This window comes from Neorhizobium sp. P12A (assembly GCF_008365395.1).
In the GTDB taxonomy this organism is placed as follows: Bacteria; Pseudomonadota; Alphaproteobacteria; order Rhizobiales; family Rhizobiaceae; genus Rhizobium.
Genome location: NZ_QOVX01000017.1, coordinates 55,765 through 103,999 on the forward strand (window position 1 = coordinate 55,765; position 48,235 = coordinate 103,999).

Here is a 48,235-nt window from a genome sequence, read left to right on the forward strand (position 1 = left end):
CGCCCAGATCCTTTTCCACCATCGCAAGCGCCAGATCGACACCCGCTGTCATGCCGGCTGACGTCCAGACAGAACCGTCGATGATGAAGATGCGATCCTCTTCCATCTTGATCTTCGGATACCGTGCCTGCAGTTCGCGCGCCACGGACCAATGCGTTGTTGCTCTGCGTCCATCAAGCACGCCCGCCTCTGCAAGCACGAACGCGCCGGTGCAAATCGAGGCAACGCGCCGTGATCTTGTCAACGCTTCCTGCACATACCGTTGCTCGCCCGGAGTTGGCACCGCTATGCCGGGAGCCCCCGAAACAGCCAATGTATCGAAATCCGGCTCATGGAAGGCCCGGGTATCGACCGTCATGCCGATCGAACTCGTGATCGGGCCGCCGGTCTCCGAGACGTAGATGATCTCGTAGTGATCCTCCCCGATCTCAAGATTGGCGAATTCGAAGGCCGAGATTGCCGCAAGGCTCATCACCTGGAAACCGGGATAGAGCAGGAAGGCGATGCGTTGCATGACCGAAATCTCCCTATGTCCTAAAAGGTGGTATATATGACATTTGGGACGCAAACAAGCAGCGCTATAACCCTCCTCAAGCGAACGGCATGACGCCGCGCCACCGAAAAGGAGAGAAACAATGACCACGCAATCCAAAGGCACTGCCCTCATCACCGGCGCTTCGACAGGCATTGGCGCTGTCTATGCCCACCGTCTTGCCAAGCGCGGCTATGACCTGATCCTCGTCGCCCGCAATCGCGATCGCCTTCGGGATATGGCCTCTCGCCTGACTGCCGAAACCGGCCGGACCATCGAAGCCATCGCTGCCGACCTCAACGACAAGGCTGATCTTGCCCGCGTCGAGGAGGTTCTGCGCAGCGACGCCAGCATCACTTTGCTGGTCAACAATGCCGGCGTCGGCGGGACGGCACCGCTCCTCGGCTCTGATATCGACAAGATGGAGCAGATGATCAATCTCAACGTCGTGGCCCTGACCCGGCTCACCTACGCTGTCGTGCCTGGCCTCGTCGCCCGTGGCGGCGGCGCCATCATCAATATCGCCTCGATCGTCGCCGTTGCTCCCGAAATACTGAACGGGGTCTATGGCGGTTCCAAGGCCTTCGTTCTCGCCTTCAGCCAGTCGCTGAAGCATGAACTTGCCGACAAGAACATCAATATCCAGGCCGTTATGCCCGGCGCGACCGCCACCGATTTCTGGGGCATCGCCGGTACGCCGGTCGAGCATCTGCCAACCGAAATCGTCATGTCGGCCGAGGACATGGTGGATGCCGCCTTGGCGGGCTTCGATCAGGGCGAACTCGCAACCATTCCGGCCTTGCCGGACTATGCGCAATGGCAGGCCTATGAAAGCGCCCGTCAGGCGATGATGCCGAACCTTTCGCGCACCAAGCCGGCCGATCGCTATCATGTCGGTCCGGCCGCCTGAATAAAATAAGCTTATATTACAAACAATTCGGCGCCCGCAAATGCGGGCGCCTTCGCATTTGCGATATACCCAGTATTGCCCCTCAAAATCCGGAGTAGATAAGCCTGCTCTACATGATGGATTGCAGATTTCGATCGCAATTTGACTAAAACCGACACTAACCCACATTGACGTCTGGTAGCTGTTATAAAAAGTTGGTAGCCGTCGAAAAATCGGAGAGTGGCTGACGAGATAGTATTCGAGGGGGCGCCATCGAAGCGTGATCGGCGATCCATTGTGGGCAGGATGTGGGGCTTGCGACGATGCGTGGAATTCGACCCGACAACTATTTCCGCTTGAGCACACCTGCGTGTGCATTGAAAACCGCTTTGCTGAAAAGCGGGGTCAATCTGCACGCAAACGACTTGGAATGTCCCGGGCCGGATGGAGATCCGGAAAGAAGCCGCGAAATCGGTGTCATGCTGGGATTGCAACGCCAGGACCCGCCGATGGAGCGGGTGAGGATGATAGAGCGTTTCGTGCCCGTCATACCCTTTCCCCACGGCATGATCAGCCTTTTAATGTTGATGTTGGACGAAACCAAATATCCGAATGATGCAGGAGAGGATGCGCACCTCTATTTGCCGCGGCAGGCATTTGACGAGATCACCGACAAGCTGGGTGTCGATCGTATCACGGCACCGGCTCTCGGACCGGGTTCGGCAACCGGCGACACGGTAGTAGAAAATCTTCTGTCTTGCCTGATACCTGTCGTTGGAAAGCCCGACCGGATGAATTCCAGGTTTCTCGACTATATCGGCAAGGCCTTCAATACGCACCTGGTCCAGCGCTATGGCGGGATCAGCATTTCCCCGCTGGCGATCGTTGGCGGTCTTACGCCGTGGCAGCTGCGCCGCGCTCGCGACACGATCGATGCGCGGCTTGATCAGGAGGTTTCCCTGGCGCAGCTTGCCAGCGACTGCGGGCTTTCCACCAGCCACTTCGCCCGCGCCTTTGCCCGCAGCACCGGCACCCCGCCTCATCGCTGGCTCATGCAACGCCGGGTCGACCGGGCTAAGGAACTGATGCTGACCGGCGCGCCGCTGGCGGAAATCGCCGTGATGTGCGGCTTTTCCGACCAGAGCCATCTTACCCGCGTCTTTTCGCAGACCACGGGCATGACACCCGGCCGGTGGCGCGAAACGCAGATCACGCAAACGCCGCGGATCGCTGTAGCCCTCGGGCAGGAAGCCGATCCGTGCTGACCAGCGGACATGGCGTTCTTCTTCAGCGACGATACAGTGTCAAAAATCCCCCGACGCTGATCTCGCATGTATCAGGCAGCAACCCCATCACCATCTCTCGACTGCTCGTGGATTCCCCGCAACTGACGTTGAAAGCCGTGCCGGGAGAAGCCGCCTACGCCCTGCCACTCAATCATCTCGACTATTCCACTTTCAACGTGCGCATAGATTCAGCGCGCACGCCGCAGCGCCACACGATCGGCAAGGGCACGATCTGCCTCTGGGATCTGACCGTGCCGCCTGCAGCCTTCTTCGAGAACGGCTTCAACGCAACGCGCCTCTATCTGCCCTTCACTGCGCTGAAGCAGTTCGCAGAGGGCGTCGGCGCGCGCCACATGTGGTTGAGGATGGACCCTGGAACCGACGATCCGATCGTCCGGCACCTGCTCGATTGCCTCGCGCCGGCCTTCGACGGGACGGAACATGCCAGCGCGCTCTTTGTCGATTACATAACGCTCGCCCTGCAGACGCACCTGCTGCAACACTATGGCAGCGGCATTACATTCTCTTCGAAACGGGGCGGTCTCGCGGCTTGGCAGCTGCGCCGGGCACAGGAAGCCATGGCGGCAAATCTGCGCGACGGCCTATCGATCGATGATCTGGCCCGCGATTGTGGTCTCTCGAACAGCCATTTCGCCCGCGCCTTCCGCCAATCGACAGGCAAGCCGCCGCATCGCTGGTTCACCGAACGCCGGATCGATGCTGCGAAAGAACTCCTGCTGAAATCGACGCTGACGATCCCCGAGATTGCCTCCGCCAGCGGATTTGCCAGCCAGAGCCACATGACGCGCACCTTCACCCGGTTTGTCGGAACAAGCCCCGCAGCCTGGCGAAGAGAACGCATGGGTAGCGCGCCCTTCGGACGTCACGAATAACCGGGAAAGCCCTCTTACAACAAAAAAGCGGGCGGCCGTGAGGCCACCCGCGTCACCGGACATTGCTGTCGGTTCAGAGGATTACTTGCGAACGCCGTCCAGAAGATGCGGCAGGCTTTCCAGGCCTTCGCCGGCAAGTTCAGGCGGCAGCAGTTCTGCCGGCAGGTCCTGATAGGACACCGGACGCAGGAAGCGGCGGATGGCGAGCGTGCCGACCGACGTCGTGCGGCTGTCCGACGTTGCCGGGAACGGGCCGCCATGCACCATGGCATGGCTGACTTCCACACCCGTCGGCCAGCCATTGGCAAGGATGCGGCCGACCTTGCGTTCCAGCACCGGAATGAGCTTGCGCGTATCGGCATAGTCGCCTGCATCGATATGCAGCGTCGCCGTCAGCTGGCCTTCCAGCTTCTCGGCAACCGCAATCATCTGGTCGACATCCTTGCAGCGCACCAGCAGGCTGCTGGCGCCGAAGACTTCGTTTCCGAGCTTCTCATCTGCGAGGAAGTGCGAAGCATCGGTCTCGAAGAAGATGGCGGGGCTGCGGTTGACGCCTTCAGCCGGCAGACCTTTGCCCAGCGTCTTGACGGCTTCATGGCCGGCAAGTGCTGCAACACCCTTGTCATAGGCAGCATGAATGCCCGGCGTCAGCATCGGAGCCGGCGCGCTTTCGGCAATCGTGCCGGTGGCGCTGGCAACGAAGCGATCGAGATCGGGACCGTCGACCGCAAACATCAGGCCAGGATTGGTGCAGAACTGGCCGGCACCCATGGTCAGCGAGCCGACAAAGGCCTTGCCGAGCGCTTCGGCGCGGGCAGCAAGGGCAGCCGGCATCAGGTAGACCGGGTTGATGCTGCTCATCTCGGCATAGACCGGGATCGGTTCCGGCCGGGCTGCTGCGATAGCAGCAAGCGCCATGCCGCCGCCGCGCGAGCCGGTGAAGCCGACCGCCTTGATATTGTGATCGCGTACCAGAGCAGCACCCGTCTCATTGGCGCCGTTGAGCAGCGAGAACGTGCCCTCCGGAAGGCCGCAGGCGACGACGGCAGCGCGGATGGCGCGGCCGACGAGTTCACCCGTACCGGGATGAGCGAGATGGCCCTTGACGACGACGGGGCAACCGGCGGCAAGCGCCGAAGCCGTGTCGCCACCGGCAACCGAGAAGGCGAGCGGGAAATTGCTGGCGCCGAAGACGGCAACCGGCCCGAGCGGGATCTGGCGAAGGCGCAGGTCCGCCCGCGGCAGCGGCTTGCGTTCCGGGAGTGCCGGATCGACGCGAAGATCGAGCCATTCGCCGGCGCGAACAACCTGGGCGAAAAGACGCAGCTGACCGACGGTGCGGGCACGTTCGCCTTCGAGACGTGCTACCGGCAGGCCGGTTTCTTCATTGCCGCGCTGGATCAGCGCATCGCCGATCTCCATGATATTGTTGGCAATCGTCTCCAGGAACGTTGCCCGTGCCTCGAGGCTGATGGAGCGATACGTATCGAAAGCCTGGCCGGCGAGCGCACAGGCGCGGGCGACATCGGCCTCGGTTGCAATGGCAAAGGAGGGTTCGAGATTGGCACCCGTGGAAGGATTGATGGCGCGGCCGGAGCGATTGTCGCCGGAAGAATCAGCGCCGATCAGCAAGTCGCCGTTAATCGCAAAAGACTGTGTCATGGATATTCCCTGATTGTAGCAAGGGGCGAGCAATGCACCCTTCAAAACGAGATAGCAAGCCGAGATGACAGATATGAGATAATAAAGATGATAGTCATCATCTAAAAAATCAAGCTCGGCTGCCGGGTATTTGCGATACGGCACGGATGCCCCGAAATCCACCTTCGACGCTCGACATTGGAGGACAATTGCGCGACCATGCCACCAACCGCGTGATTGAAGCATCACTTACAAGCCAAGGTAAGAGGAGCGCCACGATGGCGACAAAGGATTCCATGTCGATGGAAAAATCAGCTCAGAAAGCCGGGAAGCCCGCAGCCGAAAAGCCGAAGAAGGAACAGGACGACCTTCTGGAAGAGGCGCTCGAAGAAACCTTTCCGGCAAGCGACCCCATGTCCTCCATGCATTTCACGTCGTCGAAAGACAAGAAGAAGAGCTGACGGTTTAGTCTGGCCAACGGAGCGGATGATGAGGTCGGGATGAAAAGTCACATCTGGATCAAACGTATCTACGATCCGGTTGACCCGTCCGACGGACAACGCATCCTGGTCGATCGGCTATGGCCGCGCGGGGTGAGCAAGGACAAGGCGGCGCTGACCCTGTGGCTGAAGGAAATCGCGCCCAGCACCGAGTTGCGCAAGTGGTACGGACACCTTCCAGAGCGCGAGCAGGAATTTCGTCGACGTTATAAAGCCGAACTGGACGCCAACCCTGACGTCGTTCACCAGTTGCGGATATTGCGGCGGCAGGTCCGGTAACTCTGCTCTACTCCACCCATGATACCGCCAGAAACCACGCCATCGTCCTCGCAGACTATCTGCAGGCAACCGACCACAGTTCTTGACGGCCTACTCCAACGATTACTCGGCTAAGCTTCCCTCGCGATGGGTTTTGAAGAGGCATCCTCTTGTCTCGGACAACTATCCGAGCGGATAGGAGACATTTGTTCCCGGTGCGCAGTATTTTAGCGCGGCGGCTTCACGCTTCTGAGCCCCTTGCCGGGGATGGAATTGAGGTCGACTTCATGCCAGTGTACCCGCCGTTCGACGGGGATCGCCCATGTCAGCTACAGGAAACGACCGACGTTGCCGTCTTCATTGCTAAAGATCTTTGCAGATCCTATTGCTCAGTTCTGCGTGCTGATCGTCGCGGGGACGCTGATCAGCCGCCTCATGCTTCGCCGCCGCCAGGCCGGGCGACTCATCGGGCAGACGGCCTTTTTCATCGCGCTCTCTGTGCTCCTGCTTTACAACGGCATCATTCCCTACGAGCCGAGCCCGGTCGAGGCGGATATAGCGCGAAAGATTTTCGTTGGTTTCGCCAAGATCGTATGGTGGGTCAATGGCGCCTGGGTTCTCGTCGCCTTCGTGCGCATTTTCCTAATCCTTGAGCGCAAACCGCGCGAAGGCCGCCTTGTCCAGGATCTGGTCGTCGGAATTATCTATCTCGGCGCCACTCTCTCGATCGTCTCGAACGTCTTCAGCGTACCAATCGGAACGCTGATCGCGACATCAGGTGTCTTCGCCATCATCCTCGGTCTGGCGCTGCAGAGCACTCTGAACGACGTCTTCTCAGGTATCGCCCTCAATCTTAACCGCCCCTATACGGTCGGCGACTGGGTGGTGCTCGACGATGATATCCAGGGCCGCATTGTGGAGACCAACTGGCGCTCGACGCATCTTCTGAACGGCACGAACGATCTCGTGGTCATTCCCAACAGTGCGCTGGCCAAGGCACGGCTGACAAATCTCAGCAGTCCCGATGAGAGTCACGGGCTGATGATCAGCGTGAGGATCGTGCCAACCGTGGTCCCTCGCGTCATCACCGATTTGATGCGCAATGTGCTTTTGAGCAGCAACTCCATTCTCAAATTTCCCGAGCCGACGGTCATGATCGACTCGATCGACGGGCAGGCGATCCATCTGACCCTTTCATGCCGCATCAAGGACATTTCCATGACCACGGCGGCGAAGAACGAGATATACGATCTCATTTATCGCCACACGAAATCATCCAGCCTCAGACTCGCCGACCCCGTCGGCTCGGTCAGCGCAATAAGTCAGGAACAACAAGCAGATGGAAGCGTGGCACAACACCCGGGCACGCCATGGCGGCTGCTTAGCAACGTCCCGCTCTTCTCGTCACTCACAGAAGACGAAAAGGAAACGCTGGCAAACAACATGACGCGTCGGACCTTCCATAAGGACAGCGTCATTGCGGAGCAGGAGGATCGGCTGAAATCCTTGATGATCGTGCGCACAGGCGTGGTCATCGTCAGCCGCCGCGAAGGTGTCCGCCAGATCGAACTGGGACGTCTCGCCCCAGGCGACTATTTCGGCGAAGGCGGCGTTCTGATGGGGGCAGGAGAGGTCGGCACGTTGCGAGCGCTGACCTTCGTCGTCATCTACGAGATCAGCGAAGCCTGCCTGGCGCCGCTCATTCGGGATCGGCCTTCAATTGCCGAGGAACTGGGATTGATCATGTCCCGTCGCATCGACGCCGAACGGCATCTGTTTGCCGACAGCGACATACTGACCAACGGTGCACATCCCGGCTCGCTCACGTCGCGCATCCGCCATCTCTTCCAGCTTCAGCACGATTGATTGGAGCGGCGCTCACTCCGATTGAGGCGGAGGAGATGCGGCATTCGAAGTGTAAAAAGCCTTCACATCATCCGAAAATGCGGCGCGCGAACTCGGCCGCGTGTAGAACATGTGGCCGCCGCGATAAAGCTTCAGCTCGACACGACCGGCAGCCTCCGGCGGCAGGTGATCGAGCACGTATCTGTTGATACCGAAGGGGATGACCAGATCGCTGTAGCCCTGCGCCACCAGCAGCCGGAACGAGGGAACGAGCGCAAGCTGCTGCCTGATGTCGTCGGTCCCGCTCGCCTCGGAGCGACCGCCCCCGCCGCGACCTCCCCAGTTCCAATGTCCGTTCACGTCGCTGGAAAGCAGCGTGTAGGTCATTGCGGTCTTGAAGCCGAGTTCGTCATGCGCATAGCTCGCAAAGGCCCCGCCATAGGCCCGCACGAAACCATCAAGGATCGGATCGTCACCCCGATCGGACGCACTTTCCGGATAGGGGTCCGGCGCGATGAAAGAGGCGTCATAGGGGCTGACGACCTTGCCGCCGCCATCTGCCGAGTTCTTGACATAGGCATTGCCGATAAAACCTCGGCCCTTTCCGACAACATCGACCGGAATGCCCGTCAGTTCTGATACCCTGCCATAGAAGGCTTCTGCCGCGTCGCCCGTCGGCGGGGCGCCGGCAAGCGTCGTCAGATAGTCGCCGAGCGCGAATTTTTCCGCATCCTGGACGGCCTCTTCGCTGAAGGCATTGCGACGCTCGAGATCGGCAGCCACAAGCGACGGCAGTTGCAGCGCCGCGCCAAGCGCGAACCGGTCACCACCGAAGACCAGCGATCCCTCGATCAGCGGCGACAGCATGACAATGCCGGAAACAAGGATGCCCTGCTGTTCGCGCAAGGACGACGCGACCTTCGCCGAACGGAGGCCGCCATAGCTTTCGCCGAGGATATATTTCGGCGACGAGGCCCTTCCATTGTTGGCGACATAGAGCGCGATGGCCTTGGCAAGACTGTCGGCGTCGGCGCGCACGCTATAGAAATTGGAAGCATCGTCCGGCTTGATCGTGCGGCTCCAGCCGGTACCGATAGGATCGATCAGGACGAGGTCGGTGAATTGCAGCCAGCTATCCGGGTTGTCGACCAACTTTGCCTGCGCGCCATCCCGCCCGCTCGGCCCGAAATCGAGTACACGCGGGCCGACGAGGCCGAGATTGAGGAAGGCCGAGGCCGCACCGGGACCACCGTTGAAGACGAAGGTCACCGGCCTGTCGGGACTGCGGTCCTTCGCAACATAGGCTGTGTAGAAGATTGCCGCCGTTTTTTCCCCGTCCTGCCCGTAGAGGTCGAGCGTGCCGGCAGTCGCCGTATAGGGAATGGTCTTGTCGCCGATGTTGAGCACATGATCGCTGACGGCATCCGGCGGCAGCAGGGACAGAACGCCGCTATTGCCCGATGCTCCTCCACCCCTCCCCTGGCCCGATTGCTGGGCGATTGCCGGCGCTGAGACGGCGACAACGGAAAGAACGATCGTCAAGGCCTTGGCGAAGCTACGAAGAAACACAGGCACATCCTCCATCGGCCCCGGTCCGGGACCATGATTGCGCGATAGTAAGCGCAACCACCATAGTGAGAGAATTCAACAGATATTGATCGAGCGGATCAGGAGAGCGGCTGCATGCCTTCGATGACAGTCGGAATGAGTTCCGAGACGGTCGGATGGATATGGACAGCGCGCTTCAGCGTGTCTGTCGTCGCCTTCGCATAGATGGCGTCGATGAGCGCATGGACGGCCTCGTCGCCGCCGGTTCCCAATAGAGAAGCGCCGAGGATCTCCCCGGTCTCGGCATCCGCCAGGATCTTCATGAAGCCCAGCGTTTCGCCCTTTTCCACGGCGCGGCCAACCTTGGTCATCGGCCGGGTGCCGATGAGCGCCTTTCGCCCGGACCGCCGCACCTCCGCTTCCGTCATACCCACCCGGCCGAGCGGCGGGTCGATATAGAGCGCATAGGCCGGATGGCGGTCGCTGATCCGCCGGTCCCCGCCATCGATCAGATTGGCAGCAGCGATTTCGAAATCATTGTATGAGGTGTGGGTGAACGCGCCCCTGCCATTGCAATCGCCGAGCGCCCAGATGCCGGGCACGTTCGTCTGCAATTTGTCGTCGACCTTGATGTATCCGCGCTCATCGGTCTCGACGCCGGCCTTGTCCAGGCCGAGATCGTCGGTATTGGGCCGCCGGCCCACCGCGAGAAGCACATGCGAGCCGACGACCGAGGCGTTTCCCTCACCGCCGATCAGCACGGCTATGTCTTCGCCACGCCGCTCGAAGCCGATACAGCCGGCACCGACGTGAATATCGATATCCTCCCGCTGCAGGATATCACGCACCGCCTCGGAGACGTCACTATCCTCTTTCGAGATAAGCCGGGCGTTTCGTTCGACAACAGTCACCTTCGCGCCGAAGCGACGGAACATCTGGCCGAATTCCAGGCCGATATAGCTGCCGCCGATCACCACGAGATGCTGCGGAATGGTATCGAGAGCGAGGATCGAGCTGTTCGTGAGATAGGGAACATCCTCGATCCCAGGCATGTCAGGGATAGTGGCGCGGCCGCCGACATTCAGAAAGATCTGATCCGCCGTCAGCCTCTGCCCGTCGACCTCGATTTCGTGAGGGGAAACAAAGGATGCATGGCCAAATATGACCGTGCAATTCTTCATCCCTTCGAACCAGCTTTCAAGACCGTGGCGCGCATCGAGGGTGACCTTGTCCTTGCGCGCCTTGACCTTCTTCATGTCGATGCCGATATCGCCGCTGATCGTCACGCCGTAGTCCGAGGCGCGCCGGGCGAGATGGGCGGCATAAGCGCTGGCAACCATGGTCTTCGTCGGCATGCAGCCGACGTTGACACAGGTTCCACCCAGGAATTTTCGTTCGATGAGCGCAACCGTCTTGCCGGCAGCGGCAAGACGGGCAGCCAGAAAAGGACCTGCCTGCCCCGCCCCGATAACGATCGCATCGAATTTGCTGCTCATCCGCGAGCCCCCTTGATGGCCGGCATCAAATCGCGGATGCCGGCGTTGGTCTCAAAGGCCGGTTCAGGACTTGCGTGTTGCCTCGAAGAGGAACCATGCCCGACGCTCTGCAAGATCGGTCCAGGTATCGACGATCCCGCTGGTCGCATTGTCCTTGGCTTCGTCGGCCAGTTCCTTGACCTTACGAAATCCTTCGACGAGATGCAGATTGTCCTCGCGCAATTCCGCGAGCATCGCTTCCGGCGCGACAAACTCCGCGTCATTGTCGCGAATGCTCTGGCGGCGGGAAATATCTTTGATCGAGCGCAGCGTGGTGCTGCCGATCTTGCGGACGCGTTCTGCGATATCGTCCGTCGTGCCAAGGATTTCGGCGCCCTGGTCGTCCAGCATCAGATGATAGTCACGGAAATGCGGTCCGGAGATATGCCAGTGAAAATTCTTGGTCTTGAGGTAAAGGGCAAAGCTGTCCGCGAGAACGGCGTTGAGGGCATCGGCCACTTTCGACCGATCATTGCGACGCAGATCCGTCGGCGTGGCCAAATCCGGGGCGGGCGAATTGTCTTTGCTCATGTCCATCCATCCTTATCCAAGGACCGCTGATGCGGCCGTTTCCAAAACGTTCAAAATCACAAAACGATGTCCCGAGGATGAAAGCTTGGAGGAACTTGCTGTTCCTGCCGAATCCTTGGGTGAACCCCAAATGCATATAGGCGCAGTCTTGTGCCCGGCCAGCTTGTCGGACACGATTCTGAAGGTCTTCGGACGTTGCGAAGAGAAATTTTATGACAGCGTCCAATCCCGGTTACTGCGAAATCTGATCGGCTGCGTCGAAAACACGAGCGGAATAGACAAGTGCGGCACCCGCATTCACCGAAATCGCAACGCCCAGTGCTTCGGCAATCTCTTCGCGCGTCGCGCCGTTCTTCAGGGCTTCGGTCGTATGGACGACGATACAACCGTCACAGCGCAAAGATACGGCGACACCGAGCGCGATCAGCTCGCGCTGCTTCGGATCGAGATGGTTCGTCTTCTGCCCGGCAGACGACAGTGCCTGGTAGCCCTTGACGGTGTCAGGTGCGACTTTGGCGATTTCGCCGATGCGGCCGAAAAGCTGTGTGCGGTATTCCTTCCAGTTCAACATGACTTTCTCCTTTGCTACCCGGCGCGGCGTGATTGCCGCTGCTGTTGAAAAGGAATATGACCGTCATCGATGATTTTTTGAATGCTCTAAAACCTCGAATAATAGCGCGATCGTCTCATGGATATCTTAAGCCGCCTCATTGATCTGTCGCGTCTGCAGCCGGCACTGGACATCAGGTGCCAGCTGCAGGGCGCCTTTGTCATCGGTCACGAACAGGCGGAGAAGGGTACGCTGCCCTTTCATCTCGTTCTCGGGGGAGACTGCCTGATCCGTACGGGGAAAGGCCTTGAGGTCCGGATGCGATCCGGCGATTTTCTGCTGTTTCCGCGTGGAGAGGCCCACGCGATTGTCGGGACCCATCCGAAGGCTCAGACCCTGCCCCTCAAAGTGACGCAGGAGGGAATGCTGCCGCTGCGCACGAACGGCGAAGGCGAGCCGGACGTGGACCTGATATGCGGCCATTTCAACCATGCCTGGGGCTCGTCGACGCTGCTGCTCGACACCTTGCCCGATGTCTTCCATGTTTCCCTGATCGAGGAGCAGTCAGAAGAGACGCTAAGGACGCTCGTCGGATTGCTTCGCCAGGAGGCCATGGTCGAGCAACCCGGCGCGTTGGCGATCGTGACGGCGATGTGCCTTGCACTTTTCACCATGGCGCTTCGCGCCAGCGGCGCATCTCCCTTGGAGGCACCCGGCTTGCTGGCGCTATTGGCAAACCAGCGGCTTGTGAGATCGATCAAATCGGTGATCGCATCGCCCGCGCATCCATGGACGCTGAGCGAGCTTGCCGGAATTGCCGCCATGTCGCGTGCGACCTATGCCCGCCAGTTCCAGGAATGCGCCGGAATGACCGTTGGCGCCTTCTTGACCGATCTGCGCATGAGCCTTGCGAGCAGTCTCCTGCTGCAAAGCCAGCGCACGACGGCCGATATCGCAGCCGAGGTCGGCTATCAATCCGAAGCCGCCTTCGGCAAGGCCTTCAAGGCAAGCAAGGGCGTGACGCCGGGGCGCTTCAGGCAGCAAGCCCAGTAGACTCAAACGTTGGTGATCGGACCTCTTATGTCGCCGTCCGCATCTGCTGCTTGATATCGTCGGCGAGCGGATGCAACGTCTCGGCCGGCATCGGGCCGACGAGGCTGTAACCCATTCCGTCGGCCGCCCAGGTCCAACCGGGCATGTTTCCTTCCGAATTCACGGTCATCGGCATGTTCTGATCGGCAACCATTGGCCTTGTCAGCATGACGAGGCGCGTCCCACGATCATTGTCGTACATCAGCATCAGCCCAGCGCCAGCCGAAGTGGAGAGGATGCGCCCGCCCATCAACCGATAGCCCGACTTGGAAAGATCGGGCAGCACTGGCTTGTGTCCCAGGCGTTGCGTCGCCCAATCGACAAGTTCCGGCATGTCGTCTGCCCGCAATTCGACCGGCCTCATTTGATCGGAAGCATAGACGCTATAGCTATTGGAGGCCTCGTGAGCGAGCATGCCCATGCCCTGCCCTGCGGGCTGGTAAGCGCCACGCATGAACCAGCCCCCGGATCCGCCGGCGACCAGCAATACGGTGGCGGCGGCGGCCATGCCCCAGGCCGGAAGCCGGCGCGATCGCCGGCCGCCAATCATATGGGCGAGATTGAGATGGGTCGGCACCGGCTCATCGACGATCGGATCGAATATGGCGCGAAGGTTCAGGCGCTGATCGGCATAGCTTTTGACTCGCGCCGAAACATCGGGATGCGCCTCGATATAGGTCGCGATCTCAGCCTTCCGGGCATCGTCAAGCGCGCCGTCGACAAAAGCCTGCAGATCGTCCTCGGTGATCGGTCTCACACTCATTTCACTCTCCGCAGATGCGCTCCGGACGTTTGCGCCGCCCCTGCGGCGCCTTCCAATATCAAACGAAGCCGCTCCCGGGCTCGCGACAGTCTCGACATCACGGTTCCGATCGGGATGGCCAGCACCTCGGCCACTTCCGCATAGGACAGATCCTCGACGGAAACCAGCAGCAACACGCTGCGTTGGTCCTCCGGCAATTGATCGAGCGCATGAAGAATATCCTTACGCAGAAGTGCATCCTCCTGCGTCGCCCTGACCGCGAAGGATGCCTCGTCGACCGTATCGAACGGCAGGTGTTCGCCGCGCCTGGTCTTCTGCCGCAAGCGGTTGATGGCAAGGTTGTGGAGAATGGCGAAGACCCAGGTGCGCGGATCATCGTTGCGGCGGCGATGCCAATGGCTCACGACCCGTTCCAGACAATCCTGGACGAGATCGTCCGCGGCAACAGTGTCTTTCATCAATCCGCGGGCATACCGTCGCAAGGCTGGAATCAGCGGTTCGACTAGCTGCAGAATGTCGCTCATGGCGTATTCGCCTCCCCGAGCTTCGGCCCGCCATTCCTTATCATGAATGGCAGGCCGAGCGGATACTACTTTGCCTCCACCTGTACGATATCGCCCGGTCCCTTGTCTCCGCCCTCAGCGACGACGAGATAGCGCCGTTCGGCCTTGACGTTGCTCTGGACGATCTGGCGGATCGGGCCGACGGCATTGACGATGGCCGAACCAGCCGGATTGGTCATGAAGGAGGAGAGTGGCTCCAGCGTGCCGCTACCGTCCGCATGGGTGGAAAGCGCCAGAACATATGGCATCTTGGGCTCAAGACCGGTGACGGAAGCCTGCAGGACCTGCGTGAGCCCCTGGTCGAACAGCGTAACGCTTGTCGGAACCTTGGCATCCTTCTGTTTTACCGAGACGAGCTGGAGATGCGCGGCCTGGCTGGAGACGCCGAGAGGCTGCAGGTTCTGCATGCCGTCGCCTTCCGGCACGGCGTCAGGAACATAGGCGACGGCCTGCGGCGCCTGGCCGATCGGGATATTGGCGATCACCTTGTTGGTCAGCGTATCGATCACGGCGAAGGCATCTGCATTCTCAAGCCCGACATAGACGCGCGTACCGTCGCCTGATGGCCAGACGCCATGCGGCAGATTGCCGACGGGGATGGTCGCGACCTGCTCGAACGTATCGGTGCGGAAGACCTTGATCTCGTTCAGCCCGCCAACCGTGATATAGGCAAACGTGCCGTTGGCATTGTGCACGAGGTTGACGTGATTGGTGATCGGCCCGGTATCGAGCGTCTTGATGAGATCGAAGGGCGCCTGCGCATTGAAGACCTGCGCCTTGCCCGTATCCTTCAAGGTGAACCAGACCTGCTTGCCATCGGGAGAGGCGGCGATGTTCGGGCAGAAAGGGCTGTCCTGCTTCACATGCCCGACGATCTGGTGATCGGCGACCGAGACGACGACGGTATCGGGATTGAAGGACGAGCAGATGTAACCGTATTTGCCGTCAGGCGAAAAGATCTGCATTCCCGGTCCGGCAGGCACCTTGATTTGCTGCTTTTCCTCAAACGTATGCGCGTCGATGACGGAGATATAGTCCTCGCCGCGCACCGTCACCCAGACCTCGTTGCCATCGGGCGTATAGAAAGCCTCGTGGGGCGAGCGGCCGACATAGGTCGTGTGCTTGACGGCATTGGTTGCGGTATCGATGAAGGTGACGGAATTGGAGCCGATCGACACGACGGCGAGCGTCTTGTGGTCAGGCGAGAAGCCCATGCCATGAACGAGCACCTGGCCCTTGTAGAGCGGGCTCAGATTACCCGGCTGCGGATCACCGAGACGGATAACGCCTAGAATCTTGTTGTCGACGGGATCGCTGACGGAAACGGTGTTGGAAAACTGCTCGGCCGCATAGACACGATCCCTATGGCTGACGGGAATATCCGGATCGGCAGCAGCGCCCGGCGCCTGTCCGGCAAATGCGGCGATCGGCGCCAGCATCGTGCCTGCAAGAAAGCTGAGGGTCAGAAGGGTACGCTTCATCATCGGGTCCTTTTTACTTGCCCATTTTCATATTCGGATCCATGCCCTGCATGGCGGACATCCCGACACCTGTCGAAGCCGGAGATTGCGGAGCGACCTGCGTCGGCGCAGGCGTGGACGGCGGCAGCGGATCGCCAAGCGCCAACCGCATGGCAGCGATTTCCTGCTGCTGGTCGACGATGATTTCCTGGGCGATGCGCTTCAACTGCTCGTTCTTGCCGTAGCGCAGATAGGCCTGGGCCATGTCGATCGCGCCCTGGTGGTGCGGGATCATCATCTCGACGAAATCGCGGTCGACATCGCCGGTTGGCTTGGCCGCCATGCCGTCCATCATCGTCGTCATCGCCGCATCGTTCTCGCTGAGATAGGGCTGCTCGGCCTGTAGCGCCGACTGGTCAACCGGCGCTGCCGTCTGCTGGGCAAAGGAGGGTGTTGCTCCTGCAAAAGATGTGAGGAGAAGTGCGGCGAGGAGATGTCTCCCGCCGTTTGATCGTCTAACCATGCCGAACTCCATGAAGTTTGGTTTCAGCTAGGTAGACAGCGCAGCCGGCGAATTATTCCGCGCGCCAATCGTTTTTATGACGGGGCCGATCCATGGACTGGATTGCGCTGGTCGTGCAGCATGGTGGATTATGTCGTAGACAGGCTCTGGTCACAGACTTCCTATCCTTAAAATCCGTTCTCAATTCCAATCGGGGTCGCATGCAATGGCAGAGTTTCCGCAAAAGGCGAAGGTAGTCATCATCGGGTTGGGCGGGATCGTCGGCGCCTCCATTGCCCACCATCTCATCGAACGCGGATGGGACGATATCGTCGGCATCGACAAATCTGGCATTCCGACCGACATCGGCTCGACGGCCCATGCCTCCGATTTCTGCTACACGACCAGCCACGACTATCTCTCGGTCTGGACGACGCAATATTCGATCGATTTCTACGAGAAGATGGGCCACTACGCCCGTATCGGCGGTCTCGAAGTGGCGCGATCAGGCGACGACACCTGGATGGAAGAGATCAAGCGCAAGGTGACCTCGGCCAAGGCCTTCGGCACGCGCGCTCATCTCGTCACTTCGGCTGAGATCAAAAAGATGTTCCCGCTGATCGAGGAAGATCAGGTCATGGGCGGCATGTTCGATCCCGATGCCGGCCTCGTCATCCCGCGCTCACAGACGGTTGCCGGCAAGCTGGTCGATGCCGCCGAAAAGTCCGGCAAGCTGCAGATGTTCGGCAATACGCCGGCGCAGTCGCTGATCGTCGAGAACGGCCGCATCAAGGGCGTCGTCACCCATCGCGGCACCATCATGGCCGACCATGTCGTCGTTTGCGCCGGCATCTGGGGTCGCCTGATCGCCGAGATGGTCGGCGAGGACCTGCCGGTCATGCCGGTCGATCACCCCCTGACCTTCTTCGGCCCCTACAACGAGTTCGAAGGGACAGGCAAGGAGATCGGCTTCCCGCTGCTGCGCGACCAGGGCAACTCCGCCTATATGCGCGACACCGGCGACCCGAAGACAACAGAAGGCGGCCAGATCGAGTGGGGCTATTACGAAACCACCAATCCACGCCTCTGCCATCCGCGCGACATTCTCGAAAAGCACGAGGCGCGCCTCTCGCCCTCGCAGCGCGATCTCGACATGGAGCAGATCATCGAGCCGCTCGAGCGCGCCATGGAGTTGACCCCGATCCTGGGCGAACTCGGCTATAACGAAGGCCATTCCTTCAACGGTCTGCTGCAGGTGTCGGCCGCCGGCGGCCCGTCCTGCGGCGAGAGCCAGAAGGTTCGCGGCCTCTGGTACTGCGTAGCGATCTGGGTCAAGGACGGGCCGGGCTACGGCAAGCTGATCGCCGACTGGATGACCGACGGTCGCACCGAGATCGACCACAATTCGATCGACTATTCACGCTTCTACCCGCACCAACTGGAAGAGAAGTTCATCGAAGGCCGCACCTTCGAAGCGGCGCAGAAGATCTACTTCCCGGCCGTGCACACACGCGAGCCCTATGCGACGGGCCGTAACGTCAAGCGCTCGCCCTTCTACGAACGCGAGAAGGAACTCGGCGGCCATTTCATGGAACTCGGCGGCTGGGAGCGTGCGCATGGCTACAAGGCCAACGAGCACCTGCTGGAGAAATACGGCAATCGCGTCCCGGTTCGCGAGAGCGAATGGGACAACCGCCATTTCTGGCGCGTCTCGAACGCCGAACATCTTGCCATGAGCGAGGATTGCGGCATCGTCAATCTCAGCCATTTCCATATGGTCGACATCGAAGGGCCGGACCATGTCGAGCTGCTGGAATGGCTCTGCGCCGCCAAGATCGGCGGTGATGCCAACATCGGCAAGGGCATCTACACGCACTTCCTCGACGACGAGGGCATGGTCCGCGCCGACTTCACCGTCTTCCGCATGGCCGACCACTGCCGCCTCGTCAACGGCGCCGATGCCGGCCCGCGCGACTTCCACTACATGAAGCGTGTCTCGGAAGATCGCGGCCTTGATGTCACGATCACTGACGTCTCGGAAAAGTTCATCACAATCGGCATCTGGGGTCCGAATGCCCGCGAAGCTCTGAAGAAGGTTGTCGCCGACCCCGCCGGCCTGGACCAGGAAAACTTCGCATTCGCGGCGATCAAGCCGATCGAGATCGCAGGCAAGACGGTCACGGCGTTCCGCATCTCCTATGTCGGCGAACAGGGCTGGGAACTGCATATGAAGTACGAGGACGGCTTGGCCGTCTGGGATGCGCTGCGTGCAACCGGTATCATGGCCTTCGGCGTCGAGACCTATGCAAATTCACGCCGCATGGAGAAGAGCCTGCGTCTGCAAAACGCCGATCTCCTGACGCAATACAATCTGATCGAAAGCGATCTGGCGCGTCCGAAGGTCAAGGACGCCGATTTCCGCGGCAAGGCCAAGCATCTCGAATACAAGGCACGGGATCACCAGCCGGCGATGCTCTGCACGCTCGTCATGACCGATAATGTCGACTCCAAGGGTGTAGCCCGCTATCCGGTCGGCTCGATGCCCGTTCTCGACCCTGATACCGGCAAGACGCTGGTCGATGAGATCGGCCGCATCTCCTACACGACCTCGGTCGCCTTCGGCCCGACGCTCGGCAAGAACATCGCGCTCGCCTATCTGCCCTGGGACTATTGCCAGGTCGGCCGCAAGCTCAATGTCGAGTATTTCGCGGAGAAATATCCGGTCGAAGTTGCAGCCGTGGGATACAAGCCGCTCTACGACCCCGAAAATCTGAAGCCGAGGACCTGAGCGACAGCTTTCTGCAGCAAGCCGGATCTGAAATCCACCAATCGAAAGCCCATCAGCTATCAAACGAGCAGGTGGGCTTTTTGCCGGGCATCACATTGCAGCCGCCCAATCGGCCTTCCATTTCTGGACGAGATGATTGGAGGAAACGCTCAGGTACTCCCGCACGGGAGGCACGTAATCCATCGCCCGTATAGGGTTCTTGATCTCATCGGTGGATACGGGACGGCTCAGTCCATGACGGGACGGATCGGGCAATGGCACGGCGGCGAGAAGACGCTTTGTGTAAGGATGTTGCGGATTGCCGAAGACCTCTTCGCGCGTCCCGATCTCGACGATCTCGCCGAGATACATCACGGCGACACGGTGGCTGACGCGTTCGACGACCGCCATATCGTGCGAGATGAAGAGATAGGCTAGCCCGAAGCTTTCCTGCAGCTCCATCAGAAGATTGATCACCTGCGCCTTGACCGAGACATCGAGCGCCGAGACGCTCTCGTCGGCGACGATGATTTTCGGAGAGAGAGCGAGAGCGCGCGCAATGCAGATGCGCTGGCGCTGACCGCCGGAGAACTGGTGCGGCAAGCGCTTCGCCATCGAGGGCGAGAGCCCTACCCTTTCCAGGAGATCCGCGACCTTGCGCTCGGCCTCCGCCCGCGTGCCGAGCTTGTGGGTGAGAAATGGTTCGGCAATCGCCTGCCCGATCGTCCGTCGCGGACTGAGGCTCGCAAAAGGATCCTGGAAAATCATCTGGATATGGCGGCGCGCCTCACGCAAGCGCGCAGCGGACATGGTCGTAACCTCCTGCCCGTCGATCTTGACGGAGCCCGCCTTCGGCTCGATCAGACGCATGATCGCCCGCCCGGTCGTCGACTTTCCGCAACCGGATTCGCCGACCAGCGACAATGTCTCTCCGGCGCGCAGGTCGAAGGAAATATTCTCGACCGCATGGATGCGGTTGCGGACCTTGCCGAACAGGCCGGTGCGGATATCAAATCGAGCCGTCAGACCCTGAACTTCCAGCAGCGGCCGTTCCTGCGTGCTGACGGTGCTGGCGCCGCTTTCGGCCTCCCGGCCCAATCCCGTCTTCGGATCGATGGTCGGGAAGCGCTGCGGTTGCGACTGGCCACTCATCGAGCCCAGCCGGGGTACGGCGTTGAGCAGCGCGCGCGTATAGGGATGCGTCGCATGGTTGAAGATATGCTCGGTCGTTCCGGTTTCGACAGCTTCGCCCTTGAGCATGACGACGGTGCGTTCGGCGATTTCGGCAACGACGCCCATATCGTGGGTAATGAAGATCACCCCCATGTTCTCTTCATTCTGCAATTGCTTGATGAGATTGAGGATCTGCGACTGGATCGTCACATCAAGCGCGGTCGTCGGCTCGTCTGCGATCAAGACCTTCGGTTTGCACGCCAGCGCCATCGCGATCATCGCGCGCTGGCGCATGCCGCCGGAGAAATTGTGCGGATAGTCATTGCAGCGGCTGCGCGCCGCCGGGATTTGCACCCGCTCGAGCAGCCGGATCGCCTCGGCCTCTGCCTCCCCGCCGGAGAGCGATTTGTGGATGGCCAGGGCCTCGACGATCTGCTGGCCGATCGTGAAGAGCGGGTTGAGGCTCGTCATCGCCTCCTGGAAGATCATCGCGATTTCATTGCCGCGTATCGATTGCATCTGGGTTTCCGGCAGCTGCAGGATCTCCCTGCCCGATAGGACAACCGAACCCTCGACCTTGGCCTTCTCCTCAGACAGCAGCCGCATGATGGAAAAGGCGGTCACGCTCTTTCCCGATCCGGATTCGCCGACCACGGCCAGCGTTTCGCCAGGCGCGACATCGAAGGAAACGCCCTTGACGACGGGAACCCAGCCGTCGCCGGAGCGAAACGACGCCCTGAGATCGCGAACGGACAATACGGCTCGGCGATCGGAACCGGCAGGGCGCGTCTCGTCGCTATGGTCCAAAGTGCTGGGTTTGGTCATGCTCACGGAGCCTCCTCTGCTCTGCGGCGTCATTTCTGGAAATCCGGCTGGGCGTCTATTCCGCAGCCTCCGGATCGAGAACGTCGCGCACCGCATCGCCGATCACGTTGAAACACAGGACAACGATGGTAACGGCAAGGCCGGCGCCGATGATCGGCCACGGAGAGCCGAAGACATTGCCGAGACCGTCACGGATGATATTGCCCCAGCTTGCCGCCGGTGGCTGTGTCCCGATGCCGAGGAAACTCAAAGCGGCTTCGAGGCGGATCGCGGACGCGATCCAAAGCGTCAGCAAAAGGACAATCGACGCCGAAATGTTCGGAACGACATGCCGGACAATGATAACGGGCGTGCGCACCCCGATCGCCATGGCAGCTTCGATATAGGGCTCCTGCTTGACCGAAAGCGTCGAAGCGCGTGCCACGCGGGCAAAGCCGGGAACGAAGGCGATCGTCAGCACCGCCACGACATTCCAGAACCCGCCACCGAGTGCAGCAGCGATGATGATCGCCAGAAGCAGTTCCGGAAATGCCATGAGGATATCGATGATGCGGGATATGATACGGTCGCTGATGCCGCCGAAATAGCCGGCGGTCACGCCGAGCGTCGTCCCGATGATAGCAGCAAGGACCGGCGCTATCAGTCCGAAGATCAGCGAGTTTCGCGATCCATAGATGAGGCGGGAGAGAACGTCGCGGCCGAATTGGTCCGTTCCCAGCCAGTGCGCCGCCGACGGATAGGCGCTGATATCGAGATAGCTCTGCTTCAATGGATCATAGGGGGCAATCGTCGGCGCCAGCGCGGCGACAACAACGAAGATCGCGATGATCACGGCAGCGATTACCGTCGAAAAGCGGGTGAGGAAGACGCGTTTCAGGATCTGCAGAACGCTGGAATCGAGCGAAACGACAGGAGATGTTTCGGTCACAGCCATCATTTCCCCCGGATGCGCGGATCGACGAGCACATAGGCGATATCGACCAGAAAATTCACGAGAACCACCGAGAGCGCGAAGATCACGACGCCTCCCTGGATCAGCGGATAGTCACGCTCGGAGATCGCATTGATCAGCATCGCGCCGATGCCCGGCCGGTTGAACACCAGCTCGACGGCCACCGAGCCAGAAAATGTGGCGAGCACGCTGAGGCCGAGCCCGGTGATAACGGGCAGCAACGCATTTCTGAGACCATGCTTGTAGACAATTGCATGTCGAGAGGCGCCCTTGGCGCGCGCGGTCCGGATATAATCCTTCGACAGAACCTCCAGCAACGAGGTGCGCGTCAGCCGCCCGAGAAAAGCGATCTTGACCATGGCAAGGGTCACGGCCGGCAGAACCAGGTGATAGAGCCCGTCGACGAAACCATCGCCGCCGCCGTTGATCGGGAACCAGCCGAGATTGAGCGCGAACGCAATGAGAAGCAGAGCTCCGAGATAGAAATCGGGAATGGCGTATCCGACAAGCGAGAAGATGCGCATGCCTGTGTCGGGCCAGCGATTGCGGCGAACAGCGGCAATGACCCCGAAAGGCAGCCCCAGCAGCGTGCCGATGATGGTCGCAGCCAGCGTCAGCTCGATCGTATAGGGCAGGTTCTCGCCGATGGTCTGCAGGACAGGCTGATGCGAGATCAGCGACGTCCCGAAATCGAAGCGCGCGACATTCCAAAGAAAGACCAGATATTGCTGCCAGAGCGGCGCGTCGAGGCCGGTCTGCTGCCGGAACAGCGCAAGCTGTTCCGGCGTGGCATAGTCGCCAAGGGCGACGACCGCGGGATCGCCCGGCAGAATTCTCAGCGCGACGAAGACAAGGGTCAGGACAAGCAGGACCGTCGGGATAGCGTCGAGCAGCTTCGCTGATATGATGCCGGGCATTGTCGCTCCTCCCGTCAGGCGGTCAGCTTGGCCTTGGAGAGCGACCAGTATGCGGGGCCGGCCTCGACCTTGTAGCCGATGTCGAGCCGCGGATTGCGGGCAATCACATAGGACAGCGTGATGATGCCGAAGAGCGGGAGATCCTTCAGAACCTGCTTCTCGGCTTCCTGGATGAGTGCCGTTCGCTTGTTGAAGTCAGGCTCATCCTGGGCCTTGTCGAGCAGCGCGTCGATGCCTGGAATGGCGACACCGTAGTGACTGTAGTTGCCCTGCCCCGTCCCATCGGCCTTGACCTCGGCATCCGAAGCCAGTTGCGACGCGAGGATCGAAGTGCCGATCGGCGGATAGCTCGACGACCAGAGCGCTAGCGAATTCTTGTCGAGATGGTTGTCCGAATGGAAGGTCGCGTGGTCGATGATCTTCAGATCGAGATTGATGTTGCAGGCGCGAAGCTGCTCCTGGATCATCAGCATGATCGAGGCATAGTCCTCCCGCTGGCTGACATAGCACGGGATGGTCACCCCTTGCGGATGGCCGGCTTCGGCCAAGAGCGCCTTCGCCTTTTCCGGATCGGGCTTGTACTGAAGCTCCGGCGGCAGGTCCTCCATCTTCACCGAGCCTGCAAATTGCGGCGCGATGACGCCGACCATCGGCGTGGCGATACCGTTGAATGCATTGGCGATCTGCGCATTGTCGATGGCATATCGAAGCGCCTGGCGAACACGCAGGTCGTTGAGCGGCGGGCGCGTCAGATTGACATGAAGCGTATTCAGGCTTCCCGGCGCGGTGGCGTCAAAGATCGTCTTCGCGGACCGCTGCTTCATCGTGTTCAGCCAGCCGGGCGCACGCACGCCCTCGATCATGTCGACCTGGCCCGAGGCGAAGGCAAGCGTGCGTGCCGTCGTATCGGCGATATAGGTGATAAGCAGATTCGGCGTCGCCGGAGGGCCTGCAAAATGCTCGGGGAAGGCCTTCAATTTCGTCCCGCCCGATGCGGTGATCGAATCGACCTGATACGGGCCGGTGCCAATCCCATCCATATTGAACTTGTCGCCCTTTTCCTCGAAGGCCTTGCGGCTCACGATCGAGGCGCTGAGCGTTGCCACGGCGCTGCCGTTGAAAAGCGGGTCGGGGCGTTTCAGCGTAAAGCGCACGGTCAACGGGTCGAGCGCCTCTACCGATGCGATATTGGTGTAGAAGACCTTGTTTGCCGTGACGGTCTTCGGGTCAAGCTGTCGGTTGAAGGTGAAGACGACGTCGTCCGAGGTCATTTCCCCGTAGCCCTTGTGGAAGGCCACGCCCTTGCGAAGCTTGTAGGTCCAGGTCTTTGCGTCGGCCGACGATTCCCAGCTAACGGCCAGGCTCGGCTGAAAATCCTCCGGCTTCGAGGCCCAGCGGCCGTCCGGCGCCTCCACCAACGTGTTGAATACCTGGTTGATTGCCCAGTTGTCGCCGCCGGTCAGTCCCGTCTGCTGCGGGTTGATGCCGCCGGGCGAGCGGGCGGCCACGGCCAGCGTGATGGTGTCGGCGGCGGCATAGCTGGTTCCGGTGGAAAGCGACGTCCCTGTGCCAAGGGCCGCCGCAACCAGGCCACTGCGGACCATGAATTCTCTACGCGTAATCGTCATACCTTCCTCCCAGAAGTCGCAAATCAGAACTTGATCGCAATCTTGCGTCGTTCCATTTCCTTTTCGTCAAATTGCACACCAAGGCCAGGTGCGGTCGGCAGCTCAAAAAGGCCGTTATGCGGCTCGGACGGATTGACGAAGACCGAGGCGCCTCTTTCCCAATTGTCGGCAAGCTCGACGGGCTTGGCCAAATGCATGATCGTGCCGAGAACATGGATATTGGCGAGATGCGCGACGGTCGGCTGCGTCTGATGCGGAACCAGCTCGACACCATGCGCATGGGCGATTGCCGCACATTTCATCATGCCGGTGATGCCGCCCATCTTGACGATATCAGGCTGCACCATGCGCACGCCCGCGTCGATCAGGTCCTTCAGCCCCTGCAGCGTATAGGTCTGTTCGCCGGCCGAGACGGTGATGTCGAGACGCTGAGCCACCTCTCCCATGGCCCGAACATTATAGTGCTGAACCGGCTCCTCGAACCACGTATAGCCGAGGTCCTCCAACACCCGGCCGACACGCATTGCACCGCCGACCGAATAGCCATTGTTCGCGTCGAACCCGAGGACGAAATCGTCGCCGAGCAGCTTGCGCACGGCCTTCGCCTTGGCGATGTCTCCGGGGATATCGACATCCTGCTTCGTCCGATCGCCATCCCAGCGAATCTTCACCGCAGCCGGCTTTTCCTTCTCGACGCGACGCTCGACCACGCGCAGAACTTCGTCGACGGTTCTGGCAGCATTGCCACCGACGGAGCTGTAGCAGGTCAGGCTGGTTCTCCAGGCACCGCCGAGCAGCTTGTAGACCGGCTGGCCGAGCAGCTTGCCCTTCAGGTCCCAGAGAGCGATGTCGAGCGCGGCAAGTGCCGCCGTCGTCGCACCCTCCGGCCCGAGCTTGATGCAGCGGTGGAAGAGCGTGTCCAGAAGGATGGCATGGTCGAGCACATCCTTGCCGACCAGATATGGCGCCATGTCCTTGGCGATGATGACGAGAGACGCAACGCCTCCCTGCATCGGCGATGCTTCGCCGAGACCGAATTGACCGTCCTCGGTCTCGATCCGAACGAAGGCGCTCCGCGCCGTCCAATCATCGCCGGTGCCAAGCGCCAGCTGAAATGCTTCTACTGATTTGATTTTCAATGGATTTCCTCCCAAATCGATTGATATTTACCAAGTTACTGCAATGTATTTCGTCTCGCAGAACTCCAGAATTCCGTGATGGGCTCCCTCACGTCCGAGGCCGCTCTGCTTGACGCCGCCGAACGGAGCGGCGGGATCGGAGACGAGCCCGCGGTTCAGACCGACCATGCCGCTTTCCAGTTTCTCGGAGACGCGAAGGCCTCTGGAGAGATCGCGGGTGTAGACATAGGAGATCAGTCCGAACTCGGTGTTGTTTGCGGCCCGGATCACTTCCTCCTCGGTCTCGAAGGTGGTGATGGCTGCGATCGGGCCGAAGATTTCCTCGGCTGTAATGTGGGAATCGGCGGTCACGTCCTGCAGCACGGTCGGCGGAAAATAGAAGCCGTCCTGGTCGAGCGGCGCACCGCCGGTCAATATCTTCGCGCCCCGCTTCGTCGCATCGGTAACCAGTCCGGCTATGCGATCCAGCGCCGTCTTGTTGATGACCGGGCCGCATTGCGTCGCCTTGTCGTAGCCGGCACCGACCTTCATTGCGCTCATGCGTTCAGCAAGCCGCTTGGAAAAGGCGTCGGCAATGCCCTTCTGGACGTAGAAGCGGTTTGCAGCGGTGCAGGCCTCGCCGCCGTTGCGCATCTTGGCGACCATCGCGCCTTCGATCGCCGCATCGAGATCGGCATCCTCGAAGACGATGAAGGGAGCGTTACCGCCAAGCTCCATCGAGCAGGAGAGCACCGTATCTGCCGCTTCATGCAGCAGCTTACGCCCGACCGGCGTCGAGCCGGTGAAGGAAAGCTTGCGGACCCGGGGATCATGCAGCATGGCGCTGACGACGGGGCCAGCCTTCGTCGTGGTGATGACATTGACCACGCCGTCTGGAACCCCGGCTTCGGCGTAAATCTGCGCAAGAACGAAGGCGGTAAGGGGCGTCTCGGTCGCGGGTTTCAGAATACAGGTGCAGCCGGCTGCCAGCGCCGGCGCGATTTTCCGGGTTGCCATCGCTGCCGGAAAATTCCAGGGCGTGACAAGCACCGAGACCCCGATCGGCTGATGCTCGACCAGGATGCGGTTGGCGCCGGAAGGTGCCGTATAGAGATCGCCGTTCAGGCGCACGGCCTCCTCGGAAAACCAGCGGAAGAATTCCGCTGAATAGATGGCCTCGCCCAGCGCATCGCTGAGCGCCTTGCCGTTTTCCAGGCTGATGAGTTCGGCAATCATGTCCTTGCGCTCGATCATCAGTTCGTAGCAGCGGCGCAGGATTTCCGAGCGCTTGCGCGGTGCGGTCGTAGCCCAGGCCGGTGCTGCGGCATAGGCGGCAGCAACCGCTTCCATGCCGTCCTCGACACTTCCGTCAGCAACAGAGGCGATGGTCAGCCCGGTAGAGGGATCGATGACCTCCGCACGCTGAGCGGTCGAAGCAGCGCGCCATTTGCCGCCAATATAGAGGTCGGTCGGAATGGAGCCTATGTCGAAACTCAGATTGGCTGAGATCTTCTGGATGGCGTTCATGGTCAATTTGCCTTTCGATCTGGAGACATGGCACGAAGGCGACGGCGGTCGCCGCTGAATGCGGCCTCGACCAGCAGCGTCATCGTCTCCATGTCGAGCGGACGCGGATTGTTCTTGATAAGACGCACACTGCCCATCGCCTGTTCGGCGATCTGCGGCAGCTGCCCGGCAATTATACCGAGATCGGCGATCGTCTTCGGAATGCCGATCGATCCGAAAAGCGCGTCGACGGCGTCGATTGTCGCCGAGGCGCGATCGAAGGACGATTTTCCGGCGAGATCGATCCCCATGGCCGCGCCGATTTCGCCGAGTTCAGCCTCGCAATGCGCCCGGTTGAACTCCATGACATAGGGCATCATGACAGCAACGCCCATTCCGTGCGGCGTGTGGGTCATCGCGCCGACGGGATATTGCACCGCATGCGCAGCCGCCGTGCCGGCTGTTCCGAAGGCAAGCCCCGCCGTCGTCGCGCCCAGCATCAGCCGCTCGCGCGCCACATGGTCGCTTCCATTGTCACAGGCCCGCTTCAGGCTCGCGGAAATATGCGAAATCGCCATCAGCGCATAATTGTCGCTGAGCGCGTTCTTGCCGAGGAAGACATGCTCATGGACGATGGTCCCAGTCGGCTGGCGACGGACAGTCGTATAGGCTTCGATCGCATGGGTGAGCGCATCGGCGCCCGAAACGGCGCTAAGCGATGGCGGGCAGGAATAGGTCAGCTCCGGATCGCAGATCGCCGTATGGGAAATCAGATGCGGACTGGCAATGCCGACCTTTACGGTCCGATCCGGATCCGTAATGACGGCCACCGGCGTCACCTCCGATCCGGTGCCCGACGTCGTCGGCAGGGCAATGAGCGGCAAGACCGCTCCGGGAACCCTGAATTCGCCATAGTAATCCGAGGCCTTGCCTCCATGCGCGAGCAGCAAGGCAATAACCTTTGCCGCGTCGATGCAACTGCCTCCGCCAATGCCGACAATGAGATCGGCTCCGAATGCGCGACCGAGCTCGACGCCACGCGCAATACATTCCAGCGGCAGCTCGGCGATCGTACCGTCGAAGACCTTCGTCTGCAGCCCGGCCTCCGCGAGCTTGTCCATCAGCACGTGAAACTCGCCATCTCCTGCCAGTCGTTCGTCCGTGACGACGAGCACCTTCGTGCCAAGAGCCGCGGCATAGGCGGGAAGCGCATTGCGCTGACCGGCGCCGAAGACCAAGTTTCGCGGCGTGCGAAGTGTTCCAAACAAAGGCAACGTCATCCTCCCAAAAATGCTCTTCAGGCCGCGACTTTCATGCCGGCCAGAACCTGCAAACGCTCCCAGACCTCGTCCGCAACAGGCACCCCCTCGCGTAAACGCTGGTCGCGGCAGGCGCGTCCGCGCTCGCCGGGCACGAGCACCTGCGAAAAGCCGGCAGCCGGTTCCATGTTGCGGATTTCATCGAGATAATCCCTGATGTCGTAGCGCGGCCCGTCGATGACGATGAAGACATCGCCCTTGTTGCAGACCTCGGTCTCGTCAAGCGTCCCGCGGACATCGGTTCCGATCGCAGCACCCGCAAGGCTGCTGACCAGAAGCTCGAAGGCAAGCCCAAGTGCATAGCCCTTGGCCTGGCCGAAGGGTGCGATCGCGCCTCGCTTGGCCGCCTCGGCATCGGTCGTCCGGTTGCCGCGCTCGTCGAGAGCCCAATGCTCGGGAATTGGCGCCTTGCGATGAGCATGGTCATGGATCTCCCCCATCGAGACCACGCCCGTTGCCGTATCCATCATGAAGGGCTCGCCCTCGGCCGGAATGCCTATCGCGATCGGGTTGGTGCCGAGCATCGCCCGACGCGCGCCCCAGGGATGCACAAGCGCCTCGCTGGTCGACAGCCCAATAATAGTGAACCCCTCGCTCGCGACGCGCTCTGCATACCAGCCGAGCATGCCGATATGGTTCGAATTGCGGATGGCTGCGACCGCGATCCCGGTCTCCCGCGCCCGCGATTTGACGGCATCGAGCGCGGCATTGGCAACAACCGGCCCCAAGCCCTTCTGACCGTCGACGCTGAGGAACGCCTGCTTGCGCCATTCATGCGACCCGCTTGTATTCGGATCGATGACACCATTTGCGACGCGTCGGGTAATCCGGTCCAATCGAAGCAGGCCATGCGAGGGAATGCCCCTCAACTCGGCTTCCATCAAGAGATCGAGCTGCTGGACGGCGTGGTCCTTCGGGATTCCCGCACGATCGAGTGCCTTTGCAGCCACATTCTTCAGCAAAACGGCATCAACGATAGTCACGACATAAAATCCGATCGGATATCTGATTGAAGTTCGCGCACTATGCTGCTAAGGAAAGATTGCGTCAAGGGAGTAATTTTCAATGGTAAAGGACCTGAAGGCAGAGGGCGGATCCGACAGCTGGCTCGTGCGCCGTCCGCCGCGACTGGGCGACGAGGTCTATAATGCGATCTATGCCCAGCTCATGACGCTGAAGATCCCGCCCGGCGGCCGCATCTCGGTGGACAGCCTCGTGCGCGAGCTCGGCGTGTCGCAAACGCCGATTCGCGAAGCCCTGTCCCGTCTGGAGGCGCTGGGCCTCGTCGTCAAGACCCATCTCATCGGCTACAGCGCTGCCAGCCAGATGGACAAGGCTCGGCTGCAACAGCTCTATGAGCTGCGATTGCTGCTCGAACCCTTCGCCGCCTCGCGCGCAGCACTTGCCATGAGCGACGACGCGATCGAGATGCTGGAGAAGATCGACCACGAGATGCGAACCACGCACCACGAGGACCCACGGCAGGCCTACGGCCAATTTGCCCAGAGCGACAGCACATTCCATGACCTGATCGCCATCGGCAGCGGCAATGTTCTCATTCACGAAACGCTGACGCGGCTGCATACCCACGTTCACCTGTTCCGGCTGTTCTTTCACGCACGCGCGACGGCCGATGCCAATGACGAGCATGCCCGCATCATCGCAGCGATCAAGCAGAAGGACGCAGCCCTCGCGGAGGCTGCAATGCGCGATCATATCGAGCGCTCACGCAAGCGCTTCATGGTGATTTTCGGGGGCGAGTAGAGGGGCTGAATCGGCCGCCTTTTGCGGACATTGCCGGCAGCTGCGGATGAAGCCCGACACTATTGATAGGTAATCGCTATCAAATTCTGAGAATGATTATCATTAATCTATCATTCCACATCCTCTACCAAGAGCGTGCAGGGACGTCACACGGCATTCCCGAACATGCAGTTAGAGGAAAGAGGAACAGATGAACAAGCTCACGACATCGTTCGGCGCTCCCGTCGTCGACGACAACAATATCATCAGCGCCGGTCCGCGCGGACCGGCTCTTCTTCAGGATGTCTGGTTCCTGGAAAAGCTCGCCCACTTCGACCGAGAAGTTATTCCTGAGAGGCGCATGCATGCAAAAGGCGCCGGTGCATTTGGCACATTCACGGTCACCCACGACATTACGAAATACACCCGCGCGAAAATCTTCTCCGAAGTCGGCAAGAAGACCGAAATGGCGGCCCGTTTCTCGACCGTGGCCGGCGAACGCGGCGCCGCTGACGCAGAACGCGATATTCGCGGTTTCGCGCTGAAATTCTACACGGACGAAGGCAACTGGGATCTCGTCGGCAACAACACCCCGGTTTTCTTCATCCGTGATCCACTGAAGTTCCCCGACCTCAACCACGCCGTGAAGCGTGACCCACGCACGGGCATGCGCTCGGCGGACAATAACTGGGACTACTGGACGAATCTGCCGGAAGCGTTGCACCAGGTCACCATCGTCATGAGCGACCGCGGCATCCCGAAGAGCTGGCGCCATATGCATGGTTTCGGCAGCCATACCTATAGCTTCATCAACGCCCAGAATGAGCGCTTTTGGGTGAAGTTCCACTTTCGCACCCAGCAGGGAATCCAGAACCTGACGGACGAGGAAGCAACGGCGCTGATCGGTAACGACCGTGAAAGCAGCCAGCGCGATCTTTTCGACAGTATCGAGGAAGGCAACTTCCCGCGCTGGACCCTCTTCATCCAGATCATGCCGGAAGAGGAAGCCAATACTTACCATATCAATCCGTTCGACGTAACGAAGGTATGGCCGAAGGCCGATTATCCGCTGATCGAAGTCGGTGTCATGGAACTCAACCGCAATCCCGAGAACTTCTTTGCCGAGATTGAACAGATTGCCTTTAGCCCCAGCACCATCGTGCCCGGCATCAGCTTCTCGCCCGATCATCTCCTTCAGGGCCGTCTGTTTTCGTATGGCGATACGCAGCGCTACCGCCTTGGCGTGAATTATTCGCAGATTCCGGTGAACGCGCCGAAATGCCCCTTCCACAGCTACCATCGTGACGGCGCGATGCGCGTCGATGGCAACGGCGGTCGCCGCACCTCCTACGAGCCCAACAGCCGCGGTGAATGGGTCGCGCAGCCCGATTTTTCCGAGCCGCCGCTGAGGATCGACGGTGCGGTCCAGCGCTGGAACCACCGCGAAGACGACGACTATTATTCCCAGCCTGGAAATCTCTTCCGGAAGATGTCGCCTGCCCAGCAGAAGGTTCTCTTCGAAAACACTGCCCGCGCAATCTATGGGGCGACGCAGCCGGTCATCGATCGTCACATCTCCAACTGCTCCAAGGCCGATCCTGCCTATGGCACGGGTGTGGCCGAAGCGATCGAGCGCATCCACCGCGCCAAAGCGGCAAAACTCGCGGCCGAGTAAATATCTGGTGGAGCCTGTTTCCTCCTCCCAAGCGAGGCTCCAACGATCGCCCGTATCATCCCCTCTGGCGCGGGCGATCTCCCAAAGCCGGCTCCATTTTGCCGGCTTTGGGATTTCGACCAACAACTCTCCTGGACCAATTAATAGGCCAGCGATAATCTCCGCAGAAAATGAATAGCCATCATATATTTATGAGTGCTGATCCATGAGCCTGTCGGGCCTGTCACTTCGTGACCTCGAATATGTTGTGTCAGTCGCGGATCACGGCAGCTTTGTGCGGGCGGCCGAGCATTGCAGGGTTGCGCAGCCCTCCCTGTCTGCCCAAATCCGAAAGCTGGAGGCCTGGCTCGGCATGACGATCTTCGAACGCACGACGCGCCGAGTTCTGGTTACAGCCGAGGGGCAGCGTTTGATCGATCATGCTCGACGCGTTTTATATGAGGCGCGCAACCTCGTGAGTGCAGCGCAGACGTCGGATGAACCGTGGGGTGGTTCGCTGAGGCTGGCGGCAATATCGACGCTTGGTCCCTACCTTTTCCCGAAGGTACTTCGCGAGCTTCGCACGCATTACCCAAGCCTATCGCTTGTTCTCGGCGAAGGCCTTACCGCGGCCTTGGTCGAAAAGCTGGTCGACGGGGAGCTGGATGCGGTGATCCTTTCCCTGCCGCAGGCTGAGCCCACTCTGGCGACTGCAGAGATCTTCGTTGAACCCTTCCTTCTTGCCAGCCCGATTGGACATCCGGCTAACTCTGAGACTGGTCCTGGCTGGGAAGAGTTGGACCCGCAAGAGCGGCTGTTGCTTGAAGAAGGACACTGTCTTCGCGACCAGGCTCTGTCTGTCTGCACCCTGGTGGATCGCAGCAACAGGCACGGCACCAGCCTTGAGACCCTGAAATACATGGTTGCCGCCGGAGAGGGATGCACGCTCATCCCGGCGCTCGCGGTCGCCGATCATGACCTGATTTCTTATCGGGCAATGACCAATGAAGCCTATTCGCGTCAGATCGGGCTTGCCTGGCGTCGAAGTGATCCGCGCGGAGCGGAGTTTGAGAAGCTCGCTGCTCAGCTATCGGCGATAGCAAACGAACTGAAACTTAGCGCGACGCCTAGATTGGCCGGATCGTGAGGCAATCAGTTGCTCAAAACACGACCGTCTCTGAGGCAAACCAGCAGTGCCGCTCCCAGGAGAATGGCTGGCCCTATCGAGGCTGCATTTCCAATTGCCGCTGTCGCAACGCCCCCGACCGCAGCGCCGACGCAAAAGCTAAGGCAGACGGCCCCGAATTTCGCTGCCTGATCCAGGGAAGCACGGTCGCGATGCCGAGCAACCCATTGGAAAAGGGATTCTGCCGCCATGCGCAAATTTCCACTCGTCATTACGGAATTGTAGGGCCAGTTCTCAAGCTTGTTGAAGATCGAGCTTTGGAAGGCCGTTACAAAAGCCACAGCAAGAACGATTGGAGCGCTGGCAAAACTGGATGGAAGGGTCGCAACGACACCTAAAACGACGATCTCAACCGCGAGACTTGGCAGGGTCAACCACCCCTGGTCCTTCCTCGAAGCGACACCCTTGACCCAATAGGCGGCGAAGACACCAAAGAAGAAAGCCACGATCGGCATCAGCCGACGCCATGCATCCGACCATCCTCCAGTGGCGATGTCTATCCCCAGCAGAACCACGTTTCCGGATTGCGCATTGGCAAATACATGGCCATGGCCAATCCAGGTGAAGGCGTCGAGATATCCTCCGGTGCCGCTCAATAACAACGTCAGCGGTAACGTACTCGCCGCCGATGGAGACGGAGCACTCCCATCTGCCCTTGCAACCTCCTGATCCATTGATTTCCTCGCTTGAAATTATCGTCGAGCTTGCAGGAACAAAATATCCGGTTGTTTTGATCTATGCGTGGAGACACCCACTCAGAATATGGCGAAGTCTACGTGAAATCGAAACATCGCCGATAGATCCGGATATTCGGCCACAAAATCCTATTACGACCGACGCCCATCTCGAATATCTTCAAATTTCAGACCGAAGCGCGCCAGATATTTGGTCAGCCGATCGGCGTCGTTGGAGCTTTTCTTATCCAGCCGCGAGTTGGCAAAGAGCGCACGTCCGGCGGCGCTGGCCGAAACATGATCCACGCAGACATCCAAAACCGCCGAGAGTTGGGCTTTGTCAAAAAGATCGAGCTTTCCCGCTGCATCGCCGCCGAGAAGCTCAAGGATCACGTGATCGGCAGCGACCATTCGTGGAACGCCACCCCAGGCGTTCTTGAGACGTGCAATCTCGTCATTGACGACATCCACCGTAATTCGGCCTTGCGGAGCAAGTGTTGCCATGCGGGTCACCGAAGCCGAAAGGTCGCGGAAATTGGCACTCCAGGCAGCCTCCGCGCCTGTCGCAAACACTAGGTAACGTTCCCTCGCCTCTTTGTTGAAAGTGACGTTCTGCCCCTCTCGTTCCAGAAACCGGCGAAGTTCGAAATCAAGGTTCGGCTCGATATCCTCCTTGCGTTCTCGAAGAGCGGGAAGCTGGAAGGTCCAAAGGTTCAGGCGAGCGAAAAGATCTTCGCGAAAGCGACCGTCTTGCACAGCATCGCGCAGATCTCGGTTCGTGCCGGCCAGAAGCTGAAAATCGGCAGACACCTCCTTGTCGGCCCCGACAGGCAGGAACCGCTTTTCCTCGATGGCACGCAGGCACATCGCCTGTTCGTCAGCACCGAGTTCGCCGATCTCGTCGAGAAATAGCACACCCTTATCCGCAGACTTCAGCAGTCCTGCCCGCTCGCCGGCCGAGCCGGTAAAGGCGCCCTTGATGTGGCCGAACAGGGCAGACATCGCCTGGTCGCCGCGCAATGTCGCGCAATTGACCTCCACGAACGGCCCCGTAACCTTTCGTTGCGCCTTCTTGAGTTCATAGATGCGCTTGGCGAGTTGCGATTTGCCTGCGCCGGTCGGACCAGTCAAGAGGACAGGCGCTGTTGACCGGATCACGACACGTTCGATCTCGTCGATCATCCGGTTGAAGGCCGCGTTTCGCGTCGAGATGCCGGATTTCAAGAAGGAGGCCGCATCGTCCCGTTCGGAAGCGAAGCGCTTGGCAATCTCGTCATAACGGGACAAATCCAGATCGATGATTCGGTGCGTGCCGGCATAATCCTGCCCCGGCTCGCGATCGCGCGGCGGCGAAAGCTGCAAGAGGCGACCGGGGATGATCCGCGCCTCAGTCAGCAGAAACCAGCAGATCTGGGCGACATGCGTTCCGGTGGTGATGTTGACGAGGTAGTCCTCCGTATCCGGATCGAAATCATAGTCGCGCGAGAAATCACGCAACTTGGTATAGACCTCGGAAAAGTCCCAGGGGTCCTTGAGATTGATAATCCGCTGCCGGACTTCGGTGGCCGGCGAGACGGTTTCGATATCACCGATGATGCTTTTCGCCAGCCAGTCGGAATGATTGTCGTGGATCAGTTCCACGCGGTCGATGAAGAAGCCCGTCTGCTGACACAGCCCAACATTCGGCCGCCATCGGTTCCAACGGTCTTCACGACGGCCCATATCGAGGGTGGTCCCCAGGATGCTGATCGCAACGCGGCGCTTCATCGTTTATCCAATTTTATAAACTCTATTATTTTAGATAGAATATCGAGTGGTTTACAGAAGTGCAATCGTAGCCATTGCATGGCCGGTGATATTTTTTACTCTTTTAATAACAACAGGATAAAAAGAAAATTGCGCTCGACCTGGCTCCTCCATGGCAGTTTGGCATGAGACTTGAAAGGTATCTGGCACAACCAAGACCAAGAGGTGCTGCCATGGTGAACAAGGCAATCTTCAAATCCTACTTCGGCAAGCTCATCGCCGGCACTAATACCGTGAACCACGCGGGCGCTCCAGCCTATGCACTGACAGCGCGGGAAGCCCTGGCGCAATATGCGGTTACGGGAACGTTCAACGATACGTTCCATGCCAATGCCGGCGAACAGCTCGATGCTGTCGTGAAGCTCGCAGCCGAAGTCGAGCCGGAATTTCTGGCCAAGGTGGCGATTTACGCTGCCGAGAAGGGTCACATGAAAGATATGCCGGTCATGCTTCTGGCCATGCTTTCGGCCCTTGAAAGCGATGCTTTCGCGCGCGCCTTTCCGAAGGTGGTAAAGAGCGGCAAGATGCTGCGCGGCTTCGTGCAGGTCATGCGCTCGGGTGCCACCGGTCGTAAGTCGCTCGGAACGCGCCCGAAGAAGATGGTGCAGGCATGGTTCGAAACCCGCACGGTGGACCAAATCCTCCATGCGATGGTCGGCAACGACCCGTCGCTGCCGGACGTGATCAAGATGGTGCATCCGAAGCCGAAGGACGAGGCGCGCGCAGCGCTCTACGCCTGGGCGATCGGCAAACCGTACGACGTAGCGGCCCTTCCAGCGGAGGTCATGGCTTTCGAAGCCTTCAAGCGGGATACGGCCCTGCCGCTCCCGAATGTGCCGTTCCAGATGCTGACATCGCTTGGCCTGAGCAGGGAGCAGTGGGCGGAAATCGCACTCAAGAGCTCCTGGCAGATGGCCCGCCAGAACCTCAACACATTCGCCCGAAACCATGTCTTCGAGGTCGATGGCGTTGCGGAAAAGCTGGCGGTTCGGCTTGCCGATCCTGAAGCGGTGCGGAAGGCCCGTGTCTTCCCCTACCAGCTGATGGTGGCCTGGCAGATGGTGGATCCATCCGTCCCCACAGTCGTCAAGGACGCGCTGCAGGATGCGATGGAGACTGCGATCTCCGCGGTCCCGACGGTTTACGGCAATGTCGTGGTCTGCCCGGACGTGTCCGGCTCCATGAGTTCGCCGGTGACCGGTCACCGAAAGGGCGCAACCACCGTCGTGCGCTGCATCGATGTGGCCGCCTTGGTGGCTGCTTCCTTCCTGCGGCGCAACCGCAACACGCGGGTCCTGCCGTTCGAGAACAACGTGGTTCACGTCGACTTGAACGGTCGGGATAGCGTGATGACCAACGCGGCCAAGCTTGCGGCGGTCGGCGGCGGCGGAACGAATTGCTCGGCACCGCTCCACCTGCTGGTGAAGGAGAAGGCCAAGGTGGATCTCGTCGTCTTCGTCTCGGACAACCAGTCCTGGATTGATGCGGCGGGCCAGGGCCAGACAACGGCGATGATGGATCAATGGGCGCAGATCAAGAGACTGAATCCGGCTGCGAAGCTGGTCTGCCTCGATATCCAGCCCTACGTCCAGACCCCGGCAACGGGTGCGGACATCTTGAACATCGGCGGCTTTTCGGATGCCGTTTACGGCGCCATCGAAAGCTTTGCGGCCGGCAAGTCCGATGCAGGCGAATGGGTCCGTACGATCGAGACGATCGATCTTTGAGCCGTATCTGCCCTGAAACCGGCTTCGGTCTTCGGAAAGCAAGATGCAACAACGAGAATGTCCCGCGCTGAGTAGTGACGGCGCGGGATACGGTGACGAATGCCGGATGGAACTACAGGCTGTTACCCTCCAGGTCGCGGGTTCGAATCCCGTCGGGTCCTCCAATCCATGGACCCGTAGCTCAGCGGACAGAGCAGGCGTTCCCCCACTTTTCGTCGTCGCGGACGAATTTGGACCATGCATGGCGAATGCCGGAAGAGACTACATCCCGAAAGATGTCTCTTCTGAATTCCCGTCGCATGACTAGAAGAAGGATGACTGAGATACCATGGCGAATGCCGAGGAAACTACATGTACGGAGGTTCGATTCCTCCCTGAGCTTTATGCTCCGTCGCTCAGTGGTCGAGCAATGATGTTTCCGCAAAACTCGTCGCCATGGCTGTACGAAGAATGACTGGAATACCGTGGCGAATGCCGAGGAAACTACATCGGTAACCCCTTTGGGGCGCGGGTTCGAGGCCCGCCTTGCGGAAAGGCCGAAAGGCATGGAAGCAGGATGTTTGCTCACTATTGGTCGCCACGGCCGAAATTGAAACACAGCGGCGAATGCCGGACGAAACTACAGCCACCATATCCACGGATGGTCTGTTAGGTTCGACTCCTATCCTGGGCAGCGCTCTCTGGCACGAGCGGGGCCATCCGGTTTCGTCCAAACTTGTCGCCGCTGCAGAGGAATACCCGGCAAATGCCGGCAGGATTACAGGTAGAGCGTCCCGTCGATTTCGGCGGGAAGGTCGGATGTTCAAGTCATCCCGTATTTCGAAGGAAATGCGTGGCTCAGTTCATGATCCTGTCACCCTTGTTGCCGGGACAGGAATGCATGAAGTGCCCCGGCAAATGCCGGCAGGACTACAGGATAGAGCACCCCGCCGAGCATAAGGCGGGGAGGTCGGATGTTTCGATGCATCCCCTATCGCGAAAGCATTGCGTAGCTCAGTAACTGTCTTGCCGAATCTTGTTGCCGGGATGCTGAGACGAACCCGGGCGAATGCCGCCCCGGGACTACAGGGGCCGCATTGCGTCATCTGGCATGAAGTGCGTGTGGTGAGATGGTTCCGGGGCAAAAGCTAAGAGGCTAGATTGTCGCCCGGTTGGTGTTTAAACGAACGAATAGAAGGACTGCGAACGCAGAAAAGAAGATGATTGAAGTGGTAAGCGGACAGGATCTGATCAACGCGGGCATGCCGCAGGGCAAGTGGTTTCGCCCGGCGCTGGATGCGGCCAACCAGGTCCTGAGCGAAGGTGGATCGATGGATGCAGCGCTCGCCGCTGCCCGGGCTTTCCAGCCGGGGCCGACGCTGGCGCTCCGCACGGAAAGCGATATCGACATTTATTCAAACATCCGCGCCGAAAACGCTTTCGAACAGGACAATGTCGAGAAGGTGAACGCGACGATGCGCGAGCTCGTCCGCACGCCGGTCGTGCGCGCCGCAGCGATCATGCCGGACGCCTGCCCGGCCGGACCGGTCGGGACCATTCCCGTCGGCGGTGTCGTGGCGTCGGAAGCGATCCATCCCGGCATGCATTCGGCCGATATCTGCTGCTCGATGGCGATCTCGGTTTTTCCGGGCGTCGATCCGAAGGCGCTGCTGGACGCCGTTCATGCGGTCACGCATTTCGGCCCCGGCGGGCGCCCGCGCGGCGCGCAGATCAAGCCTTCCGAGGCGGTGCTGTCGGCCTTCCAGCAGAACCCGTTCCTGAGGGACGGAGCGCTTTCGGCCGGGATCGAGCATTTCGGAACGCAGGGCGACGGCAATCACTTCGCCTATGTCGGCACGATGAAATCGACTGGCGAGACGGCGCTCGTGACCCATCACGGATCGCGTGCGCCCGGCGCCCGGCTCTACGACAAGGGCATGAAGGCGGCAAACAGGGTCCGCGAGCAGCTCTCGCCGGAAACCCATCGCGACAATGCCTGGATTCCGGCCGATACCGAGGAAGGCGATCTCTACTGGACCGCTCTTCAGGCGGTGCGGCAGTGGACGAAGGAAAACCATGCGATCATCCACGACATGGCGGCGGAAAAGCTCTCCGCCAAGATCGCCGATCGCTTCTGGAACGAGCACAACTTCGTCTTCCGGAAGTCGGACGGTCTCTTCTACCACGGCAAGGGTGCGACGCCGGCCTTCGACGCTTGGGCCGAGGACGCGACCGATCTGACAATCATTCCGCTCAACATGGCGGAACCGATCCTGATCGTTCGCGGTTCGAACGCTGCCCATGGCCTCGGCTTCTCGCCGCACGGCGCCGGTCGCAATTTTTCCCGCAGCGCCCATATGCGGCGTCTCGCGGAGGAATATGGTGCGGATGCTCGCGGGCTCAGCCCGAACAACATCGCCGACATACTGGCGAAGGAAACGACGGGGCTCGACGTACGGTTCTTCTCCGGCTTCCCGGATATTTCCGAGCTGCCGGGCGCTTACAAGTCGGCCACCAATGTGCGGGCACAGATCGCGCATTACGGCCTGGCCGAAGTGGTCGACGAGGTGCTTCCCTACGGGAGCATCATGGCCGGCGACTGGCAAAAGAACGCACCGTGGCGGAAGAAGCGCCGATAAGAGCAAGCAAGGGCGGCAGATGCCGCCCTTGTCTATTTCATTCTTGTCCGATTCATCATTGCGTGCCGCGCACCAGCTCAATGCCGTTCGCGCTCGCCCACTGCCCGACATTCTGTTTTGTCAAAGCCGTCGCCATCAGATCGGGAAACTGATCCGGCGTGCAGGCAAAAACCGGGCAATCCATCGCAGCGATCGCGCCGGCATGGCGACTGTCATAGCTCGGCCGGCCATCATCGGAGAGCGCCAGAAGCACGATGACGTTGACGCCGGACTGTTTCAGCGCCGCCAACCGCGCCAGCATGGCGGCGGCATCTCCGCCTTCATAAAGGTCGGTGATCAGCAGCAGATGCGTCCTGCTCGGCCGATCGATCTTCGTTTCGCAATAGGCAAGGGCTGCATTGATATCCGTGCCGCCGCCGAGTTGAATGCCGAAAAGCACCTTGATCGGATCGGCCAGGTCCTCCGTCAGATCGACGATCGAGGTATCGAAGCAGACAAGTTTCGTCGACAGAACCGGCAGCGAGGCCATGACCGCCGCAAAGATCGATGCGTAAACGACTGATGGCGCCATGGAGCCCGACTGGTCGACGCAAAGCATGACATGGTCGAGATCGGCGCGCGTCCGCGTTTTGCGGGCAAAGCCGACCAACGTCTCCGGCACGACCGTATTGTAGTCCTTCTGATAATGGCGCAGGTTGGTGCGGATGGTGCGTGGCCAGTCGATATCAGCATGGCGCGGCCGATGCGTTCGCTGCAGGCGGTTCACCGCACCGTTCAGCTTCTCCACCGTCTTGGACTGCAGCCGCTTCATCAGGTCCTCGACGACCTTGCCCACCACCATGCGGGCGGTTTCCACGGTCTTGTCAGGCATCGCGCCGCGTAGCGAAATCAGATCGGCGACAAGATGGACGTCCGCCTCCAGCGTTTCGAGGAACTCCGGTTCCATCATCAGCGCCTTGAGATTGAGGCGCTCGAAGGCGTCCTTCTGAATGACCTGCACAACCGGCGTCGGAAAGAACTCGCGAATATCGCCGAGCCAGCGCGAAACCTTCGGCGAGGACGCGCCAAGCCCGCCACGTCCCTTCTTGCTATCGGAATCATAAAGCGCGGACAGCGCCCGGTTCAAGCGCTGATCGCGCTCACCAAGACCCTCCATGTCGTCATCGCCAAGAGCAAGCTTCCAGCGACGGATCCGTTCAGATGTCATCCGCTCATTCCCAGAATTTGTTTCAAAAGCGGCAGCGCGCGTTCGAAAGCAGGGTTATCCTCGGTTTCCACCGGCATGGCCGAAGCTTCTTTTCGACCGCCTGCGATGCGCTGCATGATCCGCTTGCGGCCGCTCGCATCGAATCCGGTCAAAGCGCGCCGCAGGAGCGGCAGGCTTTCGACGAACACCTCTTCATCCAGCCCGCAAAGCCATTCGTCGATCAGGAAGAGCAGCGTCTGGTCTTGGATCAGCACTTCCGCCGATCCTGCGATGAACGCTTCGACGAAGGAACCGGCTCGCGCCGGCGTTTCGCCGACGATCTGTCGCGAAAAGGCAGCCGATACCTGCTGTTCGTTCCAGAGGCCAAGGTCATGCAGCCGGCGCAAGCTGAAACCGACGACCGGCGCAACAGCCTGCTCGTCATCGACGAGAAGCGCAAGTTGTCGACGCCATTCCTCCAACAGCGCGGCATCGCCGAAAAAACCAAGCGCCTCGTCATATGCGCGCATGGCATTCATGCGCTTCGACGTCGCGTCGTCATCCAGTTGGCGCGAACCGATGCGCACACCGGCATTCACTTCGGCGCCGAGTGCCGTAACCAGCGCTCGAAGTTCGGGTTCCGGCAGCTTGCGGGCCGTGCCGTAGCGTACGATGCGCACCAGCGGCGCCACCGCATTCATGAGATCGGTAATGTCATTGTTTAATACAGCCGCCGCCTGCAGAAGATCGATGCAGGCGCCAGCCGCCTCGGGAAGATCTGAGACCAGCGCGCCACGCACCAGCTCCGAAAGCGCTGCTATGCCTTCCGCCTTGCGGCCACGGTCTACTGTGGCCACTGCTGCAGCCTGCTCGATCGTCAGGCCCCAGACAAGCGCCTCCGCCAAGCCGACCGACATCTCGGGAGACCAGGTAAGGCGCCAGATCTCACGATAGGTGCCACGCCCGGCTTGCGCATCGATCAACCGCCCCCAATGAATGCCGAGGAGGTTGAGCCGGTGGAGGAAGGTCGATTTGAGAAGGCCCGCCTCGCTGCGCAAATCGAGCTTGATCTCGCTGGCCGCCTCGTCCGGTTTCAGCCGCGTCTTCTTGCACCAGGCCTCGAAATCCTTGGCGAGCGGCATTTGCGGCACGGACTCATCAATCTCGCCGATCCGGTCGCCGATATAGAGCTTTCGCTCGATCATCGCGAGTTGCATGTCGTCGCCATGACATAGCGAGGAAAGCGAAGCGTCCCGCATTTCGGGAAGGCCTGGCACACTCAAGCCCCGCATGCTGGCAAGTCCTAGCGCCAACCGTGCCGCCTCGATCGCCGAGGCCGTCGAGGCATCATACCCTTCCTGCCGCAACAGGGCGGCGGTCCGCGCCTGCCAGACGGCGGCGAAGGCTTCTGGCCCCTCGTGACGATCGTTGGAATAAAGGCTCCAGAGGTGTCGATACCAGCCTGGAGAGATAACGCCGGCACCATAACCGGAAGCGTAGCTCAGGCGCCCGTCGCTCCAAGGCGCCCAGGTCGCCTCCGCCTTGATCTTCGGCAGATCCTTGATGAGGGCGCGATCCTCGGCAACCGTCGTCTCTTCCCGAAGGCCGCCAATATGCCAGGCACCGACCACGGCGGCGACCTCGCCTTCATGGTTCTTCAGCGCATCGCGGATATGCCCCCGCATGAATGCCTCGCGGCGCTTCTCGCGCAACCGTTCGGCTTCGCTGATGCCGCCGGCCTCGGTTTGATGCTGACGCGTCTCCGTCATTGCGTCTTCGATGGCGGCAAAGATATCGAGCGGCGACTGGCCGCCGCCATGCTGTTCGATCAATCCGTTCCAGAAGGTCTCACCATCGCCGTAACCAGCTGCTTCCGCCAGAAGATCGAGCGGATCGAGCCGACGAGCCGGCCCTTCGGAAGCTGCCAAATCTTCCGCCTGCTCCTCCTTGTCACTCTTCCGCGCCTCTGCTGCCTTCTTTTCCAGATCAGCAAGCGCTTCTTCGCGCGCAGCCTTGGTGAGTGCCAGAGAAACGGAAGCCGGCCAATCGATGAAGCGAACGGGGCGGCGACGGGCGAGCGCCCACTGTATGGCAACCCATTCCGGCGAGAATTCCGCAAACGGTGCAAAGACGGCGTTCGCGGCCTCATCGGCGGCGTAAAACAGCATGGCGAGCGGCGGCTTCATGCCTACCAGGCCGGCATACTGGATCAACGCATCGCCCTCCGGCGATCCCTCGATCAGCACACAGGCCGGATCAAGAGCGTCGAGCGCCCCTTTGAGGAGCGCCGCCGAGCCCGGTCCGTGATGACGGATACCGAAAAGATGCGCCTTCCGCTTCGCGGCCATCAGATCACCTCGCGAATGGCCTCGTAGAGATCGCTCCAGCCATCACGCGTCCGAACCACGGTTTCCAGATATTCCGACAACGCCACGCTGTCTTGCACCGGATCCTTCACCACCGCGCCAACGATGTTTGTAGCAAGCGCCTTCGCATCGATTCGCCCATCGCCAAAATGGGCGGCTTCCGCCCAGGCCGAGACGCCGACGGAGATGGCCTCCGCCGTCGAGAGCGTGCCTGTCGATGTCTTGAGCTTGGTCTTGCCGTTCAGCGTCCTGCCATCGCGGATTTCGCGAAACAAAGTGACGACGCGGGCAAGCTCCTTGTCTGCCGGCCGGATCGGCGGCAGACTGAGATTGGTGCCGATCTCGCCGACGCGCTTGACGACGATCTGGGTTTCTTCATCGAGCGAGCTTGGCGACGGCAGCACGACGACGTTGAAACGCCGTTTCAGCGCCGAGGACAGATCGTTGACGCCCTTGTCGCGATTGTTGGCCGTGGCGATGACATTGAACCCTCGCTCGGCGCCGATGGCGATATCGAGCTCCGGAACCGGCAAGATCTTTTCCGAAAGCACGGTGATGAGCGTGTCCTGCACATCCGAGCCCATGCGGGTCAGTTCTTCGAGCCTCAGCAGCGTGCCCTCTTCCATTGCCCGAACCAGCGGTGTCTTGACCAAGGCTTCCGGCGACGGGCCCTTGGCAAGCAGCAACGCGTAGTTCCAGCCATAGCGGATCTGGTTTTCGTCCGTGCCCGCCGTGCATTGGATGAGGCGCTGCGACGAACCGGAGATCGCTGCAGCCAGATGTTCCGACACCCAGGATTTCGCCGAGCCCGGCAGACCGAGCAGTAGTAGCGCGCGGTCGGTTGCCAGCGTTGCGACAGCCGTTTCGATCAGCCGGCGATTACCGACATATTTGGCGGAGATCTCGGTTCCATCGGAAGCCTTACCGCCGAGCAGATAGGTCACAACCGCCTGCGGAGAGAGCTTCCAGTTGCTCGGTCGCGGGCGGTCGTCGCCCTTCGCGAGCGCGGCCAATTCGCCCGCGTAGATTTCTTCCGCGGGGCGACGAAGGTGGGCTTCAGGCATGGGCGGTCTCCAGGCTATCCATAAGATCAAGGAAAAGAACGGCGTTGCCGATTTTGGCGGGATCGAGCGCGGCAAGCTCCGCGCGCAAGGCCGGTCGCATTGCCGGCGGGCACATGACAGCCGCACTGTCTAGAACGTCTGCTTCGTAGCGGGCATTTTCCCTGCGAAGGGCAAGCCACGGCTTGGATATCAGAAGATCGCTGAACATGCCGTCTGTCGCTTCTGCGCTTAAAAGCTCGGCCATGTGGCGAATGATCAATGGCGTCGTATCGCTTTCCCAGCTGTTCGGCCGGAAGACATGGCCAATCCAGGCTCGTCGCATATCCGGGTCGTAATCCGCCAGTGCCTCGGCATCCTTAGAGATAAAGGAAGCCCAGCCATCGGCGAGATGGCGTTCGGTGATCGTCTTCACAACATCGAGCCGCTTGTCCTGCGTCGCCATGAGCAAAAGGGCAAAAAGCAGATCGCTCTGCTTTTCCGCCGCCGCGACCATGGCATCTACCGACAGCGACAATGCACCGGCAAGCGTATCAAGGCCGATCGGACCAAAGGTCTCATTAAGCCAGGCCATCTTCGTGTGATCCCGCACGGTCGCCGGCAATTCCAGCGTAAGGCTGGTCTTCTTGAAAACCAGCCCGGTTTTCGACACCTTGATACGCGCTAGCACTTCGCGCAAAGCAGGATTGTCGCCCTCGAAACCGGGCAGCTTCGCGAGCAATCTCTGCGCCAGCGCACGAATACGCAGCGCGCGATCCTTTTCGAGGCTTTTCAGGAATGGCGCATCCGCTTCGGAAAGATGCTCGCGGAGAGCTCCGAGCAAACGCATTCGGCTATCCGCGGTCTCTGTTCCCCAAGCCACCTCGACAAGCGCACGCGCGGCTTCCCGATCGGTAGCCCGGCGGACGCCAATATATCCCGCCTTGATCGCCGGCGTCGCAAGCATCCAGTTTTCGTCATTCAGGCGATCGGGTGCAAAATAGTTCTGCTTTTGCGCAGCCGGCTTTTCCCGTTCCGAGAAGGCAAGTGCCTCCGCGCCGAGATTTTGCGCATGCGCCTTCACGAAGGCTTCGAGTTTCGGCAGATCAAAGGGATGCGGCCGCAATTTCCGTTCTGCGAGTTTTCGCACGATCATGGAAGACAGCTGCGCTGACCCTTGGTTCTTGCCCGAAAACAGGCGGATCAGAAGCTTCCTCGCCGCGTCAGGCATGATCGCGACACTATCCGTGACCGCTTCCTCGACATGAAACCTGGCCGGATACACCGGTCGGTCGAACCGCAGGACCTGGGCGGCCAATGCGAGAGCCTGCAAGGGATCGGTAACGCCGATGGTATCGAGCGGCAGGCCATCGCGGGCGCCGGCGAGAAGTTTCAGCAGGATCGCAGTCTTTAGAGCCGACACAGTCATGCGATCCACCGCCCAAGCGCCGTTTCCGACCAGCAAAGCGTCAGTTCGTTACCGTCCCAGAGGGCCGCGCCGTCGATCGCTTCCAACTGCAGGAGCGGCCAGGTCGCTGTCGATTGCGACTTGGCCAAAGGCAAGCTGATCTCATTGTCGCTTAGATAGATATCGTCGCCCCACCGCTTGACCCGCGCCCCGCGGAACATCAGCGGATACTCGCCGAGCCAGGGCTTTTTGATCAATGCTTCTTCATACAGGCCATAGGAGGCCGACAGGTCTTGAGCCGGAAGAGCCAAAGGCGCATCGGAAGAATTCGCGCCCGTGATCTGGCCGGCGATAAACGCACGCAACGGTACGCTCGACGGATAAAAGACCAGTTCCGCCTCGAAGGTATCACCCACGCTGTAACCGCTCGAGGACGCGCCTGTCGACACCGGGACATATTCGATAAGCACGGCTTGCTGGTCGCTGCCCTGAAGCCAGGTTTCGATCCGGCGCAACTTGTCCGGCTGCACCTCGTTGCGGATCGCCCAGACCCGCCATATGCCCGAGACGTGCAGAGCGTTCCTATCTGCCAAGAGTGCCTCGCGCGTCAGATTCCAGCCGATTAACTGCCTGATATCATGGCGCAGGGGTTCGGAAAGATGGTCCTGCCGACGATAGGCTTGAGCCGCCAGATGCAGCGTGCCGAGCTCTCGCACGGCGGCGATCGGGCGCTCGACCTCAGGAAAAGCAAACAGTCGGGCTGGCATGCCATCCACCCGAAGCGCCAGGCCAGATGCCTTTGCGTCAAACAGGCGCTGCGCCATCACCCGACAAGCAGATGAGGCCTTTGTCGGGAAGGCTGCGAGCCCGCCATCCATCTGATCGACAAGCCAGGTATCCAGTTCGTCGAGACCCCCGGCAATCGAGGCCTCGCGTTCAAGCCGACTGCGCTCACGGGTAGCGGCAGCACGAGCTTCCGCCCGGGGGTCGGTGACAACTTCCGTTTCCTCGATGTCAGCGATCGAGGCCTTCGGCTTGTCGGCAGTGGCGGTCGGCGCGACGGCGGATGGTCCGCGACGGCGCGAAAGCCAGTCGTTCACCCAATCCGGCGCTGTCCCGATCGCAAAATCGACCTTGCCCTCGACCCGCATCCACATCAGCGCCAGCGCATGCTTGCAAGGAAACTTGTGGCTGGGACAACTGCATTTATAGCCGGCGTCGGCCTCGGTTACCGAAATCCTGTATGGCGTGGCGCCTGAACCCTGGCACTCGCCCCAGATGAGGCCTGAACCATTCTGGGCAATGGCCGGCCAGTTCGAAAGCTTCAGAAGCTTCTTCGCCGCCGCCAGCGAGCCCTGATCCGGTGCAACCTCTTCAATCTTCGCCAGAGTTAGACCCAAATGAAACCCCCGCCCCTGCTACCCAGATCCATGTCGTATCAGATTGATATCGTAAAAGGCATAATCGCCGCGCACGACGCCAAGTTGACGAAACCTGAGCAAATCAAAACCTGAGCGAATATGGAATCGCTTTATGATGAGTGACGGGAGAAGTGACAAGCTACCTGCCCAATCTCTCACGCGAAATGGCGACAGGGATGAGCAGTCTTTCGACAACGGTTACGGATGGCGGGCGCCTTGCTTCCGCTTCAGCCACTCGACAGCAACGGCGGATCCCATCTGCATTAAGATCCACCCGGATTGATCCTGCGCACGATCCTTGGGCGCCTTCGTGTTCCGGTCCGCGTGCCTTTGAGCTGCGGTCTCGCCGTGGCAAGCGCAGCTTTTGTGCCAGGGATAACGGCTGGCCGGCGATGGGATGCGGCTATATTTCGGGGGATATTGGTTGCGGGGGCAGGATTTGAACCTGCGGCCTTCAGGTTATGAGCCTGACGAGCTACCGGGCTGCTCCACCCCGCGCCAGCGTAAATCCCTTTGGGATTTATCGCGATAGCGTCACCGCGTGAGCGGTGATGCTTACTGCCTGAGCAACTTGCGTAGCAAGTTGTCTCATGTGAGGGACGCAGCATCAGCTTGCCTGATCCATCCGTCCATCTGCCGGAGCCAATTGCGGAGCAATTGGTCTCCTGTAAGGGACGCACCATTATAGACCCGGTGCGCCGATCTTTCATTTCATATGTTCTGCGGCAGGCCCCAAAAGCAAAAGGCCGCTTTCGCGGCCCGATGATTTCGGCTTGGGCCGAGGCGTGTCGAGAAGATTGTTTGTTGCGTTTG

At 60.3% G+C, this 48,235-nt stretch carries 37 protein-coding genes, 1 tRNA gene and 1 pseudogene (1 of these 39 cut by a window edge); 13 read left to right on the forward strand and 26 right to left on the reverse strand.

All coding sequences use genetic code 11. The features are described from left to right. Positions 1–514 carry the 5' portion of a GlxA family transcriptional regulator gene (locus DTW90_RS29170; protein WP_149342905.1) on the reverse strand. Its footprint begins 428 nt before the window's first position, so the window shows 514 of its 942 coding nt (coding positions 1–514); its start codon is at positions 512–514; its stop codon lies beyond the left edge, outside the window. A gap of 121 nt (positions 515–635) precedes the next feature. Between DTW90_RS29170 and DTW90_RS29175 the strand changes: the two genes are divergently transcribed. The 3 genes from DTW90_RS29175 to DTW90_RS29185 all read left to right on the forward strand — a co-directional run bounded on the left by DTW90_RS29175 (position 636) and on the right by DTW90_RS29185 (position 3,600). Continuing rightward, positions 636–1,442, forward strand: a complete 807-nt coding sequence (locus DTW90_RS29175) for an SDR family oxidoreductase (protein WP_149342907.1) — start codon at positions 636–638, stop codon at positions 1,440–1,442. A gap of 458 nt (positions 1,443–1,900) precedes the next feature. Further along, positions 1,901–2,686 (forward strand): AraC family transcriptional regulator, encoded by a 786-nt coding sequence (locus DTW90_RS29180; protein WP_246665097.1) that lies wholly within the window; start codon positions 1,901–1,903, stop codon positions 2,684–2,686. After that, positions 2,680–3,600 carry an AraC family transcriptional regulator gene (locus DTW90_RS29185; RefSeq protein ID WP_149342910.1) on the forward strand — a complete coding sequence of 307 codons (921 nt, stop codon included), beginning with the start codon at positions 2,680–2,682 and terminating at the stop codon, positions 3,598–3,600. Before DTW90_RS29180 ends, DTW90_RS29185 begins: the two co-directional genes overlap by 7 nt. Before the next feature lie 81 nt (positions 3,601–3,681). Here DTW90_RS29185 and DTW90_RS29190 read toward each other — a convergent pair whose 3' ends face one another. Beyond that, on the reverse strand, positions 3,682–5,262 hold the full coding sequence (locus DTW90_RS29190; RefSeq protein WP_149342912.1) for an aldehyde dehydrogenase (NADP(+)): 1,581 nt from the start codon (positions 5,260–5,262) through the stop codon (positions 3,682–3,684). A 257-nt stretch (positions 5,263–5,519) separates the two neighbouring features. Here DTW90_RS29190 and DTW90_RS29195 point away from each other — a divergent pair, with 257 nt between their 5' ends. The 3 genes and pseudogenes from DTW90_RS29195 to DTW90_RS29205 all read left to right on the forward strand — a co-directional run bounded on the left by DTW90_RS29195 (position 5,520) and on the right by DTW90_RS29205 (position 7,865). Continuing rightward, positions 5,520–5,702, forward strand: coding sequence for a hypothetical protein (locus tag DTW90_RS29195; RefSeq protein ID WP_149342914.1), 183 nt, complete (start codon positions 5,520–5,522; stop codon positions 5,700–5,702). Positions 5,703–5,741: 39 nt separating this feature from the next. Then, positions 5,742–6,106, forward strand: a pseudogene (locus DTW90_RS29200) (DUF488 domain-containing protein). Positions 6,107–6,347: 241 nt separating this feature from the next. Beyond that, the gene (locus DTW90_RS29205; RefSeq protein ID WP_246665098.1) at positions 6,348–7,865 is read left to right on the forward strand and encodes a mechanosensitive ion channel family protein; all 1,518 of its coding nucleotides are present in this window, start codon (positions 6,348–6,350) and stop codon (positions 7,863–7,865) included. Between the two features lie 12 nt (positions 7,866–7,877). Here DTW90_RS29205 and DTW90_RS29210 read toward each other — a convergent pair whose 3' ends face one another. The 4 genes from DTW90_RS29210 to DTW90_RS29225 form a co-directional block, all read right to left on the reverse strand. Next, positions 7,878–9,413, reverse strand: coding sequence for a carboxypeptidase (locus DTW90_RS29210; protein WP_246665099.1), 1,536 nt, complete (start codon positions 9,411–9,413; stop codon positions 7,878–7,880). A gap of 98 nt (positions 9,414–9,511) precedes the next feature. Continuing rightward, entirely contained in the window at positions 9,512–10,888 is a 1,377-nt protein-coding gene (locus DTW90_RS29215) for an FAD-containing oxidoreductase (protein WP_149342919.1), read from the reverse strand. 63 nt (positions 10,889–10,951) lie between these two features. Further along, positions 10,952–11,464, reverse strand: a complete 513-nt coding sequence (locus DTW90_RS29220; protein ID WP_207910580.1) for a DNA starvation/stationary phase protection protein — start codon at positions 11,462–11,464, stop codon at positions 10,952–10,954. A 226-nt stretch (positions 11,465–11,690) separates the two neighbouring features. Next, entirely contained in the window at positions 11,691–12,029 is a 339-nt protein-coding gene (locus tag DTW90_RS29225) for a carboxymuconolactone decarboxylase family protein (protein ID WP_149342921.1), read from the reverse strand. A 117-nt stretch (positions 12,030–12,146) separates the two neighbouring features. Between DTW90_RS29225 and DTW90_RS29230 the strand changes: the two genes are divergently transcribed. Then, complete coding sequence (locus DTW90_RS29230; protein WP_149342922.1) at positions 12,147–13,061, forward strand: AraC family transcriptional regulator; 915 nt, start codon at positions 12,147–12,149, stop codon at positions 13,059–13,061. Between the two features lie 25 nt (positions 13,062–13,086). Here the strand turns inward: DTW90_RS29230 and DTW90_RS29235 are convergent, their stop codons facing one another. From DTW90_RS29235 to DTW90_RS29250, 4 genes are all read right to left on the reverse strand, one after another. Beyond that, positions 13,087–13,863: an anti-sigma factor gene (locus tag DTW90_RS29235; RefSeq protein ID WP_149342924.1), complete on the reverse strand. Its 777-nt coding sequence runs from the start codon at positions 13,861–13,863 to the stop codon at positions 13,087–13,089. Beyond that, complete coding sequence (locus DTW90_RS29240; RefSeq protein ID WP_132525038.1) at positions 13,860–14,387, reverse strand: RNA polymerase sigma factor; 528 nt, start codon at positions 14,385–14,387, stop codon at positions 13,860–13,862. The genes DTW90_RS29235 and DTW90_RS29240 overlap by 4 nt, the downstream gene beginning before the upstream one ends. A gap of 65 nt (positions 14,388–14,452) precedes the next feature. Further along, positions 14,453–15,907, reverse strand: coding sequence for a YncE family protein (locus tag DTW90_RS29245; RefSeq protein ID WP_149342926.1), 1,455 nt, complete (start codon positions 15,905–15,907; stop codon positions 14,453–14,455). 13 nt (positions 15,908–15,920) lie between these two features. Continuing rightward, a complete protein-coding gene (locus tag DTW90_RS29250; RefSeq protein WP_149342928.1) occupies positions 15,921–16,409 on the reverse strand; it encodes a DUF305 domain-containing protein in 489 nt (162 codons plus the stop codon). Positions 16,410–16,614: 205 nt separating this feature from the next. Here DTW90_RS29250 and DTW90_RS29255 point away from each other — a divergent pair, with 205 nt between their 5' ends. Next, positions 16,615–19,176: an FAD-dependent oxidoreductase gene (locus DTW90_RS29255; protein ID WP_149342930.1), complete on the forward strand. Its 2,562-nt coding sequence runs from the start codon at positions 16,615–16,617 to the stop codon at positions 19,174–19,176. Between the two features lie 90 nt (positions 19,177–19,266). Here the strand turns inward: DTW90_RS29255 and DTW90_RS29260 are convergent, their stop codons facing one another. Genes DTW90_RS29260 through DTW90_RS29295 form a run of 8 tightly spaced genes read right to left on the reverse strand, consistent with a single transcriptional unit; the run spans position 19,267 to position 29,576 of the window. Further along, positions 19,267–21,153, reverse strand: a complete 1,887-nt coding sequence (locus DTW90_RS29260; protein WP_149342932.1) for an ABC transporter ATP-binding protein — start codon at positions 21,151–21,153, stop codon at positions 19,267–19,269. A gap of 55 nt (positions 21,154–21,208) precedes the next feature. Beyond that, positions 21,209–22,087 carry an ABC transporter permease gene (locus DTW90_RS29265; protein ID WP_149342934.1) on the reverse strand — a complete coding sequence of 293 codons (879 nt, stop codon included), beginning with the start codon at positions 22,085–22,087 and terminating at the stop codon, positions 21,209–21,211. Beyond that, complete coding sequence (locus DTW90_RS29270; RefSeq protein WP_132525030.1) at positions 22,087–23,022, reverse strand: ABC transporter permease; 936 nt, start codon at positions 23,020–23,022, stop codon at positions 22,087–22,089. Before DTW90_RS29270 ends, DTW90_RS29265 begins: the two co-directional genes overlap by 1 nt. Before the next feature lie 14 nt (positions 23,023–23,036). Then, complete coding sequence (locus DTW90_RS29275) at positions 23,037–24,650, reverse strand: ABC transporter substrate-binding protein (RefSeq protein WP_149342936.1); 1,614 nt, start codon at positions 24,648–24,650, stop codon at positions 23,037–23,039. A 23-nt stretch (positions 24,651–24,673) separates the two neighbouring features. Continuing rightward, positions 24,674–25,789: a mandelate racemase/muconate lactonizing enzyme family protein gene (locus DTW90_RS29280; protein ID WP_149342938.1), complete on the reverse strand. Its 1,116-nt coding sequence runs from the start codon at positions 25,787–25,789 to the stop codon at positions 24,674–24,676. A gap of 27 nt (positions 25,790–25,816) precedes the next feature. Continuing rightward, the gene (locus tag DTW90_RS29285) at positions 25,817–27,295 is read right to left on the reverse strand and encodes an NAD-dependent succinate-semialdehyde dehydrogenase (protein WP_149342940.1); all 1,479 of its coding nucleotides are present in this window, start codon (positions 27,293–27,295) and stop codon (positions 25,817–25,819) included. A 2-nt stretch (positions 27,296–27,297) separates the two neighbouring features. Next, positions 27,298–28,548 carry an iron-containing alcohol dehydrogenase gene (locus tag DTW90_RS29290; RefSeq protein ID WP_149342942.1) on the reverse strand — a complete coding sequence of 417 codons (1,251 nt, stop codon included), beginning with the start codon at positions 28,546–28,548 and terminating at the stop codon, positions 27,298–27,300. A gap of 23 nt (positions 28,549–28,571) precedes the next feature. After that, a complete protein-coding gene (locus DTW90_RS29295; protein WP_246665100.1) occupies positions 28,572–29,576 on the reverse strand; it encodes an Ldh family oxidoreductase in 1,005 nt (334 codons plus the stop codon). A gap of 82 nt (positions 29,577–29,658) precedes the next feature. Between DTW90_RS29295 and DTW90_RS29300 the strand changes: the two genes are divergently transcribed. From DTW90_RS29300 to DTW90_RS29310, 3 genes are all read left to right on the forward strand, one after another. Then, the gene (locus DTW90_RS29300; RefSeq protein WP_149342944.1) at positions 29,659–30,357 is read left to right on the forward strand and encodes a GntR family transcriptional regulator; all 699 of its coding nucleotides are present in this window, start codon (positions 29,659–29,661) and stop codon (positions 30,355–30,357) included. Between the two features lie 190 nt (positions 30,358–30,547). Then, positions 30,548–32,011, forward strand: coding sequence for a catalase (locus DTW90_RS29305; protein WP_149342945.1), 1,464 nt, complete (start codon positions 30,548–30,550; stop codon positions 32,009–32,011). Positions 32,012–32,216: 205 nt separating this feature from the next. After that, entirely contained in the window at positions 32,217–33,137 is a 921-nt protein-coding gene (locus DTW90_RS29310) for a LysR substrate-binding domain-containing protein (protein WP_149342946.1), read from the forward strand. A 5-nt stretch (positions 33,138–33,142) separates the two neighbouring features. On the opposite strand, the gene DTW90_RS29315 is transcribed toward DTW90_RS29310, so the two are convergent. After that, on the reverse strand, positions 33,143–33,850 hold the full coding sequence (locus DTW90_RS29315; protein ID WP_149342948.1) for a YoaK family protein: 708 nt from the start codon (positions 33,848–33,850) through the stop codon (positions 33,143–33,145). Positions 33,851–34,003: 153 nt separating this feature from the next. Beyond that, entirely contained in the window at positions 34,004–35,617 is a 1,614-nt protein-coding gene (gene rtcR / locus DTW90_RS29320; RefSeq protein WP_149342950.1) for an RNA repair transcriptional activator RtcR, read from the reverse strand. A 212-nt stretch (positions 35,618–35,829) separates the two neighbouring features. Here rtcR and DTW90_RS29325 point away from each other — a divergent pair, with 212 nt between their 5' ends. Both DTW90_RS29325 and DTW90_RS29330 read left to right on the forward strand, forming a co-directional pair. Continuing rightward, the gene (locus DTW90_RS29325; protein WP_132525012.1) at positions 35,830–37,383 is read left to right on the forward strand and encodes a TROVE domain-containing protein; all 1,554 of its coding nucleotides are present in this window, start codon (positions 35,830–35,832) and stop codon (positions 37,381–37,383) included. 1,199 nt (positions 37,384–38,582) lie between these two features. Continuing rightward, positions 38,583–40,001, forward strand: a complete 1,419-nt coding sequence (locus DTW90_RS29330) for an RtcB family protein (RefSeq protein ID WP_132525010.1) — start codon at positions 38,583–38,585, stop codon at positions 39,999–40,001. Between the two features lie 55 nt (positions 40,002–40,056). Here DTW90_RS29330 and DTW90_RS29335 read toward each other — a convergent pair whose 3' ends face one another. From DTW90_RS29335 to DTW90_RS29360, 6 genes are all read right to left on the reverse strand, one after another. Then, positions 40,057–41,208, reverse strand: coding sequence for a VWA domain-containing protein (locus DTW90_RS29335; protein ID WP_149342952.1), 1,152 nt, complete (start codon positions 41,206–41,208; stop codon positions 40,057–40,059). Beyond that, positions 41,205–43,535: a DUF5682 family protein gene (locus tag DTW90_RS29340; protein WP_149342953.1), complete on the reverse strand. Its 2,331-nt coding sequence runs from the start codon at positions 43,533–43,535 to the stop codon at positions 41,205–41,207. Before DTW90_RS29340 ends, DTW90_RS29335 begins: the two co-directional genes overlap by 4 nt. Beyond that, positions 43,535–44,617: an AAA family ATPase gene (locus tag DTW90_RS29345; protein WP_149342955.1), complete on the reverse strand. Its 1,083-nt coding sequence runs from the start codon at positions 44,615–44,617 to the stop codon at positions 43,535–43,537. The genes DTW90_RS29340 and DTW90_RS29345 overlap by 1 nt, the downstream gene beginning before the upstream one ends. Continuing rightward, on the reverse strand, positions 44,610–46,022 hold the full coding sequence (locus DTW90_RS29350) for a DUF5691 domain-containing protein (RefSeq protein ID WP_149342957.1): 1,413 nt from the start codon (positions 46,020–46,022) through the stop codon (positions 44,610–44,612). The genes DTW90_RS29345 and DTW90_RS29350 overlap by 8 nt, the downstream gene beginning before the upstream one ends. Further along, complete coding sequence (locus DTW90_RS29355; protein WP_149342959.1) at positions 46,019–47,401, reverse strand: SWIM zinc finger family protein; 1,383 nt, start codon at positions 47,399–47,401, stop codon at positions 46,019–46,021. The genes DTW90_RS29350 and DTW90_RS29355 overlap by 4 nt, the downstream gene beginning before the upstream one ends. A gap of 442 nt (positions 47,402–47,843) precedes the next feature. Further along, positions 47,844–47,920 (reverse strand) — tRNA-Met (locus DTW90_RS29360). Positions 47,921–48,235 lie beyond the last annotated feature (315 nt).

Excerpts from the sequence above, each read along its gene's own strand:
- DTW90_RS29175 (WP_149342907.1), top strand. The coding sequence starts at position 636 with ATGACCACGCAATCCAAAGGCACTGCCCTCATCACCGGCGCTTCGACA.
- DTW90_RS29180 (WP_246665097.1), top strand. The coding sequence starts at position 1,901 with ATGCTGGGATTGCAACGCCAGGACCCGCCGATGGAGCGGGTGAGGATG.
- DTW90_RS29190 (WP_149342912.1), bottom strand. The coding sequence starts at position 5,262 with ATGACACAGTCTTTTGCGATTAACGGCGACTTGCTGATCGGCGCTGAT.
- DTW90_RS29195 (WP_149342914.1), top strand. The coding sequence starts at position 5,520 with ATGGCGACAAAGGATTCCATGTCGATGGAAAAATCAGCTCAGAAAGCC.
- DTW90_RS29215 (WP_149342919.1), bottom strand. The coding sequence starts at position 10,888 with ATGAGCAGCAAATTCGATGCGATCGTTATCGGGGCGGGGCAGGCAGGT.
- DTW90_RS29220 (WP_207910580.1), bottom strand. The coding sequence starts at position 11,464 with ATGGACATGAGCAAAGACAATTCGCCCGCCCCGGATTTGGCCACGCCG.
- DTW90_RS29225 (WP_149342921.1), bottom strand. The coding sequence starts at position 12,029 with ATGTTGAACTGGAAGGAATACCGCACACAGCTTTTCGGCCGCATCGGC.
- DTW90_RS29230 (WP_149342922.1), top strand. The coding sequence starts at position 12,147 with ATGGATATCTTAAGCCGCCTCATTGATCTGTCGCGTCTGCAGCCGGCA.
- DTW90_RS29235 (WP_149342924.1), bottom strand. The coding sequence starts at position 13,863 with ATGAGTGTGAGACCGATCACCGAGGACGATCTGCAGGCTTTTGTCGAC.
- DTW90_RS29240 (WP_132525038.1), bottom strand. The coding sequence starts at position 14,387 with ATGAGCGACATTCTGCAGCTAGTCGAACCGCTGATTCCAGCCTTGCGA.
- DTW90_RS29245 (WP_149342926.1), bottom strand. The coding sequence starts at position 15,907 with ATGAAGCGTACCCTTCTGACCCTCAGCTTTCTTGCAGGCACGATGCTG.
- DTW90_RS29250 (WP_149342928.1), bottom strand. The coding sequence starts at position 16,409 with ATGGTTAGACGATCAAACGGCGGGAGACATCTCCTCGCCGCACTTCTC.
- DTW90_RS29255 (WP_149342930.1), top strand. The coding sequence starts at position 16,615 with ATGGCAGAGTTTCCGCAAAAGGCGAAGGTAGTCATCATCGGGTTGGGC.
- DTW90_RS29260 (WP_149342932.1), bottom strand. The coding sequence starts at position 21,153 with ATGACCAAACCCAGCACTTTGGACCATAGCGACGAGACGCGCCCTGCC.
- DTW90_RS29265 (WP_149342934.1), bottom strand. The coding sequence starts at position 22,087 with ATGGCTGTGACCGAAACATCTCCTGTCGTTTCGCTCGATTCCAGCGTT.
- DTW90_RS29270 (WP_132525030.1), bottom strand. The coding sequence starts at position 23,022 with ATGCCCGGCATCATATCAGCGAAGCTGCTCGACGCTATCCCGACGGTC.
- DTW90_RS29275 (WP_149342936.1), bottom strand. The coding sequence starts at position 24,650 with ATGACGATTACGCGTAGAGAATTCATGGTCCGCAGTGGCCTGGTTGCG.
- DTW90_RS29285 (WP_149342940.1), bottom strand. The coding sequence starts at position 27,295 with ATGAACGCCATCCAGAAGATCTCAGCCAATCTGAGTTTCGACATAGGC.
- DTW90_RS29300 (WP_149342944.1), top strand. The coding sequence starts at position 29,659 with ATGGTAAAGGACCTGAAGGCAGAGGGCGGATCCGACAGCTGGCTCGTG.
- DTW90_RS29305 (WP_149342945.1), top strand. The coding sequence starts at position 30,548 with ATGAACAAGCTCACGACATCGTTCGGCGCTCCCGTCGTCGACGACAAC.
- DTW90_RS29310 (WP_149342946.1), top strand. The coding sequence starts at position 32,217 with ATGAGCCTGTCGGGCCTGTCACTTCGTGACCTCGAATATGTTGTGTCA.
- DTW90_RS29315 (WP_149342948.1), bottom strand. The coding sequence starts at position 33,850 with ATGGATCAGGAGGTTGCAAGGGCAGATGGGAGTGCTCCGTCTCCATCG.
- rtcR (WP_149342950.1), bottom strand. The coding sequence starts at position 35,617 with ATGAAGCGCCGCGTTGCGATCAGCATCCTGGGGACCACCCTCGATATG.
- DTW90_RS29325 (WP_132525012.1), top strand. The coding sequence starts at position 35,830 with ATGGTGAACAAGGCAATCTTCAAATCCTACTTCGGCAAGCTCATCGCC.
- DTW90_RS29330 (WP_132525010.1), top strand. The coding sequence starts at position 38,583 with ATGATTGAAGTGGTAAGCGGACAGGATCTGATCAACGCGGGCATGCCG.
- DTW90_RS29335 (WP_149342952.1), bottom strand. The coding sequence starts at position 41,208 with ATGACATCTGAACGGATCCGTCGCTGGAAGCTTGCTCTTGGCGATGAC.
- DTW90_RS29340 (WP_149342953.1), bottom strand. The coding sequence starts at position 43,535 with ATGGCCGCGAAGCGGAAGGCGCATCTTTTCGGTATCCGTCATCACGGA.
- DTW90_RS29345 (WP_149342955.1), bottom strand. The coding sequence starts at position 44,617 with ATGCCTGAAGCCCACCTTCGTCGCCCCGCGGAAGAAATCTACGCGGGC.
- DTW90_RS29350 (WP_149342957.1), bottom strand. The coding sequence starts at position 46,022 with ATGACTGTGTCGGCTCTAAAGACTGCGATCCTGCTGAAACTTCTCGCC.